This is a genomic window from Stenotrophomonas sp. YJH_SMC_101-4, from assembly GCF_059370395.1.
This window is the reverse complement of the sequence record NZ_JCAFTP010000001.1, coordinates 112,608-168,679: the sequence shown is the minus strand read 5'-3', so window position 1 is coordinate 168,679 and position 56,072 is coordinate 112,608. Positions and strand designations below refer to the sequence as shown.

The 56,072-nt window shown below is 67.3% G+C and carries 52 protein-coding genes and 3 tRNA genes (2 of these 55 cut by a window edge); 29 read left to right on the top strand and 26 right to left on the bottom strand.

What is annotated here, in order from left to right; all coding sequences use genetic code 11:
* From AC5P8D_RS00825 to AC5P8D_RS00815, 3 genes are all read right to left on the bottom strand, one after another.
* On the bottom strand, window positions 1–148 hold the 5' end (the start) of the coding sequence (locus AC5P8D_RS00825; RefSeq protein ID WP_495202996.1) for an argininosuccinate synthase. 1,046 nt of this gene lie to the left of the window's left edge; only the first 148 of its 1,194 coding nucleotides appear in the window; its start codon is at window positions 146–148; its stop codon lies off the left edge, out of view.
* A gap of 86 nt (window positions 149–234) precedes the next feature.
* On the bottom strand, window positions 235–1,245 hold the full coding sequence (locus tag AC5P8D_RS00820; RefSeq protein WP_100473398.1) for an N-acetylornithine carbamoyltransferase: 1,011 nt from the start codon (window positions 1,243–1,245) through the stop codon (window positions 235–237).
* Between the two features lie 318 nt (window positions 1,246–1,563).
* The gene (locus AC5P8D_RS00815; protein WP_043400934.1) at window positions 1,564–2,133 is read right to left on the bottom strand and encodes a glycine zipper 2TM domain-containing protein; all 570 of its coding nucleotides are present in this window, start codon (window positions 2,131–2,133) and stop codon (window positions 1,564–1,566) included.
* A gap of 188 nt (window positions 2,134–2,321) precedes the next feature.
* On the opposite strand from AC5P8D_RS00815, the gene cysS reads away from it, so the two are divergent.
* The 3 genes from cysS to AC5P8D_RS00800 are packed head-to-tail and all read left to right on the top strand — an operon-like array spanning window position 2,322 to window position 5,448.
* Window positions 2,322–3,698: a cysteine--tRNA ligase gene (cysS, locus tag AC5P8D_RS00810; RefSeq protein ID WP_329840930.1), complete on the top strand. Its 1,377-nt coding sequence runs from the start codon at window positions 2,322–2,324 to the stop codon at window positions 3,696–3,698.
* A gap of 53 nt (window positions 3,699–3,751) precedes the next feature.
* On the top strand, window positions 3,752–4,204 hold the full coding sequence (locus AC5P8D_RS00805; RefSeq protein ID WP_010486631.1) for a SufE family protein: 453 nt from the start codon (window positions 3,752–3,754) through the stop codon (window positions 4,202–4,204).
* Window positions 4,201–5,448: an MFS transporter gene (locus AC5P8D_RS00800; RefSeq protein WP_049482302.1), complete on the top strand. Its 1,248-nt coding sequence runs from the start codon at window positions 4,201–4,203 to the stop codon at window positions 5,446–5,448. Before AC5P8D_RS00805 ends, AC5P8D_RS00800 begins: the two co-directional genes overlap by 4 nt.
* Window positions 5,449–6,004: 556 nt before the next feature.
* Here AC5P8D_RS00800 and dksA read toward each other — a convergent pair.
* A complete protein-coding gene (gene dksA, locus AC5P8D_RS00795) occupies window positions 6,005–7,234 on the bottom strand; it encodes an RNA polymerase-binding protein DksA (protein WP_329840929.1) in 1,230 nt (409 codons plus the stop codon).
* A gap of 272 nt (window positions 7,235–7,506) precedes the next feature.
* Here dksA and yidD point away from each other — a divergent pair, with 272 nt between their 5' ends.
* From yidD to AC5P8D_RS00780, 3 genes are read left to right on the top strand one after another with little or no spacing between them, the layout of a single operon-like run.
* Entirely contained in the window at window positions 7,507–7,761 is a 255-nt protein-coding gene (gene yidD / locus AC5P8D_RS00790; protein ID WP_005417723.1) for a membrane protein insertion efficiency factor YidD, read from the top strand.
* A gap of 1 nt (window position 7,762) precedes the next feature.
* Window positions 7,763–9,109 carry a dihydroorotase gene (locus AC5P8D_RS00785; RefSeq protein WP_495202995.1) on the top strand — a complete coding sequence of 449 codons (1,347 nt, stop codon included), beginning with the start codon at window positions 7,763–7,765 and terminating at the stop codon, window positions 9,107–9,109.
* The gene (locus AC5P8D_RS00780; RefSeq protein WP_495202994.1) at window positions 9,109–9,957 is read left to right on the top strand and encodes a M23 family metallopeptidase; all 849 of its coding nucleotides are present in this window, start codon (window positions 9,109–9,111) and stop codon (window positions 9,955–9,957) included. The genes AC5P8D_RS00785 and AC5P8D_RS00780 overlap by 1 nt, the downstream gene beginning before the upstream one ends.
* Before the next feature lie 88 nt (window positions 9,958–10,045).
* Here the strand turns inward: AC5P8D_RS00780 and AC5P8D_RS00775 are convergent, their stop codons facing one another.
* The 5 genes from AC5P8D_RS00775 to efp all read right to left on the bottom strand — a co-directional run bounded on the left by AC5P8D_RS00775 (window position 10,046) and on the right by efp (window position 14,308).
* A complete protein-coding gene (locus tag AC5P8D_RS00775; protein ID WP_053443313.1) occupies window positions 10,046–10,750 on the bottom strand; it encodes a squalene/phytoene synthase family protein in 705 nt (234 codons plus the stop codon).
* A gap of 11 nt (window positions 10,751–10,761) precedes the next feature.
* Window positions 10,762–11,457 carry a phosphoglycolate phosphatase gene (locus AC5P8D_RS00770; protein ID WP_495202993.1) on the bottom strand — a complete coding sequence of 232 codons (696 nt, stop codon included), beginning with the start codon at window positions 11,455–11,457 and terminating at the stop codon, window positions 10,762–10,764.
* Window positions 11,454–12,170, bottom strand: coding sequence for a bifunctional 2-polyprenyl-6-hydroxyphenol methylase/3-demethylubiquinol 3-O-methyltransferase UbiG (ubiG, locus tag AC5P8D_RS00765; RefSeq protein ID WP_010486615.1), 717 nt, complete (start codon window positions 12,168–12,170; stop codon window positions 11,454–11,456). The genes AC5P8D_RS00770 and ubiG overlap by 4 nt, the downstream gene beginning before the upstream one ends.
* Before the next feature lie 25 nt (window positions 12,171–12,195).
* Window positions 12,196–13,539 carry a TRZ/ATZ family hydrolase gene (locus AC5P8D_RS00760; protein WP_019336839.1) on the bottom strand — a complete coding sequence of 448 codons (1,344 nt, stop codon included), beginning with the start codon at window positions 13,537–13,539 and terminating at the stop codon, window positions 12,196–12,198.
* A 202-nt stretch (window positions 13,540–13,741) separates the two neighbouring features.
* Window positions 13,742–14,308, bottom strand: a complete 567-nt coding sequence (gene efp, locus AC5P8D_RS00755) for an elongation factor P (RefSeq protein WP_005410381.1) — start codon at window positions 14,306–14,308, stop codon at window positions 13,742–13,744.
* A gap of 120 nt (window positions 14,309–14,428) precedes the next feature.
* On the opposite strand from efp, the gene epmB reads away from it, so the two are divergent.
* Window positions 14,429–15,445 (top strand): EF-P beta-lysylation protein EpmB, encoded by a 1,017-nt coding sequence (gene epmB, locus AC5P8D_RS00750; protein ID WP_010486611.1) that lies wholly within the window; start codon window positions 14,429–14,431, stop codon window positions 15,443–15,445.
* Between the two features lie 78 nt (window positions 15,446–15,523).
* Here the strand turns inward: epmB and AC5P8D_RS00745 are convergent, their stop codons facing one another.
* The 3 genes from AC5P8D_RS00745 to AC5P8D_RS00735 all read right to left on the bottom strand — a co-directional run bounded on the left by AC5P8D_RS00745 (window position 15,524) and on the right by AC5P8D_RS00735 (window position 19,396).
* Complete coding sequence (locus AC5P8D_RS00745) at window positions 15,524–17,650, bottom strand: putative bifunctional diguanylate cyclase/phosphodiesterase (protein ID WP_171955214.1); 2,127 nt, start codon at window positions 17,648–17,650, stop codon at window positions 15,524–15,526.
* Window positions 17,647–18,549 (bottom strand): phosphate/phosphite/phosphonate ABC transporter substrate-binding protein, encoded by a 903-nt coding sequence (locus tag AC5P8D_RS00740; protein ID WP_495203173.1) that lies wholly within the window; start codon window positions 18,547–18,549, stop codon window positions 17,647–17,649. Before AC5P8D_RS00740 ends, AC5P8D_RS00745 begins: the two co-directional genes overlap by 4 nt.
* Before the next feature lie 76 nt (window positions 18,550–18,625).
* Window positions 18,626–19,396 (bottom strand): RNA methyltransferase, encoded by a 771-nt coding sequence (locus tag AC5P8D_RS00735; RefSeq protein WP_010486603.1) that lies wholly within the window; start codon window positions 19,394–19,396, stop codon window positions 18,626–18,628.
* Window positions 19,397–19,516: 120 nt separating this feature from the next.
* On the opposite strand from AC5P8D_RS00735, the gene AC5P8D_RS00730 reads away from it, so the two are divergent.
* Window positions 19,517–20,344: an inositol monophosphatase family protein gene (locus AC5P8D_RS00730; protein ID WP_005417749.1), complete on the top strand. Its 828-nt coding sequence runs from the start codon at window positions 19,517–19,519 to the stop codon at window positions 20,342–20,344.
* A 673-nt stretch (window positions 20,345–21,017) separates the two neighbouring features.
* Here the strand turns inward: AC5P8D_RS00730 and htpX are convergent.
* Window positions 21,018–21,884, bottom strand: a complete 867-nt coding sequence (gene htpX / locus AC5P8D_RS00725; RefSeq protein WP_495202992.1) for a protease HtpX — start codon at window positions 21,882–21,884, stop codon at window positions 21,018–21,020.
* Between the two features lie 93 nt (window positions 21,885–21,977).
* Here htpX and gluQRS point away from each other — a divergent pair, with 93 nt between their 5' ends.
* The 3 genes from gluQRS (at window position 21,978) to phaR (ending at window position 24,380) form a co-directional block, all read left to right on the top strand.
* Window positions 21,978–22,898, top strand: coding sequence for a tRNA glutamyl-Q(34) synthetase GluQRS (gene gluQRS, locus AC5P8D_RS00720; protein WP_191849694.1), 921 nt, complete (start codon window positions 21,978–21,980; stop codon window positions 22,896–22,898).
* A gap of 17 nt (window positions 22,899–22,915) precedes the next feature.
* Entirely contained in the window at window positions 22,916–23,656 is a 741-nt protein-coding gene (gene phbB, locus AC5P8D_RS00715) for an acetoacetyl-CoA reductase (RefSeq protein WP_109813555.1), read from the top strand.
* A 184-nt stretch (window positions 23,657–23,840) separates the two neighbouring features.
* A complete protein-coding gene (phaR, locus tag AC5P8D_RS00710) occupies window positions 23,841–24,380 on the top strand; it encodes a polyhydroxyalkanoate synthesis repressor PhaR (RefSeq protein ID WP_010486594.1) in 540 nt (179 codons plus the stop codon).
* Window positions 24,381–24,453: 73 nt separating this feature from the next.
* On the opposite strand, the gene AC5P8D_RS00705 is transcribed toward phaR, so the two are convergent.
* The 6 genes from AC5P8D_RS00705 to AC5P8D_RS00680 form a co-directional block, all read right to left on the bottom strand.
* Complete coding sequence (locus AC5P8D_RS00705) at window positions 24,454–25,407, bottom strand: TraB/GumN family protein (RefSeq protein WP_495202991.1); 954 nt, start codon at window positions 25,405–25,407, stop codon at window positions 24,454–24,456.
* Between the two features lies 1 nt (window position 25,408).
* A complete protein-coding gene (locus tag AC5P8D_RS00700; protein ID WP_043400900.1) occupies window positions 25,409–26,338 on the bottom strand; it encodes a DUF1684 domain-containing protein in 930 nt (309 codons plus the stop codon).
* Between the two features lie 11 nt (window positions 26,339–26,349).
* Window positions 26,350–28,254: a DNA mismatch repair endonuclease MutL gene (mutL, locus tag AC5P8D_RS00695; protein ID WP_197654360.1), complete on the bottom strand. Its 1,905-nt coding sequence runs from the start codon at window positions 28,252–28,254 to the stop codon at window positions 26,350–26,352.
* A gap of 93 nt (window positions 28,255–28,347) precedes the next feature.
* Window positions 28,348–29,916 (bottom strand): N-acetylmuramoyl-L-alanine amidase, encoded by a 1,569-nt coding sequence (locus AC5P8D_RS00690; RefSeq protein WP_241877452.1) that lies wholly within the window; start codon window positions 29,914–29,916, stop codon window positions 28,348–28,350.
* A gap of 82 nt (window positions 29,917–29,998) precedes the next feature.
* A complete protein-coding gene (gene tsaE, locus AC5P8D_RS00685) occupies window positions 29,999–30,481 on the bottom strand; it encodes a tRNA (adenosine(37)-N6)-threonylcarbamoyltransferase complex ATPase subunit type 1 TsaE (protein WP_057503870.1) in 483 nt (160 codons plus the stop codon).
* Window positions 30,478–31,962, bottom strand: a complete 1,485-nt coding sequence (locus AC5P8D_RS00680; protein WP_171955220.1) for an NAD(P)H-hydrate dehydratase — start codon at window positions 31,960–31,962, stop codon at window positions 30,478–30,480. The genes tsaE and AC5P8D_RS00680 overlap by 4 nt, the downstream gene beginning before the upstream one ends.
* Window positions 31,963–31,985: 23 nt before the next feature.
* Between AC5P8D_RS00680 and queG the strand changes: the two genes are divergently transcribed.
* Together queG and xseA are read left to right on the top strand one after the other, a co-directional pair.
* Complete coding sequence (queG, locus tag AC5P8D_RS00675) at window positions 31,986–33,056, top strand: tRNA epoxyqueuosine(34) reductase QueG (RefSeq protein WP_241873158.1); 1,071 nt, start codon at window positions 31,986–31,988, stop codon at window positions 33,054–33,056.
* A gap of 44 nt (window positions 33,057–33,100) precedes the next feature.
* Entirely contained in the window at window positions 33,101–34,432 is a 1,332-nt protein-coding gene (gene xseA / locus AC5P8D_RS00670) for an exodeoxyribonuclease VII large subunit (RefSeq protein WP_043400889.1), read from the top strand.
* A gap of 546 nt (window positions 34,433–34,978) precedes the next feature.
* Here the strand turns inward: xseA and AC5P8D_RS00665 are convergent.
* Both AC5P8D_RS00665 and AC5P8D_RS00660 read right to left on the bottom strand, forming a co-directional pair.
* Window positions 34,979–35,875 carry a M48 family metallopeptidase gene (locus AC5P8D_RS00665; protein WP_019336850.1) on the bottom strand — a complete coding sequence of 299 codons (897 nt, stop codon included), beginning with the start codon at window positions 35,873–35,875 and terminating at the stop codon, window positions 34,979–34,981.
* 89 nt (window positions 35,876–35,964) lie between these two features.
* The gene (locus AC5P8D_RS00660) at window positions 35,965–37,851 is read right to left on the bottom strand and encodes a formylglycine-generating enzyme family protein (RefSeq protein ID WP_049437395.1); all 1,887 of its coding nucleotides are present in this window, start codon (window positions 37,849–37,851) and stop codon (window positions 35,965–35,967) included.
* A gap of 84 nt (window positions 37,852–37,935) precedes the next feature.
* On the opposite strand from AC5P8D_RS00660, the gene rnd reads away from it, so the two are divergent.
* Both rnd and AC5P8D_RS00650 read left to right on the top strand, forming a co-directional pair.
* Window positions 37,936–39,015, top strand: coding sequence for a ribonuclease D (gene rnd, locus AC5P8D_RS00655; protein ID WP_053443322.1), 1,080 nt, complete (start codon window positions 37,936–37,938; stop codon window positions 39,013–39,015).
* Window positions 39,016–39,105: 90 nt separating this feature from the next.
* Window positions 39,106–40,179, top strand: coding sequence for a hypothetical protein (locus AC5P8D_RS00650; RefSeq protein ID WP_053443323.1), 1,074 nt, complete (start codon window positions 39,106–39,108; stop codon window positions 40,177–40,179).
* Between the two features lie 75 nt (window positions 40,180–40,254).
* On the opposite strand, the gene AC5P8D_RS00645 is transcribed toward AC5P8D_RS00650, so the two are convergent.
* Window positions 40,255–42,585, bottom strand: coding sequence for a TonB-dependent receptor (locus AC5P8D_RS00645; protein ID WP_049482256.1), 2,331 nt, complete (start codon window positions 42,583–42,585; stop codon window positions 40,255–40,257).
* A gap of 180 nt (window positions 42,586–42,765) precedes the next feature.
* Entirely contained in the window at window positions 42,766–43,347 is a 582-nt protein-coding gene (locus tag AC5P8D_RS00640) for a TetR/AcrR family transcriptional regulator (protein ID WP_049482252.1), read from the bottom strand.
* Window positions 43,348–43,448: 101 nt separating this feature from the next.
* On the opposite strand from AC5P8D_RS00640, the gene AC5P8D_RS00635 reads away from it, so the two are divergent.
* The 4 genes from AC5P8D_RS00635 to AC5P8D_RS00620 all read left to right on the top strand — a co-directional run bounded on the left by AC5P8D_RS00635 (window position 43,449) and on the right by AC5P8D_RS00620 (window position 46,505).
* Complete coding sequence (locus AC5P8D_RS00635; protein ID WP_049482249.1) at window positions 43,449–44,504, top strand: sugar phosphate isomerase/epimerase family protein; 1,056 nt, start codon at window positions 43,449–43,451, stop codon at window positions 44,502–44,504.
* Between the two features lie 21 nt (window positions 44,505–44,525).
* Entirely contained in the window at window positions 44,526–45,419 is an 894-nt protein-coding gene (locus AC5P8D_RS00630; RefSeq protein ID WP_010486561.1) for an alpha/beta fold hydrolase, read from the top strand.
* Window positions 45,409–46,335 (top strand): alpha/beta hydrolase, encoded by a 927-nt coding sequence (locus tag AC5P8D_RS00625; protein WP_227200261.1) that lies wholly within the window; start codon window positions 45,409–45,411, stop codon window positions 46,333–46,335. The genes AC5P8D_RS00630 and AC5P8D_RS00625 overlap by 11 nt, the downstream gene beginning before the upstream one ends.
* A 94-nt stretch (window positions 46,336–46,429) precedes the next feature.
* Window positions 46,430–46,505 (top strand) — tRNA-Ala (locus AC5P8D_RS00620).
* Between the two features lie 62 nt (window positions 46,506–46,567).
* On the opposite strand, the gene AC5P8D_RS00615 is transcribed toward AC5P8D_RS00620, so the two are convergent.
* Entirely contained in the window at window positions 46,568–46,738 is a 171-nt protein-coding gene (locus tag AC5P8D_RS00615; RefSeq protein WP_167345310.1) for a hypothetical protein, read from the bottom strand.
* A 160-nt stretch (window positions 46,739–46,898) separates the two neighbouring features.
* On the opposite strand from AC5P8D_RS00615, the gene AC5P8D_RS00610 reads away from it, so the two are divergent.
* Window positions 46,899–47,384: a hypothetical protein gene (locus AC5P8D_RS00610; protein ID WP_495202990.1), complete on the top strand. Its 486-nt coding sequence runs from the start codon at window positions 46,899–46,901 to the stop codon at window positions 47,382–47,384.
* A 6-nt stretch (window positions 47,385–47,390) separates the two neighbouring features.
* Here the strand turns inward: AC5P8D_RS00610 and AC5P8D_RS00605 are convergent, their stop codons facing one another.
* Window positions 47,391–48,152 carry an SDR family oxidoreductase gene (locus AC5P8D_RS00605; protein WP_495202989.1) on the bottom strand — a complete coding sequence of 254 codons (762 nt, stop codon included), beginning with the start codon at window positions 48,150–48,152 and terminating at the stop codon, window positions 47,391–47,393.
* A 132-nt stretch (window positions 48,153–48,284) separates the two neighbouring features.
* Here AC5P8D_RS00605 and AC5P8D_RS00600 point away from each other — a divergent pair, with 132 nt between their 5' ends.
* A complete protein-coding gene (locus tag AC5P8D_RS00600) occupies window positions 48,285–49,127 on the top strand; it encodes a methylated-DNA--[protein]-cysteine S-methyltransferase (protein WP_235651912.1) in 843 nt (280 codons plus the stop codon).
* A 73-nt stretch (window positions 49,128–49,200) separates the two neighbouring features.
* On the opposite strand, the gene curA is transcribed toward AC5P8D_RS00600, so the two are convergent.
* Complete coding sequence (gene curA, locus AC5P8D_RS00595; RefSeq protein ID WP_010486522.1) at window positions 49,201–50,226, bottom strand: NADPH-dependent curcumin/dihydrocurcumin reductase; 1,026 nt, start codon at window positions 50,224–50,226, stop codon at window positions 49,201–49,203.
* A gap of 334 nt (window positions 50,227–50,560) precedes the next feature.
* Here curA and AC5P8D_RS00590 point away from each other — a divergent pair.
* The 8 genes from AC5P8D_RS00590 to dxs all read left to right on the top strand — a co-directional run.
* Window positions 50,561–50,636 (top strand) — tRNA-Phe (locus AC5P8D_RS00590).
* A gap of 73 nt (window positions 50,637–50,709) precedes the next feature.
* Window positions 50,710–50,785: transfer RNA gene (locus AC5P8D_RS00585), tRNA-Phe, on the top strand.
* Window positions 50,786–50,885: 100 nt separating this feature from the next.
* Window positions 50,886–51,461 carry a hypothetical protein gene (locus AC5P8D_RS00580; protein WP_329763683.1) on the top strand — a complete coding sequence of 192 codons (576 nt, stop codon included), beginning with the start codon at window positions 50,886–50,888 and terminating at the stop codon, window positions 51,459–51,461.
* Window positions 51,462–51,558: 97 nt separating this feature from the next.
* A complete protein-coding gene (locus AC5P8D_RS00575; RefSeq protein WP_329763684.1) occupies window positions 51,559–52,110 on the top strand; it encodes a lipocalin family protein in 552 nt (183 codons plus the stop codon).
* Window positions 52,111–52,272: 162 nt separating this feature from the next.
* Window positions 52,273–52,749, top strand: a complete 477-nt coding sequence (locus AC5P8D_RS00570) for an LEA/WHy family protein (protein ID WP_010486516.1) — start codon at window positions 52,273–52,275, stop codon at window positions 52,747–52,749.
* Window positions 52,750–52,814: 65 nt separating this feature from the next.
* Window positions 52,815–54,605, top strand: coding sequence for an acyl-CoA dehydrogenase C-terminal domain-containing protein (locus AC5P8D_RS00565; RefSeq protein WP_312662945.1), 1,791 nt, complete (start codon window positions 52,815–52,817; stop codon window positions 54,603–54,605).
* A gap of 544 nt (window positions 54,606–55,149) precedes the next feature.
* Window positions 55,150–55,815: an HNH endonuclease gene (locus AC5P8D_RS00560; protein WP_019336875.1), complete on the top strand. Its 666-nt coding sequence runs from the start codon at window positions 55,150–55,152 to the stop codon at window positions 55,813–55,815.
* 105 nt (window positions 55,816–55,920) lie between these two features.
* Window positions 55,921–56,072, top strand: partial view of a 1-deoxy-D-xylulose-5-phosphate synthase gene (gene dxs / locus AC5P8D_RS00555; RefSeq protein ID WP_010486509.1) — the beginning only. It continues 1,756 nt past the right edge of the window; the window shows 152 of its 1,908 coding nt (coding positions 1–152); it begins with the start codon at window positions 55,921–55,923; its stop codon lies off the right edge, out of view.

The following is a 56,072-nucleotide window of genomic DNA, read 5'->3' as shown; positions in this document are numbered from 1 at the left end:
TTTCGATGAAATCGCGCTCTTCATCATCCACGCCGCCGGTGTCGGCGAACACGGTGTGCACGTTGTAGCCACGCTCCTGCAGGTACGGCACGCAGAAGCTGGTATCCAGGCCGCCGGAGAAGGCGAGAACGACGTCTTTGTTGCTCATGGGGAGGGTATGTCCTGTTCGTGTGTGTCGTCGAGCCATGCTCGACTTCGTCTATGTAGAGTCGAGCCATGCTCGACTGATGCTTCTCAGCGCCCGGCAACGGCGGCCATGATCGCCTTCTGCACGTGCAGGCGGTTCTCGGCTTCGTTGATGGCGATGCACTGCGGCGAATCCATCACGCCGTCGGTGGCCTTCACGTTGCGGCGCAGCGGCAGGCAGTGGCTGAACACACCGTTGTTGGTCAGCGCCATCTTCCGCTCGTCCACGATGAAGTGCTTGAACTGGTCGCGGATCGGCTTTTCCGGCTCCCAGTTGCCGAAGAACGGCAGCGCGCCCCAGCTCTTGGCATAGACCACGTCGGCGCCGGCGTAGGCGCTGTCGATGTCATGGCTGATCTTCAGCGAACCGCCGCTCTCGGCCACGTTCTGCTCGGCCCAGCCCATGTAGCGGTCGTCGAGGATGTAGTCGGCGGTCGGGCACAGCAGGGTCACGTCCATGCCCATGCGGGTGGCGATGGTCAGCGCCGAGTTGGCCACGGCGGTGTTCAGCGGCTTGGGGTGGTAGGTCCAGGTCAGCACGTACTTCTTGCCACGCAGGTCCTGGGTGCCGAAGTGCTCCTGCAGGGCCATGATGTGGGCCAGCTCCTGGCACGGATGGGTGATGGTCTCCATGTTGATGACCGGCACCGGCGAGTACCTGGCGAAGCTGTTGAGGACGATGTCCTGGCGGTCGTAGGCCCAGTCGATGAACTTGGGGAACGCGCGCACGGCGATGATGTCGCAGTAACGGCCCAGCACCTTGGCCACTTCAGCGATGTGCTCTTCGGTATCGCCATCCATCACCGTGCCGAGGTTGAACTCGATCGGCCACGCATCCTTGCCCGGCTGCAGCACCACCGCGTGGGCGCCGAGCTGGAACGCGCCCAGTTCGAAGCTGGTGCGGGTGCGCATGGACGGGTTGAAGAACACCAGCGCGATCGACTTGCCCTTGAGCTGGTCGCCGAGCTTGTTGCGCTTGAACAGCGCGGCCTGGGTCAGCAGCGCGTCGAGATCGCTGCGGCTCCAGTCCTGGGTGTTCAGGAAGTGCTTGGGGGACATCATCTTTCCTTGCGTGGCGGCGCCGGGTTCGACGCGGTGGAAGGGAAAACAGGAAGCAAAGGTGGAACGAAAAGGTTGCAGTTGCAGCTTTCAGAACGCAGAAACGAAAAAACCCAGCCGGGCGGCTGGGTTTTTTTCGGACGAACAGCAAAAAGCTCCGGTTACCCAGCGAGAATGTGGGGTTCCGGTCGACGCGCACGCGAGGTCATGCCCGACGCCTGTCGGGCTGCGCTGCTGTCGTGCTGGAAGTCGGTGAGCTTCATGGTCAACCATCTTTGCATGCGGCCGGGGCCGACGCAAGGGGCCGGGGTCGCAGAATCAGGGATTGCCCGTGGCGCCCTGCTCGGGGCCGACCCAGGGGGTGATCGACACCCGGATCTTGAGCCGGTTGCCGGGGTCTTCCGGCAGCCGTGAGCGGTACTTGGTGCCCTTGTAGACGTAATCCACGTCGTAGGCGATGGGCCTGCGGAATTCACGCCCCACCGGCACGATACGGCAGTCACGGGTCAGCATCGGGCCATTGTTGGCCGGTGCCGGCGCCGGGGCGGGTGACTCGGCGGCGGTGTCCTCGGAGACCTCTTCATCGCTGCGCTTGAACATCGAGCGCACCGAGTCCCAGAAGCGGCTGATCCGGCCCTTGTCCTCAACCGGCTCCTCGCCGGTGACATTGACCGGCGCCAGGGTCCGGGTCGAGACCGGCTCGCAGTGTTCTTCGGTGCGGGTCGCGCGCAGGGTCTGGAACACGGGCTCGACGTTCAGCACCTGCGCGTAGTCGAACTTCACGTTCTCCACGATCACCACCCGGTTGCGGGGCTCGGCCTCCTGCGCCTGGGCCACGGCGGCCAGCGCCGACAGGCAGGCCAGGGTCAGCAACGCGGTGGATTTCATTGGCGAAGGGAGCAAGGACACGGCAATAGTGTAGGCAGTGGCGAGCGCAAGGGGCTGAACATTACCCGTCCACGCTGCTCCTGCCCACCCCACCTTGGATGGCCCCGGCGTCCACCGGTGGCAGGCGGTGCCCCCAAAGGGGGCCGACACGTTCTAAAATCACAGGCTTGTCCCCCAGCCACAGCCCCATGACCCTGCGCCTGCACAACAACCTGACTCGCCAGCTCGAACCGTTCATCCCGCTCGACCCGGCCTGTCCGACCCTGTATGTGTGCGGCCCCACGGTCTACAACTACGTGCACATCGGCAACGCCCGTGGCCCGGTGGTGTTCGGCGTGCTGGCCGACCTGCTGCGGCGCCGTTTCGGTGGCCTGCGCTACGCGCGCAACATCACCGACGTGGACGACAAGATCAACACCGCCGCGCGCGAGCAGGGGGTGCCGATCAGCACCATCACCGACAGGTTCGCTGCCGCCTACCGTGAAGACATGGCCGCCCTGGGCGTGGTGCCGCCGGACATCGAACCGGAAGTGACGGCGCACATGCCGCAGATCGTCACCATGATCGAGCAGCTGATCGCCAACGGCCATGCCTATGCCGCCGAGGGCCATGTGCTGTTCGCGGTGGCCAGCTTCGACGGCTACGGCAAGCTCTCGCGCCGCGACCCGGAAGAGATGCTGGCCGGCGCCCGTGTCGATGTCGCCCCCTACAAGCGCGATCCCGGCGATTTCGTGCTGTGGAAGCCGTCCAGCGACGACTTGCCCGGCTGGGAATCGCCGTGGGGCCGTGGCCGCCCGGGCTGGCACATCGAATGCTCGGCGATGGCCGCCGCCCATCTGGGCGAGACCATCGACATCCATGCCGGCGGCGTCGACCTGCAGTTCCCGCACCACGAGAACGAGATCGCGCAGAGCGAATGCGCCCACGGTGGCAGGATCTTCGCCCGTTTCTGGCTGCACAACGGCATGCTCAACTTCGGCGGCGCCAAGATGAGCAAGTCGCTGGGCAACATCGAGCGCGTGCACGACCTGGTGCGCCAGCATCCGCCGGAAGCCCTGCGCCTGGCGCTGCTGTCGGCCCACTACCGGCAGCCGCTGGACTGGTCCGATGGCCTGATCGAGCAGTCGGTGCGCACCTTGGATCGCCTGTACGGCACCCTGCGCGAACTGGCGTCGGTCGACGCGGTCGTGGCGATCCCGGCCACGGTCGAGGCGACCCTGGATGACGACCTGAACACCCCGCAGGCGCTGGCCGAAGTGGCCCGCATCGCTGCCGATGCACGCCGAGCCACCGACCCGGCCGAACAGGCGCGCCTGAAGGGCGAGCTGCTCGGTGCCGGCCTGGCCCTGGGCCTGCTGCAGGCCGATCCGGCGCAATGGTTCGGTACCGCTGCGGGCGATGACGGCGACGATGCCCGTATCCAGGGCCTGATCGACGAGCGTGCCGCTGCCAAGAAGGCCCGCGACTTCGCCCGTTCCGACACCATCCGCGACCAGCTGGCCGCCGAAGGCATCGTGCTGGAAGATACCCCGCAGGGCGTGCGCTGGTCGCGCAAGCGCGGCTGACCTGCCCTGCCCCGTGGCCGGTACGCCGGCCACGCCCCACCGTAGAGACTGTTGTGACCGACTCCCCGTTCCCGCTTGAACCCACCGCCGCCGAGGCACAGACCGCCATCGCCGAGGAATTCGGCTTCTTCGGCGACTGGTCCGAGCGCTACCAGTACCTGATCGACCTCGGCCGCAAGCTGCCGGCCTTCCCGGAAGAATGGAAGACCGAAGAGCATCGCCTGCTCGGCTGCCAGTCGATGGTCTGGATCGTGCCGGAAGGCAATGCGCAGTCGCTGCGCTTCCATGCCATCAGTGATTCGGCCATCGTCTCCGGCCTGATCTTCCTGGCGCTGCGCGTGTACTCCGGGCGCTCGGCGCAGGAGATCCTGGCCACCGAACCGAGCTATATCCAGGACATCGGCCTGGCCCGCCACCTGTCTCCGACCCGCAGCAATGGTGTGGCAGCGATGCTGGCCTTCATCCGCGAGACCGCGCAGGCCCAGCTGCAGCGCGATCCGTCGTGAGCGAGCCTGCCACAGCCGAGGACACCGCGCTGGGCCTGCTGTCCCGACCCGGCTTCGCCAAGCTGCTGGCCTACCGCATCTTCGCGATGCTGTCCTACCAGGTGGTGGCAGTCACCGTCGGCTGGCACATCTACGAAGTCACCCGCAATCCGTTCTCGCTGGGCCTGATCGGCCTGGCCGAGGTGCTGCCGTTCTTCTGCGTGGCGCCATTCGCCGGCTACCTGGTCGACCATCTGCCGCGGCGTCGGTTGGGCATGGCGGCCTGTTCCGGGCTGATCGCCACCGCGCTGGTACTGACCAGCGTGGCCAAGGGCTGGCTGCCGTTTGAAGGCGTGTGGCCCATCTATGCAGCCATCGCCCTGACCGGCATGGTCCGCGCCTTCCTGTCGCCGATCTACAACGCGCTGTTCGCCCGCGTGCTGGCCCGCGATCAGTTCGCGCGCGGCGCAGGCCTCGGCGCGGTGGTGTTCCAGGCCGGCATGGTGGCTGGTCCGGCACTGGGTGGCGTGCTGGTCGGCTTCGGCGGCAAGGGCCTCTCCTACGCGGTGGCTACGGCCTTTGCGCTGGTGGCGATGGCCTGCCTGGCTACATTGAAGGTGGAAGAACCGGTGCACACCGGTCCCGCCGCGCCGATCTTCAAGAGCATCGCCGAAGGCGCGCGCTTCGTGGTCGGCAACCGGATCATGGTCGGGGCGATGGCGCTGGACATGTTCTCGGTCCTGCTCGGCGGCGTGGTGGCGATGCTGCCGGCGTTCCTGCATGAAATCCTGCACCACGGCCCGGAAGGCCTGGGCATCCTGCGCGCGATGCCGGCGCTCGGTTCGGTGTGCGTGGGCCTGTGGCTGGCCCGCCACCCGCTGCACCGCAATGCCGGCCGCGTACTGCTGTTCGCGGTGGCCGGTTTCGGCCTGTGCGTGATCGGCTTCGGCCTGTCGCAGCACTTCTGGCTGTCGGCGCTGATCCTGCTGTTCTACGGGGCCTTCGATGGCGTCTCGGTGGTGATCCGCTCGACCATCCTGCAGTTGGCCACGCCGGAAGAGATGCGCGGACGGGTGTCTTCGATCAACGGCATCTTCATCAGTTCGTCCAACGAGCTGGGCGCGTTCTATGCCGGCACGATGGCCAAGCTGCTCGGCCTGGTGCCGGCCGTGGTGCTGGGTGGGTTCGCGGTGCTGAGCGTGGCCGGGATCACGGCCTGGAAGAACCCGACATTGCGGAAACTGAATCTTCGCGACCTGCAGTGACGCTGCGAACAGCGGATTCGGCGGCGCCGGGCGTTTGGCTGGGGCCGTTGCTCTCCCTCGATGATTGGGCTTGTCACTTTCTTTTCGCGAAAAGAAAGTAACCAAAGAAACGCTCCGCCATCCGCGAGCCGGTGCTGCGCGCCGGTGCCCTGTGCTCCTCGGTAAATCAGGGGACGGCGCCGAACTCGCTGCGCTCAAACAGCGGCGCCTCTTCGCCCCTGATTCCCCTGCGGTGCTCGGCTCGCTACAAGGCGGACTCAACAGCCGCGAGCACGCATGACCGCTCCTGTCGGCCTGAGCCGAGCGTGGGCTCGGCTCTACATCGGCCGCGCACGCAGGAAACCGTCGAGAGCCTGCGGGTGGGTCCGGGCGGGACCGTCCGCGGCATGGATGCCGCGGCCGAGCTTACAGGGATGTACTTGCAGCGTGTCCTGCCCGGACCCACCCGCAGGCTCCACCCGATACCCGGAAGGCGCTGCTCTACACAGCCAACTCGAACCCAACAAAAAACCCGGCCGAGGCCGGGTTTTTCGCATGACCATACAACGAGCAGGAATCAGTCGCCCTGCTGCTTCTGCAGGTGCTCCCAACGCTCCTGGGCGTCGATGGTGCGTTCGGCGGTCAGGCGCGCTTCCAGGCGCTCCAGGCCGATTTCTTCGCCGGTGTCGACGCAGTAACCGTAGTCGCCCGCTTCCAGGCGCTTCAGGGTGCTGTCGATCTTGCCGATCAGCTTGCGGTAGCGGTCGCGGGTACGCAGTTCCAGCGAGTTCTCGGTCTCGCGGGTCGCGCGCTCGGCTTCGTCGCCGATGTCACGCACTTCCTCACGAAGATTCTCGATGGTTTGCTTGGACTCTTCCACCAGGTCCGCGCGCCAGTTCTGGAGACGCTGACGGAAGTACTCCTGCTGCAGCGGGCTCATGTATTCCTCTTCCGAGGACGGCTTGTAGCCAGCCGGCAGGATCGGGCGGCCGGTGGCCTCGTCGGTCTTGTACTCGACCACCTTGTACTTGCTGCGCGGGGCCGGTGCAGCCGAGCGGGCGGCGACGGCCACGGCAACCTTGCCGACAGGGCGCGACACGGTCTTCGGGGCGGAATCGGATTTCACGGCGGTTTTGGCAGGCGATTTCGAAACGGGCACGGGATTCTTGGATTGCGGGGCCTTCGAAGCGGCAGAAGCGGCGGCCGGGGCCGGCTTGGAAGCCGGTTGGGCTGCTGCCACTGCCACGGTCTTGGCCGGGACAGGCTTGGCCGGAGCCGGCTTGACAGCAGGCTTCGGTGCGGACTTCACTACTGGGGCCGGGGCCGGCTTGACGGCCGGCGCGGCAACATTCTTGGCAACCTTCTTTACAGCGGCAGGCGTGGCAACCGGTTTAGCTGCAGCGACCTTCTTTGCCGCAGGCTTGGCGACCGGCTTGACCGCAGCCTTCTTCACCACCGCCTTCGGCGCCGGCTTGGCTGCTGCCTTCTTCGCCACCGGCTTGGCGGCGGCCTTCTTCACCGGCGCGGCCTTGCTGGCGGCCTTCTTCACCACCGGCGCCTTCTTGCTGGCAGCGGCAGGCTTGGCCTTGGCGGGCGCAGCAGCCTTCTTCGCCACCGGCTTGGTTGCCTTGACCGGCGTTTTCTTTGCGGTGGCCTTCCTGGCCGCCGGTTGCGAGGACGCTGCCTTGGTCGCCGGCTTGCTGGCCGGTTTCTTGGCAACGGGCTTTGCCGCCAACTTCTTCACAACAGGCTTGGCGGTTTTCTTGGCGGCCGTTGCGGCCTTCTTTGCAGTTTTTTTAGCAGCCACGAAACGCTCTTCCTTGGATTCCCCGGGGCCCGGGAAAGCGGGCCTTTATAGCCTACCCGACCCGCAGCAGCAACCTCGACCCCCTGCTCCATTCAGTCCTGGAGTCAAGGCGCCCTTGGAGGCAGTCCGACGAACACGGACCGCCTTGCGCGGTACGGAACCTGGCCAGCACCCGGAGGTGCTGGTACCGGTCGCAGGCCATCGGCGACATGCGACCAACGGCCCATCCTGCACAAATGCGGCCTTCATGCCAACTGGCATAAGATGACTGGGTGATCTCGCGCCTGCTCATTGCCCTGCTGCGCTTCTACAAGCGCTTCATCAGCCCCCTGCTGGGGCCGCGTTGCCGTTTCGTGCCGAGCTGTTCTGAATACGCGATGGACGCCATCTCCCGACACGGTCCGCTGCGCGGCAGCTGGCTGGCTGCGCGCCGGCTGGGCCGCTGCCATCCGTTCCATCCCGGCGGCTTCGACCCGGTGCCCGAATCTACCCACGCCCCCTCTTGCCGTTGCACAGGAAAACACTGACATGTCCTCCACCCTCATCACCAACGCCCGGATGGTCAACGAAGGCCGCACCTTCGACGGCGACCTGCGCATCGAGAACGGCCGCATCGCGCAGATCGGCAGTGGGCTGGCGCCGCGCGATGGCGAGCAGGTGGTGGACGCGGCCGGACGCTGGCTGCTGCCTGGCATGATCGATGACCAGGTGCACTTCCGCGAACCGGGCCTGACCCACAAGGGCGACATCGCCAGCGAATCGGCGGCGGCCGTGGCCGGCGGCCTGACCAGCTTCATGGACATGCCCAACACCAATCCGCCGACGCTGGATTCGACCATCCTGGAAGCCAAGTACGAACTGGCACGCGGCCGCGCCTGGGCCAACTACGGCTTCTACCACGGCGCCAGCAATGACAACCTCGAAGCGATCCGTGCGCTGGACCCGAAGAAGGCCCCGGGCGTGAAGGTGTTCATGGGCGCCTCCACCGGCAACATGCTGGTGGACAACCCGGAAACGCTGGATGCGATCTTCCGCGAATGCCCGACCCCGATCATCACGCACTGCGAAGACACGCCGATGATCGATGCCAACCTGAAGGCCTTCCAGGAAAAGTACGGCGACGAGCTGACCCCGGACATGCATCCGGATATCCGTTCGCGCGAGGCCTGCATCAAGTCGACCCGCCTGGCGATGTCGCTGGCGCGCAAGCACGGCACCCGCCTGCATGTACTGCACATCTCCACCGCCGACGAGCTGGCGCTGTTCGAAAAGGGTCCACTGATCCGCGCCGACGGCAGCCGCAAGCAGATCACTGCCGAAACCTGCGTGCACTTCCTGCACTTCGCGCGCCCCGACTATGCGACCAAGGGCAACCTGATCAAGTGCAACCCGGCGATCAAGGAAGTGTCCGACCGCGAAGCAATCACCGCTGCGCTGGCCGACGACGTGCTGGACGTGCTGGCCACCGACCACGCCCCGCACACCTGGGAAGAGAAGCAGAAGCCCTACGCGCAGGCGCCGTCGGGCCTGCCGCTGGTGCAGTACGCGCTGGTGGCCGCGCTGGAGCGCGTGCACGAAGGGAAGCTGACCCGCGAGCAGGTGGTGCAGAAATTCGCGCATGCGCCGGCACAGCTGTTCGACGTGGAAGAACGCGGCTTCCTGCGCGAAGGCTACTTCGCCGACCTGGTGCTGGTGGAAGACGTGCCATTCACCGTCAAGCGCGAGGACGTGCTGTCCAAGTGCGGCTGGTCGCCGTTCGAAGGCACCACCTTCCGTTCGCGCGTGGCCTCGACCTGGGTCAACGGCCAATTGGTGTGGGACGGCAGCAAACTGGTGGGTGAACCGGCCGGCCAGCGCATGACCTACGACCGCTGATGCGCAAGGTATTCCTGTTCGGGGCGCTGCTGCTGGCCGCGCCCCTGTTCACCGCACCGGCGGCGCAGGCGCAGGATGGCATCGGCAGCCTGATCGACAGTCGCGTGGTGTTTCCGGCCAGCGCGTCGCAGGGCGCGCTGGTGATCGGCAAGGTGCCCGCCGGCAGCCGCGCGCAGTACGCCGGCCGCCAGCTGCGGGTGAGCGGCTATGGCAGTGTGGTGTTCGGCATCGGTCGCGACGAGAAGGGCCCGTTGCGCGTGCAGGTACAGCGCCCCGATGGTGGCAGCGAGACGGCGACCATTGCGGTGACGCCGCGCGACTGGCCCATCGAGCGGGTCAACGGCGTGCCGCCGAAAACGGTGAACCCGCCGCCGGCGATTGCCGGGCGGATCAAGCGCGAACAGGCGCAGGTGACCGCGGCACGTGCCCGCGATGACGACCGCACTGATTTCACCCAGACCTTCATCTGGCCGGTGCAGGGCCGCATCAGTGGCCGCTTCGGCAATGCGCGTGTCTACAACGGTCAACCTGGTGCCGGTCATTCCGGCATGGACATCGCGGTGCCGACCGGCACCCCGGTGAAGGCACCGGCCGCCGGCATCGTCACCTTCGCCGGCCCGGACCTGTACCTGACCGGTGGCACGCTGCTGCTCGACCACGGCTTCGGGGTCAGCTCCAACTTCCTGCACCTGTCGCGCATCGACGTGAAGGTCGGCGACCGGGTGGAACAGGGCCAGGTGATCGCCGCGGTCGGCGCCACCGGTCGCGCCACCGGCCCGCACCTGCACTGGGGCATGAACTGGTTCGATACCCGCATCGACCCGTTGCTGGTGCTGGAACGTAAATAACGCGTGCAACGCGCTGTGGTAGGTGCCGACCTTGGTCGGCACAACCTCATGGAGCGTGCGGACCAAGGTCCGCACCCACCAGAATCGATCAACCGCGGGCAGCCCACCACACGCGCAGCAGGGTGCGCACCGGGGTGGCTTCGATCGGCTTGCCTGCGGCCTGCGCCGCCACGCGTGCGCGCGCCAGGCTGGACCACACACGGCGCGGGCGCGGGCCGGGCACGCGACTTCCCCACCCCTTCAGCAGGTACTGCGCCCAGCGCTGCGCAGCCGTGCTGGAATCCTCATCCAGCAGGCTGCGCGGTACACCGGCCACGCCGGCATCCTGCAGGCGCTGGGCAAGGGTCTGCAGCTGCACCGCACGACCAGCGCCGGTGCGCGGCTTGTCGTTGAACAGCGCCGCTTCCACCGCGGCAACCGCGTCGGCGTAATTGGCCAGCGCACGCTCGGCACCGGCCGCATCCAGCGCGACCGTGCGCGCTTCAACCAGATCGGGCAGCGCTTCGGCCAGCTGCGCCCACGGCGCACGCACCGGTTCCAGCAAGCGACCCAACGGGTGGCGCGACCGGTGCGCAGCCCAGCTGCGCAACTCCTCGCCCCACCACGCCAGCTTGGCGTCGGCCGGCAACGGATCGCCGCCGGTATTGAGCATGTCGTCGAACTCCTGCAGCAGCGCAAACCACGCCACTGCAAGCTCGCGTTGCGATTCGGCCACGAACGGGGCGGCCACCGACCATTCCGGCCAACGGCTGCGCCACTTGTCGAGGAAACTGTCCAGCGCGGTACTGCTCACTACGTCATTCCTTACGGCTGGGCCGGGGCTGCCGGCCGGGTCGGCCAGAGACTGGCCAGTTGCAGAAGGCCGGCGTTCTCGACCAGCACGTCGGCCTGCCAGGCCAGCGGGTCGTCGCTGTGCAGGCGATAGCCCCACAGTGCCGCCACCGACGGCATGGCCGCGGCACGCGCGGCGATGATGTCGCGCTCGTCGTCGCCCACGTACACGCAGTCTTCGGCGGCAACGGCGATTGCCTGCGCCGCGTGCAGCAGCGGCAGCGGATGCGGCTTGCGCTCGGCCAGGCTGTCACCACCCACCAGCACCGCACAGCGCTGCTGCCAGCCGTGCTGCGGCAGGATCAGGCGCGCCAGGTACTCGGGCTTGTTGGTGACGATGCCCCACACCGTACCGGCGGCATCCAGTGCAGCAAGCATGCCGGCCACGCCATCGAACAGCACCGCGTGCTGGCCGATCAATGCTTCATAGCGCTGCAGGAATTCCGAAATCAATGCGTCGCGCGCAGCGGCATCCAGGTCCGGGAATGCCGCACCGACCATCGCGCGCGAGCCCTTGGATACCACCGGGCGCAACAACGCCGGATCGATCGGTGCACGGCCACGTTCGGCCAGCATCGCATCGCAGGTGGCAACGAAGTCCGGCGCGCTGTCCAGCAGGGTGCCGTCCAGATCGAACAGCACCGCGCGCGGGAAGCGGGCAGAGGTCATGCCGGCTTGACCGCGTAGGCCAGGTAGTTGATGTCGGTGTGGCTGCTCAGGCGGGCGTGGTTGCGCCACGGCTCGTAGGCCATGCCACTGACATCGACCAGCTGCAGGTCGGCTTCGCGCAGCCAGCGTGCCAGCTCGGCCGGCTTGATGAATTCCTGGTAGTGATGCGTGCCCTTGGGCAGCAATCGCGCCACGTACTCGGCACCGACAATCGCCACCGCGAATGCGGCAGCGGTGCGGTTGATGGTCGACAGGAACAGGTGGCCGCCCGGCTTCAGCAGGCGCTTGCAGGCCTCGATGATCGCGCCCGGATCCGGCACGTGCTCGAGCATTTCCATGCAGGTGACCACATCGAAACTGCCCGGCTGCTCGGCAGCCAGGTCCTCGGCGGCCTGGACGCGATAATCCACCTTGGCACCGCTTTCCAGCGCGTGCAGGCGCGCGACCTTGACCAGTTCCGGGGCCAGGTCGATGGCGGTGACGTCGGCACCGGACTGCGCCAGCGCCTCGCTCAGCAGGCCGCCACCACAGCCGATGTCCAGCACGCGCGCACCGCGCAGCGGCACGCGGTCGGCCACGTACTTCAGCCGCACCGGGTTCAGCGCATGCAGCGGCTTCTGCGGGCCATCAGCGTCCCACCAGCGGTTGGCCAGCGCGGCGAACTTGTCCAGCTCGGCCTGATCGAAATTGGAGGATGCGTGGGGGGCAGTCATGAGGGTGTCCTTGCGGCGCCAGGGTTCAGGCGCGGATATGGCGGATGCGCTCGCGCCACTGGCGCGCGTTGGCGATGATGCCCGGCAGGTCCATGCCGACCAGCTCGCGCTGCACCAGCTTCGGCTTGCCGGCAATCCAGACATCGCTGACCTGCTGGCGGCCGGTGGCGTACACCAGCTGCGACAGCACATTGTGCAGCGGCTGGGTTTCCAGCGCCGAGAGGTCAACACAGACCAGGTCGGCCTGCTTGCCCACTTCGATCGAGCCGATGCGCTCGCCGAAGCCCAGCGCGCGGGCGCCGCCCAGCGTGGAGGCGCGCAGCGTGGTGGCTGCATCCAGCGCGGTGGCGTCGTCGGCCACGGCCTTGGCCAGGATCGCCGCCGTGCGGTTCTCGCTGAACATGTCCAGGTCGTTGTTGCTGGCGCAGCCGTCGGTGCCGATCGCCAGGTTCACGCCGGCGCGTTGCAGGGCGCAGGCCGGGCAGAAACCGGAGGCCAGCTTCAGGTTCGATTCCGGGCAGTGCACCACGCTGACGCCACGTTCGGCGCACAGGTGGATTTCCGCGTCGGTCAGCTGGGTCATGTGCACCGCGATCAGGCGGTCGTTGACCAGGCCGAGGCGATCCAGCCGCGCCAGCGGGCGCTGGCCGTGCAGCTTGATCGAATCGGTGATTTCCTGCGCGGTCTCGTGGGTGTGCAGGTGCACCTGCATGTCGAGCTGGTCGGACAGCATCCGCACCCGCTCGAAGTTGGCATCGTTGACGGTGTACGGCGCATGCGGCGCGAACGCGGTGCCGATCAGCGGATCGGTGCGCCACTGGTCATGCAGTTCACCGGCCTTGGCGAAGTACTCGTCGTCGGTCTTGGCCCAGGCGGTGGGGAAATCGATGATGACCGCGCCAACCAGCGCGCGGAAACCGTGCTTCTTGTAGACCGCGGCCTGCACGTCGCCGAAGAAGTAGTTCTCGTTGGCGCAGGTGGTGCCACCGCGCAGCATCTCGGCGATGGCCAGGGTGGTGCCGTCGGCAACGAATTCGGGGCCGATTACCGCGGCTTCCACCGGCCAGATGTGCTGCTGCAGCCAGGTCATCAGCGGCAGGTCGTCGGCGACGCCGCGCAGCAGGGTCATCGGGTTGTGCGTGTGCGCGTTGACCAGGCCCGGCATCAGTGCGGCCTCGGGGCGGCTGACCACCTGGGCGGCGCGGAAACGCGCGCGCGCCTCGGCACGCGGCAGGATCGCGATGATCTCGCTGCCACGCACGGCCACGGCGTGGTCTTCCAGCACCACCGCATGCGGCTCGATCGGAACGACGTAACCGGCTTCGATGAGCAGGTCGCAGGCTTCGGGGAGGTGCGGGCTATCGCTCATGCGGGCTCACTGGCTGGGGGGGCGGCGAGATACTTCTGGGGGACACGCCCCTGGGTCAGGGGCTGCCGCGAAGCGGCGGGGTCTGGAGACCCGTGAAGCGGGGCCCATGATCTGCCGAAGCAGATCATGGGAGCGCCAGCGCGAATGCGATGACGCCTACCCGAGCATGGCTCGGCTCTACAGGTAATCCGGCTGCGCCGGATTACTTGACGCGTGCGGAGTACTCGCCCGAACGGGTGTCGACGCGGATCACTTCGTCCTGGTTGACGAACAGCGGCACGCGGACCACGGCACCGGTTTCCAGGGTGGCCGGCTTGCCGCCGCCGCCCGAGGTGTCGCCACGGACGCCCGGATCGGTTTCAGTGATCTTCAGTTCAACGAAGTTCGGCGGCTGCACGAAGATCGGCTCACCATTCCAGAGGGTGACCACGCAGGACTCTTCGCCCTTCAGCCACTTCTCGGCGCCGCCCATGCCGGCCTTGGTGGCCTGGACCTGCTCGAAGGATTCCGGGTCCATGAAGTGCCAGTACTCGCCGTCGCTGTACATGAAGTTCATGTCGGTATCGACGACGTCGGCTGCATCCAGCGAGTCGGTCGACTTCATGGTCACTTCCTGGGTACGGCCGTCCTTGATCAGGCGGTACTTCACGCGGGTGAAGGCCTGGCCCTTGCCCGGCTTGACGTATTCGGTGTCGATGATGACGGCCGGTTGGTTGTTGACCAGGATCTTCATCCCGTTCTTGACGTCGTTCATGCCGTAGCTGGCCATGCGTAAACTCCTGAGTGGCAAAAACGCCGCGGGTGCGGCGAGCCGTTAGAATGGAAAGCCCACCGGATGCCGGTGGGCGACTGTTTTTCTGCCCCCATGATAACCGCAGGCCCCCTCTCCATGCAGCTTTCCGCCTTCCCACGGCCCCAGTCGCCAGGTGCGCCCGCGCGCTGGCAGCAGCTCTGGCGCCAGGCGCTGCGCGACCCGCACGCGCTGCTGGCCCGGCTGCAGCTGGACCCGGCCGCGCTGGGCGTCTCGGAGGCGGCCATGGCCCAGTTCGCGCTACGCGTGCCGGAAGGCTTCGTGGCCCGCATGCGCCCTGGCGATGCGGCCGACCCGCTGCTGCGCCAGGTGCTGCCGATCGACGAGGAAATGCGCCCGGTGCCCGGGTTCAGCTTCGATGCGGTGGGCGACGGTGCCGCCAAGAAGGCCACCGGCGTCATCCAGAAGTACCGTGGCCGTGCCCTGCTGGTCGCCACCGGCAGCTGCGCGATCAATTGCCGCTACTGCTTCCGCCGCCACTTCGACTATGGGGCGGAGAACGCCGCCAAGGGTGGCTGGCAGGAGGCCGTAGCCGCCATCGCCGCCGACCCGGACATCGACGAGGTGATCCTGTCCGGCGGTGACCCGCTGTCGCTGGCCACGCACAAGCTGGCCGAGCTGACCGACGCCCTGCGCGCGATCCCGCATATCCGCCGCCTGCGCATCCATACCCGGCTGCCGATCGTGCTGCCGGAGCGCGTGGACGATGAACTGGTCTCCTGGCTGGGCAGCCTGCCGTGGCCGCTGGCGATCGTGGTCCACGCCAATCATGCCAATGAATTCGATGCCAGCGTGGACGCGGCGATGGCCCGCCTGCGCGGCATCGGCGCCCAGCTGCTGAACCAGGCGGTGTTGCTGCGCGGGGTCAACGACAGCGTGCAGGCCCTGCAGGACCTGAGCGAGCGCAGCTTCGCCGCCGGCGTGCTGCCCTACTACCTGCACCAGCTGGACCGGGTCGAGGGCGTGGCCCATTTCGAAGTGGACGATGCCCAGGCCAAGGCACTGATTGCCGGCCTGACCGCACGCCTGTCCGGTTATCTGATCCCGAAACTGGTGCGCGAACTGCCCGGCGACCCGAGCAAGCGCCCGGTGTAGCCCCAAAAAAGGGGACGGAGGGCATGAAGTCGCAAATGCATAAGCGACTTCATGTCATCCGTCCCTTTTTTGTGTCGGTCAGATGCCCGATTCGATCATCCGCACCACTTCGGTGGCGGTCACCGGGTGGCTCAACCAATAGCCCTGCCCAAGGTCGCAGCCGCGCTGCGCCAGCAGCTCGAACTGCGCCTGCTGCTCGATGCCTTCGGCCACCACGGTGATGCCCAGCGCGTGGGCCATGGCAATGATCGCCGTGGTCAGCGCGAGGTCATCGGGGTCACGCTGCATGTCGGCCACGAAACTCTTGTCGATCTTCACGCCGTCCACGGGTACCTGGCGCAGATGACTGAGCCCGGAGAAGCCGGTCCCGAAATCATCCAGCCAGACCTTCACGCCGGTGCGGTGCAGCTTGTCCAGCAGCTGCGCGGCAACCATCTCGTCGCCGATCACGGCGGTTTCGGTCAGCTCCAGATGCAGGCGCGACGCCGGCAGCCCGGACTCATGCAGGCACTGCGCGACCAGTGCCGGCAGCTCACCGCCGCGCAACTGCCGTGGCGACACGTTGACCGACACGAACAGGTCGTCCCCGGCCGCCCCGCGCGGCCACTGCGAGGCCTCCATGCAGGCCGCACGCAGGACCTTCGGGCCGATGATCTCGATCAGCCCACTCTGCTCGGCTACCTCGATGAACACCGAGGGCGGAATCGTGCCCAGGGTCGGGTGCTGCCAGCGCAACAGTACTTCAACGCCGACCATCCGGCGGTCGCGCATGCGGAAGATCGGCTGGTAGGCCAGGCGCAGTTCGCCGCGCTCCCAGGCACCGCGCAGCTCCTGTTCCATATGCACGCGACGCTCGACCGCATGGTCCATCGCCCGGCTGTAATAGCGATAGCAGTTCTTGCCGGCCATCTTCGCCTGGTACATGGCGATGTCGCCGTTCTTCAGCAGGGTGGTCGCATCGGCTGCATCGTCGGGGAACAGGGTCACGCCGATCGAGGTGCCCAGGAACAGTTCCCTGCCCTGCACCACCAGCGGCTTGCCCAGCTCGCGCACCAGCACTTCGGCCAGCAGCCGCGCGTTGGCGGCCACATCACCGTCGCCCACCAGGATCACGAACTCGTCTCCGCCGAAGCGCGCCAGCAGGGTTTCATCGCCCCCGGCCTCGGTGACCGCGCGGCCGATGCGCTGGGCGAACTGCAGCAATGCCTCATCGCCGGCCTCGTGGCCAAGGGTGTCATTGACCCGCTTGAAGTCGTCGATATCGGCGAACAGCAGGCCCAACCGGTGATTGGCGGCACGGGCGGCCATCAACCGATGATCAAGCGCCTCGCGGAATGCCAGCCGGTTGGTCAGCCCGGTCAGCGCGTCGGTATAGGCCATGCGTCGCACTTCGCGGTCATGGCGGGCGATCGCATCGCGCATCCGGGCGAAACCACGTACCAGTTCGCCGACCTCATCGTCGCGGGTGTTCTCGGCCAGGGGCGTCTGGTAGTCACCGGCCTCGATGCGACGCGCGGCGACGGCAAGATCACGGATCGGCGCGACCAGGGTGCGCTGCACGTACAGGATCACCACCACGCCGATCACCACCAGCAGGCCCAGCATCAGCAGCAGCCAGCCCAGGTGACGGCTGCCGACCTGCTGCAGGCGCTCGCCCAGGGTGGCGTTGGCCGCCTGCTCGCGCTGCTGCACCTCATCCAGCGCCATGCCGACCCGGACGCCGCCAATGCGCTGGTTGCCGATCATGATCGGCATGGTGTTGTCGAGCACCTTCGGCGATTCCTGCACGACCAGCATCTGCGCGGCTGCAGCCTTGGGTGCCAGGGGATCGGCCATCGGCTGGCCGAATCCGGACACCTCGACCGAGCCGTCGTGTACCAGCCGGCCGCGATCGTCGAACACCAGTACATAGCGCACCACGGGCTGGCGCGCGGTACTGCGTACCAGTACGCCGACCTGGTCCAGATCGCGGTAGTACAACGGGTTGGCCAGGGCGTCGGACAACTCACGCGCCATCGCCTCGCCGCGGCTGCGCACGCTGCGGTCGAACAGTTCATGGATGACGCCGCCGCTGAGGTTGCGCACCTCGCTCTGCATCGCCGTCTGCCGCCCCAACAACACCGCAAGGATCGCGATCACCACGACCATCGCCCCGCCCATCGCGAGCAGGAACCGGGCCTGCATCCCCGAGCCAAGCCACTTCATTCCACTTCCATCCGCACGCGCGTCAATCCTTGTTTCAATTCATCCAACCGCTGCTGCGCATGCGCATCGACGCGGTGGAACCCGGAAGTGCCAAAAAACCGATGCAGCGCCCCCTGCGCCTGCGGGTCGCTGGCTGCCTGCAGCAGCACTTCCTGCAGGCGATCGCGCACGCGTGGATCCAGGTCGGCGCGGACCATCTCCACCGCACGCGGGTAGGGTTCGGTGCGCAGCAGCTCGCGGAAGTCGCGCCGGAACGCTGCCGGCATCCGCCGCTCGTCATTCCAGTCCACGCTGCTCACCGCTTCCACGTCAACCACCCCCTTGTGCACGAACGTCGCGATGTTCAGCTCGCTGCGTGCAAATACGTAACCCACACTGTCCCGGCCCGGCATGTCCCATGCACCGGCCAGGATCTGCGGCGACAGGCCCTCCTGCAGCAACGTCATCACCGGCACCAGATAGGCACTGGTGGACGCCGTGTTCTGCAGGGCCAGGCGATGGCCCCGCAGATCCTGTACGCGCTGGATCGGGCTGTCGCGGCGCACGAAGAACACCGTCTGGTAATCACGCACGCCGTTGCGCTCGGTCAGCAGCAGTGGGCGGGCGCCACTGCGCTGGCCCAGCGCCACCGCCGTACCCGAGGTTTCGGTGACCCAGTCGACCCTGCCCCGCCGCAGATAGCTGGCCATCTGCTGCGGGTCGCGTGCCATCAGGATCCTCCCCTCCTTGATGCCAACGTCGTGCATGCGCGCCACCACGTAGTCCAGCAAGGGCTGCAGCTGTTCGTAATGCGCCTTGGGATCATCGCTGATCCGGCCCAGCACCAGTACCGGGTCCGGTGCTGCACGCACCGTCCCGGCCAGCAGGACCATGGCCAGGCTCAGCAGTCCCCCCTGCATTGCCTTTCGCAGACCCGACACAGGCTTCATCCCCCCTGGGTATCCAGACAGACTACCCGAAAAAATGAGAACGTCGTCAGCTGTCCTTGTTGCCCGCTTGTGCCAGTCGCGCCATGCGCTGGGTGTCGGCGAGGATGCCGCGCAACAGGCGCACTTCCTGCTCGCTGGGTTCGCTGCGCAGGAACAGGCGGCGCAGCTTGCGCATCGCCGATTCCGGGGCGCGGCCCTTGTGGAAATCGATCTCATCCAGCGTGTCGCCAAGCTGGGCGAAGAAGCTCTCCATCTGCTCGTGGCTGGCCGCCTGTTCGCGGAAGCCCGGCTCGGCGTCGGCTGCAGGCTGCGCACCCAGCAGCTGCATGCGCGTTTCATAGGCCAGCACCTGCACGGCAGCAGCCAGGTTGAGCGAGCTGAACTCCGGGTCGGACGGGATGTGCACCGCTGCATGGCACAGCTGCAGTTCCTCGTTGGTCAGGCCGGTGCGCTCACGGCCGAACACCAGCGCCACCTCGGCACCCTCGCCGGCCTTGGCCACCGCGCGGGCAGCGGCATCGGCCGGCAGGTACTCCTCCAGCTGGACACGGCGGGCACGGGCGGTGCAGCCCAGCACCAGGCGGCAGTCAGCCACGGCCTCGGCCAGAGTCGCCACCACCGGGGCGTCCCCCAGTACGTCTTCGGCACCGGCCGAGCGCCGGAAGGCCTCCTCGTCCAGCGGCTTTTCGGGAGCGACCAGTACCAGGCGGGCCAGGCCCATGGTCTTCAGGGCACGGGCGGCGGCCCCCATGTTGCCGGGGTGCTGGGTACCGACCAGGACGAATCGGAGGCGGGTGGCGGCGGGAAACTGGGACATGAACAGGGAAAAGGTCGAGCTGGACGATGACCAATGGTAAACTGTGCGGCCGGCCACTGCGCCGGACCCGCTCTTTTCCCCCGCCAGTCCATCTCTTCTGCCTTTCCGGGAGCCCACGCCATGCAGAAACCCGCCGTAACCGTCATGGTCAAGGCCGCCCGCCTCGCCGGCAACGTCCTGTTGCGCAACATCAACAAGCTCGAGGCACTGAACGTGGTGCAGAAGGGCCGGATGGACTACGCCAGCGAAGTGGATGCGGACGCGGAAAAGGTCATCGTCAAGGAACTCAAGCGCGCCTACCCGGACTACGGCATCTTCGGTGAAGAAGGTGGCGTGCAGGGCGAGCGCCGCCAGATGTGGGTCATCGACCCGCTGGACGGCACCAGCAACTACCTGCGCGGCGTGCCGCACTACTGCGTGTCGATCGCCCTGGTCGAAAACGGCGAGCCGACCGATGCGGTCATCTTCGACCCGCTGCGCAATGAACTGTTCACCGCCAGCCGTGGCGCGGGTGCCGTGCTGAACGACCGCCGCATCCGCGTGGCCGACCGCAAGGATCTGGAAGGCACGATGATCCACACCGGCTTCGCCCCGCGCGAGCGTTCCCGCGCCAGCGCCCAGCTCAAGGCAGTCGACGCCCTGCTGGTGCACGGCGAGGACATCCGCCGTACCGGTTCGGCGGCACTGGACCTGGCCTACGTGGCCTGCGGCCGCGCCGACGCCTACTTCGAAGCCGGCGTGAAGGCATGGGACATCGCTGCCGGCCTGCTGCTGGTCCGCGAGGCCGGCGGCAAGGTCTGCGACTTCAAGGGCGCGACCCTGGGCCGCATGGACAACCGCGGCCCGGAGACCCACCAGATCGTGGCCGGCAACCTGAAGGTGGCCGAGTCGCTGCAGAAGGTGCTGGTGAACACCGGTTACGCGGCGGAGTTCGACGCGAAGTTCTGAGATTCCGTGTAAAAGCGATTCATGGAGACGGCACCTGCGAGGGTGCCGTTTTCGTTTGCGCGGACGGAGAGTCGTTTCCGCGACCGCGGAGGGGTGTCACTTTCTTTGCGCGCAAAGAAAGTAACCAAAGAAACGCTCCGCCAGCCGCGAGCCGTCGCTACGCGACGGTTCCCTGTGCTTCTCGGAGAATCAGGGGACGGCGCCGAACTCGCTGCGCTCAAACACCGGCGCCTCTTCGCCCCTGATTCCCCTGCGATGCTCGGCTCGCTCAAGGCGGACTGGAAGGTCAAGATCAACAGCAAGAGCATCCACGCATGGCGCGGATCTACTGGGGGGCAGCTTTTGCCTTTGACGTTGGGTCCGCCTTGAGCGAGCCGAGCACCGCAGGTCCGGCGAGGGCGAAGAGGTGCGGGTGTCTGAGCGCAGCGAGTTCCCGCACCGTCCCTCGACGGACCGAGGAGCGCAGGGTACCGGCGTGCGCAGCACGTCGGCTCGCGCCCCGGCGGCGTGTTTCTTTGGTTACTTTCTTTGCACGAGCAAAGAAAGTGACACCCCTCCGCGGTCGCGGAAACGACTCTTGCCGGGTCGTACCCGGCGCCACCCATGCGTGGGCGCGCAAACAAGAACGCCCGGCACGGAGCCGGGCGTCTCTCACTCCTCTGCAAGCCGAGGCTTACGCCACCGTCGACGCCCGCAGCGCGGCAATGCGCTCTTCCAGCGGCGGATGGCTCATGAACAGCTTCTTGGCCGTCGAACCGGAAATGCCGAAGGCGGCGATCTGGGTCGGCAGCGTGCTCTGGCCGTGGTTGAGCTGCAGGCGCTCCAGCGCGGCGATCATCTTCTGGCGGCCGGCCAGCGAGGCACCACCCGCATCGGCGCGGAACTCGCGGTGGCGCGAGAACCACATCGCGATCATCGTGGCGAACAGGCCGAACACCATCTCCAGCACGAACACGATGATGTAGTAGGCGAAGCCGCGGCCGCCACCTTCGCGGTTGCCCGACAGCGCGCTGTCGATGATGCCGCCGACCACGCGGGCCAGCACGATCACGAAGGTGTTCAGCACACCCTGCAGCAGCGCCATGGTGATCATGTCACCGTTGGCGACGTGGGCGATCTCGTGGCCCAACACCGCTTCGGCTTCATCTTCGCTCATGTTGTGCAGCAGGCCGGTGGACACCGCCACCAGCGCATTGTTGCGGTTGGCGCCGGTGGCGAAGGCGTTGATCTCCGGGCCTTCGTACACGGCCACTTCGGGCATGCCGATGCCCGCCGCCTTGGCCTGGCGCTCGACCGTGGCCAGCAGCCAGCGCTCGGTCTGGTTGCGCGGCTCGGTGATCACCACCGCACCGGTGGAGCGCTTGGCCATCCACTTGGACAGCAGCAGCGAGATGAAGGAGCCACCGAAACCGAAGATGCCGGCCATGATCAGCAGGCCGCTCATCTTGCTGGGGTCGGTTCCCGTCAGCGACATCACGATGCTGGCGAGGATCAGGACCGCGAAATTGGTCGCCAGGAACAGGGCAATGCGGGTAAACATGGGAAAATCCGGCTCGGAAGGGGTCGATACCGGTCAATTTGCGGTGTGGTCAGCTTGAATTCAAGCGCCAACCTGACCGACGATTCAGCCTGCATGACCGCCAATGTTCCCTGCGGCCGCTTCGCGCCCTCGCCGACCGGCCTGCTCCACCCCGGATCCCTGCTCGCCGCCTTCGGCAGCTGGCTGCTCGCGCGCCATCACGGCGGCCTGTGGCGGCTGCGCATCGAAGACGTCGACCCGCCGCGCACCGTGCCCGGTGCCGCCGAGTCACAACTGCAGGCACTGGCGGCGTTCGGGCTGGTCCACGATGGCCCGATCTTCTGGCAGAGCGCGCGCGGCGAGGCCTACCAGGCTGCGCTGGACGTACTGCTCGCCAGCGACCAGGCCTTTGTCTGCCACTGCAGCCGCGGCGACCTGGCCGCCAGCGGCGGCATCCACCATCACTGCGTCGCCCGGCAACCGCGACCGGACCCCGCCGTCCGTTTCCGCGTGCCACCGGGCAGCATCGTGCACTTCGACGATGGCCTGCGCGGCCCGCAGCAGCAGGACGTGCATGCCGAGGTCGGCGACTTCGTGCTGCGCCGCGCCGATGGCTGCTGGGCCTACCAGCTGGCGGTGGTGGTCGATGACGCCGCGCAGGGGGTGACCGAAGTGGTGCGCGGTGCCGACCTGCTCGACTCCACGGCACGGCAGATCCTGCTGCAGCAGGCCTTGGGACTGGCGGTACCGCGCTACTGGCACCTGCCGCTGCTGCTCGATGCCCCGGGCCACAAGCTGTCCAAGTCGCTGGCGGCGCTGCCGGTGGACAGTTCGCGCCCGCTGCGCGTGCTGCGCCAGCTCTGGCAACTGCTCGGCCAGGCACCTGAAGCGCTGGAACCTGCGCACGATCTGGACACGCTGCTGGCGGCCGCTCGGAATGCCTTCGACCCAGCGCGGCTGCCACGTACCGACATCCTGCTGCCAGCCGGCGCACTTTCCGCGCCGATGTTGCAGAATCACCCTTCCCCCACCTGATACCCGGACAGCACTCCATGACATCTCGCGTCGCACTGGTCACCGGCGGAACCGGCGGCATCGGTACCGCCATCTGCCAACGCCTGGCCGACCAGGGCCACCGGGTCGCCACCAACTACCGCGACGAGGCCAAGGCCCGCGCCTGGCAGCAGGCGATGACCGAACGCGGCTACAGCGTGTCGATCTTCCCGGGCGATGTCTCCGATCCGGGCAGCGCCGAAGCGCTGGTGCGTGCGGTCGAAGCCGCGCTGGGCCCGGTCGAGATCCTGGTCAACAACGCCGGCATCACCCGCGACACCACGTTCCATCGCATGCGCGTGGACCAGTGGCACGATGTGATCAACACCAACCTCAATTCGGTGTTCAACGTCACCCGCCCGGTCATCGAGGGCATGCGCCGACGCGGCTGGGGCCGGGTCATCCAGATCAGCTCGATCAACGGCCTGAAGGGCCAGTACGGCCAGGCCAACTACGCGGCGGCCAAGGCCGGCATGCACGGGTTCACCATCTCGCTGGCGCGCGAGAACGCCGGCTTCGGCATTACCGTCAACACCATTTCGCCCGGCTACGTCGCCACCGACATGGTGATGGCGGTTCCGGAGGAAGTGCGCGCCAAGATCATCGCCGATATCCCCACCGGACGCCTCGGCAAGCCGGAGGAAATCGCCTACGGCGTCTCGTTCCTGGTTGCCGACGAAGCCTCGTGGATCACCGGTAGCAACCTGGACATCAACGGCGGCCACCATATGGGTTGGTAAGCCGCGCAGGGGACCCTCGCGGCGATCGCCGCCGGGCCCCTGCCAAGAGTCATGCTGCGCAGCACGCAAACCCTTGTTGCGCAACATGATCGCCGCCGAAAGCCAAGCCTGGCGGGGGCTGAGGCGGTTGCAACGGCTGCTGCACTGCGCCATGCTGCGCGTCTACTGTGACGAGTACCGCTTCATGGCTGCGACCCGCATCATCAAGAAGTATCCGAACCGCCGTCTCTACGACACCGAGATCTCCAGCTACATCACCATCGAGGACGTGCGCCAGCTGATCCTGGACGGTGAAGACTTCGAAGTCCGCGACGCCAAGAGCGGCGACGACCTCACGCGATCGGTCCTGCTGCAGATCATCGCCGACCAGGAACAGGACGGCGAACCGATGCTGTCCACCCAGCTGCTGAGCCAGTTGATCCGCTTCTACGGCGACTCCCTGCAGGGCTTCATGGGCAATTACCTGGAGCGCAGCATGCAGGTCTTCCTCGACCAGCAGCAGCAGTTCCGCCAGCAGATGGGCAACCTGCTGGGGCAGACCCCATGGGCGATGATGAACCAGCTGACCGAGCGCAACCTGGAGCTGTGGCAGGAATTCCAGCGCAACATGGGCACGGGCTTCGGTGGCCCGCGCCCGGGCGGCACCGGAACGGGAACCGGGGCAGGTACCGGCAACAAGCCGAACGAACCGGGCGCCGGCACCGGCGGCAAGACCCGCCGCTGAGCTGCAGCAACGGTTGATACGAAAACGGCGCGCCCCTGGCGCGCCGTTTTGTTTGAATCGCGTCGGCGATACATCAGCGTTTCGCCTTGCACCCCGTGCATACGCGCTCGACCTTGTAACCCTTCGCCTTCAGCTTCTCGACCACGCCGTCGTTGCCCAGCAGGTGCAGCGTGCCCACCACCACCAGCGTGCCGCCCTGCCCGGCCTGCAGGTACGGCAGCAGCTTCGGCACCCAGGCGTCATTGCGGCCGGTATTGATGCGCTGGTAAAGCTGTGGATACTGCTGGCGCATTTCCGCCGCCATCCTGGTCCACAACAGGCGCTCGTCACCCCGGCGCCAGGCATCATGCAGCTGGCGTGCCTGCTCGTCGGCCTTGCCAGCCTGGTCCAGCGCTTCGGCCAGCATCTGCCGCTGTTCCTGCAGCGTCATTCCGTCGAGCATGCCGATCTGGTTGTCGATGTCTTCAAGCCCCTCGGTCTTGCGGCCGGTCTTCTGCGCCCGCTCCATGAAGTGGCGGTCCAGGCCCAGTGCCGGGTCCAGGCCCAGCTTCTGCATCTGCCCGACCGAAATGCTCAGGCCGACAAACCACGGCTTCATGCCCTGCATCTGCGCCAGCGGCAGCTTGTTCTCGGTGGCGAACACCTGCAGCTTCTGCCAGGTCGCAGCATCCAGGTCACGCTTGAGCTCGCTGCCATCGGTGCGGACCGCTGCCTGCACCATGCGGCTGGCCAGCTGTGGCGACTGCATGTCTTCCGGCGACAGTTCGAACACGACCCGCTGCGAGGCCTCGAACGCCTGTTCGACATCGGGCGACAACGGGTAGTCCTGCGGCTTCAGCAGGTGGAAGGAACCGAGCAGGTAGAGGCGCGAGTCGCCCGGCCCAGTCACTTTCCACAGCAACGGCACCGGCGGCTTGGCCACCGCTGCGCCAGCGATGTCGGCTTGCGCGGTACGCGCTGCAACCAGCGGTGCCAGCGCACAGGCCGCCAGTACAACGGCGGTACGCAACAGGGATCTGATCGGCATATCAGCCTTCTCCTTCAGGCAGGTGGTAAGCCTTCTCGCCCGCTTCCACGCGCAGGTCCAGCCGGTTTTCCGGCGGCGCCAACGGGCAGGTCGCGTAGGCGGTGAACGCACACGGCGGGTTGTAGGCATGGTTGAAATCGATGCGTACCGTGCCATCGGCTGCCGGCGCATCGGTATCCAGGTAACGCCCGGCCGGATAGCTGCCGCGGCCACTGGTGCGGTCGGCAAAGATCAGGAACAGCGGTTGACCGGGCGCACCAATCGCCTCCAGCCGCCAACTGCGGCCATCACGCTGGAACTCGACCGCGCCTGCGTTTGGCATCTCGGTGGTCAGGCCAGTGATATCGACGATCGGCAGGGTTTTGCCCGGCGAGTGCGCGATGAAGCGGGCCTGCACCTGCCAGTCAGGACCACCCGGCCAGTACTCCAGTCCTGCAAAATCTCGGCGTGCCGGCGCATCGGCATGCTTGACCCGCAGCGCATCGCGCGGGCCGCGGCGGATGATGCTGAGCTGCCCCTTGCCACCATCGAAGGCCAGCAGCGTCGGCTGCGGATCCTTGTCGGTGTCGACACGGATGCGGCCGCGCACCGGCTGCCCGTCATGGCTGACGTCAACGCCGGCCTCAGGTGTGAACCACCATTGGCTGCCTTCGCGGCGCAGCAGGCCCAGCTTGTCCGGCCCAACCGCCAGGCGGATGCCATTGGTCGCGCCGCTGCCGACGAAGTGCGATTTGTTCTGCAGCCAGTGCAGGCCGACCAGCGCTGTCCAACCGTCCGGCCGGGTCAGATCCTGGTAGCGCGCTACCCGCCACTGCTGCTGCGTGGCCGCGTAGGCCGGATCTTCAGTGACCTTCGGCGCCGGCGGTGTCGCCGGGCTGCAGGCAACCAACACCAGAGCGGCCAGCAGGCCGCCCACTCCCCGATAACGCATCGATGCTCCCCTCAACGTCCGCGCAGGAACCAGCGGTCGATCTCCGCCAGCGAAAAACGGGCCCAGGTCGGTCGGCCGTGGTTGCACTGGCCAGACCGCTCGGTGATTTCCATGTCGCGCAGCAGCGCGTTCATCTCCGGCACGGTCAGGCGCCGGTTGGCGCGCACCGCACCATGGCAGGCCATGGTCGACAGCAGTTCATCGCGCGCACTGGCCACGCGCCGGCTCTGGCCGTGTTCGCGCAGGTCGGTCAGCACGTCGCGCAGCAGCCCTTCCGGTTCGGCATGCGCCAACAGCGCTGGAATGCTGCGCACATGCAGGGATCCGGGGCCGGCGCGGGTCACCTCGAAGCCGAGCGCCGCCAGTGTGTCGGCTTCGCTTTCGGCAGTGTCGGCCTCACGCTCGCCCACTGCCAGCGTGATCGGCACCAGCAGCGGCTGCGACTGCAGGCCGATACCGTCGTGCGCGTTCTTCAGGCGCTCGTAACCGATGCGCTCGTGCGCGGCATGCATATCGACCACGATCAAGCCTTCTGCATTCTCGGCCAGGATGTAGATGCCATGCAGCTGCGCGATCGCGTAGCCCAGCGGCGGCACGCCTGCGTCGGCACTGGTGACCGGCAGTCCGTTCTCGGTCGGCATTGGCGGCAGCGCAGCACCGCGCTCGGCGCCGGCTGGTGCGGCATACAGCGCGGCATAGGCAGCCGGAGCATCGGCCACCTGCAGCCCCAGCGGTTGCTGCGGGCGCCAACCAGAGAATCCACCACCGCCGCCACTCGAACCGGCACCCGGTGCGGCACCGCGGACCAGACCGAAACCGGAGGCGCCCGCACTGGAGACCATCGATGCCGCACCTGCATCCGCCGGATGCGCGGACCCGGCACCGATGTCCTGCGCCGACATGCCGGCACGGGTATCGGCCAGCGCATCCTTCAGCGTGCGGTAGACAAAATCATGCACCAGCCGCGAATCACGGAAACGCACCTCGTGCTTGGCCGGGTGCACGTTGACATCAACGCGGGTCGGGTCGAGCTCAAGGAACAGCACATAGGCCGGCTGGCGGCCGTGGTACAGCACGTCGCCGTAAGCCATCTTCACCGCATGGGCGACGCTGCGGTCGCGCACCGAACGGCCGTTGACGTACAGGTACTGCTGGTCGGCGCTGGCGCGCGAATAATGCGGTTGCGCGATCCAGCCGTGCAGGCGCAGGCCGGCACCACTGTGGTCGACGCGCACGGCCTGGTTGGCGAAATCCTCGCCCAGCGTTTCAGCCAATCGCGCATCGGAATACAGATCGCCCGGCTTGTAGCGGCGCGAGGCCTTGCCGTTGTGCGACACGCGCAGCTCGACATCCGGCCGCGCCAGCGCCAGCGAACGCAGCCATTCTTCGATATGGCCCAGCTCGGTACGCTCGGCGCGCAGGAACTTGCGCCGCGCCGGTACGTTGTAGAACAGCTCGCGCACTTCTACCGTGGTGCCCGGCGCATGCGCGCGCGGGGTCACTTCGCCGATCTTGCCGCCTTCGATCTGCAGCGCCGAACCGTGTTCATCATGTGCGCGACGCGAGGAAAGGGTGAAACGGCTGACCGAGGCGATCGACGGCAGCGCTTCACCCCGGAAGCCGAGCGTGGCCACCGATTCGAGGTCGTCCAGATCGGCGATCTTGCTGGTGGCATGGCGCGATACCGCCAGCGGCAGCTGTTCCGGTGCGATGCCACTGCCGTTGTCGCGGATGCGGATCAGGCGTACACCGCCCTCTTCAAGATCGATATCAACGCGGCTGGCACCGGCGTCGATCGCGTTCTCGACCAGCTCCTTGACTACCGACGCGGGACGTTCGACCACTTCGCCGGCGGCGATCTGGTTGATGAGGATCTCCGGCAACGGCCGGATCGGGCGCGGGCCGGGCGCGCTCATGGGAGAGGATGGGCAGCAGACTTCATGGGTCGATGATAGCGGAGCCACACGCCCGCCGGGCATGGCCCGGCGCTACCCGGCACGCGGAACGGGTTACTTGCTGCCGCCGGCCATGGTGCCGGCTGCGTCGATCTCGGCCTGGGCGCGGGCGGCATACAACGTGCCCGGTGGCGGCTGGCGGCTGAAGAAGGTGTGCACACCGTCCAGCACGGCACCGGCGATCTTGCGCTGGTAGGCCGGGTCGATCAGGCGGCGCTCTTCATCCGGGTTGGAGATGAACGCGGTTTCCACCAGCATCGCCGGCATGTCCGAGGTGCGCAGCACCGCGAAGTTGGCGCGCTCGATGTTCGGCTTGTGGTTGTTGCCGATCCGCTTCAGGCCGCCCAGCACGTGGCCGGCCGCGTCCTCGGACGCCTTCATGTAGCCGCTCTGGGCCAGATCCAGCAGCACGTTGGCAAGCGTGCCTTCGGTCTGCTGCAGGCGCACGCCACCGACCAGGTCGGCCGCGTTTTCCTTGTCCGCCAGCCAGCGGGCGCGCTGCGAAGAGGCGCCCTTGGTCGACAGCACGTACACCGACGAACCGGTGGCCGAACGGTTTTCGGCCGCGTCGGCATGGATCGAAATGAAGATGTCGGCCTTGTTCGCACGCGCCTTCTGTGCGCGCATCGGCAGCGGGATGAACACGTCGCTGTCGCGGGTGAGGTAGGCCTTCAGGCCCGGCGTCGCATTGACCTGGCGGGCCAGTTCACGCGCCACCGCCAGGGTCACATCCTTTTCGCGCTTGCCGGTCGGGCCGATCGCGCCCGGATCCTGGCCGCCGTGACCCGGATCGATGGCCACCACCAGATGACGCATGCCAGCCTGCATGCGGATGCGCGACGCATCGCTGGGCATGGCCGGACGCGGCGGTTCCACCGTCGTCGGTGCCGGTGCGGGCACCGTAGCCGGCGGCGTGGTCACCACCGCTGCGGTGCGCTGTCCAGCCAGGATCGCGGCCGGCGACGAAGAAGGCGAGCTGCTGGCCACGGTACCGGCCGCCGCGACCTGGGCCGGTGCAGTGGACGGCGCCGGGGTGGGCGTGGCCGGCGCGGCGGCAGTGGCACTGGCCTGCTGGCGAACCTGGGCAGTCAGCAGCGCGGTGGCACGCGCAGCATCGGAACGCGACTGCGCGCTCTCCGCCGGCGTCGGCGTCGGTGCAGGCGTGTTGACCGGTGCCTGTGGCTGCACCGCCGGCGTCACTGCAGGACGGCTGGCGGCCACGGCCGGGCCATCGCCCGGCCATTCGATCACCAGCTTGGATTCATTGCCCTCGCGCTGCATCTGTGGGCGGAACGGCGCCACCGATTCAGCAAGGTCGAAAACGACACGGAAGGTGCCCGGCACCGGCTGTCCGGTACGCACCGCCGTAACCACGCCCTGCGCAGCCGGCATTTTCAGGTTGCGTATGGCGCTGGAGTCGGGGAAATCGACCACCAGGCGGTTCGGACCGGCCAGAGAAAGCGTCTTGTAGCCGCCACTGCCGACCAGCGAGATTTCGGCACGGGTGCCGGTAGCGCCGGTATTCAGCAGGACCTGGCGGACTTCACCGGCCCACGCACTGACGCTCGCCAGACCCAGTCCGACGGCGGCACAGATAGCGATGAGTCGGTTCCCCGGGCGCATGGCTCAGGATTCAATCACCGCGCTGAACGGAATGCAACACCTTTTTCCTTAATAATCCGTAACCTGCCGGTCTTTGTTCTCGTCAGCCGACAGAAATGGCCTGCAAGTCGCCCCCCTTGGGAAGCCGCTTCAGCCATTCATGTCCGACGTCGCTTACTCCAGTGAGACGCGCGCGACGCCCCTGCCCCTCGATCTCCAGCGCCACCACCAGGTCGGTCGGCGGTAGCGCGCCGGCGCCGCGTTCCGGCCATTCCACCAGCCACAGCACCGCGCTGCCCTCGTCCAGGCCGAGGAAATCCAGCTCACCGGCCTGGCCGATGCGGTACAGGTCCAAGTGCCACGCCTCACCGCCACTGGCCAGCGGATAGCGCTCGACCAGGGTGTAGGTGGGGCTGCGGATAGCGCCCTGCACGCCCAGCGCGCGCAGCAGTGCGCGGGCGGTGGTGGATTTGCCGGCGCCCAGGTCGCCGCGCAGTTCGACCAGCGCCTGCGGCGGCCGGGTGGCCGCCAGCCATTGCCCGAGCAGTTCAGTGGCATCGCTGTCGGCAAGGAAGAAATCGATCATCGAGAGAGTTCCGGGTTGGCCAGTCGCCGCAACGGCGACAGCAGATCAGTAGGAAGCAGGCCGCGCACGCCATCGGCGGCCGCGGCGTCGCCCGCGAGCGCATGCAGCAGTGCACCAGCGGCGGCAGCGTCGAAGGCGGCCAGCCCCTGCGCGCGCAGGCTGGCAATGATGCCGGTGAGTAGGTCGCCCATGCCTCCCACGGCCATGCCGGGATTGCCTGCACCGATCAGCCGTGGCGCCTGCCCGGGGGCCGTCACGATGCTGCCTGCGCCCTTCAGCACCACCACGGCGTGGAAGCGTTCGGCCAACGCCTGCGCACAGCGGTAGCGATCAGCCTGGATGTCAGCGGTACTGCAGCCGAGCAGGCGCGCGGCCTCGCCCGGATGTGGCGTAAGGATGGCGTCCGGTAGCGCGCGCGGATCCTGCGCCAGCAGGTTCAGCGCATCGGCGTCGACCACCAGCGGTTTGGCGCTGGCCAGCACCCGCGCAAACAGTGCAAGCGCCCATTCGTCCTGGCCCAGACCGGGGCCAATCGCGACCACCCTGGCCTTGTCCAGCAGCGCCGGCAGCACATCGCCGTCTTCCAGCGCATGGGTCATCGCCTCCGGCAGGCGCGCCAGCAACGGACCGACGTGATCGCGGCGGGTACCCAGGCTCAGCAATCCCGCGCCCGCACGCAAAGCGGCCTCGGCCGCCATGGCGATGGCGCCGCCGCTGCCATGGTTGCCGCCGACGCACAGCACGTGCCCGGATTCGCCCTTGTGGGTGTTGGCGCGGCGCGGCGGCAGCAGTGCCGGCAAGCGGGCCTGGGTCCAGTGCTCCGCGGCGGGTGACACGCCCTGCCGTGCGGCCGCGGGCAGCTGCAGCGGCGCCAGCGCCTTCTGGCCGCAATGATCCAGCGCGTCGCCGGTATACAGCCCGCGATGCGGCACGATGAACTGCAGGGTCAAAGCGGCCTTCACGGCCACGCCCGGTACGGCACCGCGATCGGCATCGACGCCACTGGGGACGTCCAGCGCCAATACCGGTACCGCCTGCGCGTTGAGCGCGACAATCAGCGCCTGCGCCACGCCTTCCGGCGCGCGATCGAAGCCCAGACCGAACAGGGCATCGACCCAGATATCAGCCTCGGGCAGCGCGCCGTCGAAATCGGTGATGGTGCCGCCGCCGGACTTGAATTCCGATGCCGCACGCTGTGCCAGCACGGTTGACGGTGACTTCCCCGGCAAGGCGATCACCATCACCTCACGCCCGGCCTGCAGCGCGTGGCGGGCCAGCACATGGCCATCGCCACCGTTGTTGCCCGCTCCGACCACCACGCCGATCCGCCGCGCCTGCGGCCAGTGCTGCAGCAGGCACTGCCAGGCAGCCTGGCCGGCCTGCGCCATCAGGCCCCAGCCGCCCTCGGCAGCCAGTGCCGAGGCCTGCGCATCAAGCGCACGCGCGGCAGCAGAATCGAACAGATCGGCGAGGTTGGCCATGCAGGGATTTTATACTGGTGCACATGTCCCCTGCCCCCACCCCTGTCGATCCGGCCCAGGCCGTGCAGCGCATCCGCGAACTGGCCCGTGCGCATGGCTTCCAGCGCTGCGGCATCGCCGGCATCGAGCTGGGCGAGGATGAAGCGCACCTGGCCGACTGGCTGGGCCAGGGCCTGTACGGCACGATGGACTGGATGGCGCGCCACGGCACCCTGCGCGCGCGCCCTGCGGAGCTGCTGCCCGGCACCGTACGGGTGATCTCGGTAGGCATGGACTACAGCCACAAGGACGACACCGAAGCCTGGGCGACCCTGGCCGACCCGGGACGTGCCTACGTGGCCCGCTACGCGCTGGGCCGCGACTACCACAAGCTGATGCGCAACCGCCTGCAGAAGCTGGCCACGCAGATCAACGATGAAGTGGCACCGCTGGGCTACCGCGTGTTCGTCGATTCGGCCCCCGTGCTGGAACGCGCACTGGCGCGCAATGCCGGTCTCGGCTGGATCGGCAAGCACACCTGCCTGATCGACCGTCATGGCGGCTCATGGTTCTTCATCGGCGAGATCTACATCGATATCCCGCTGCCGATCGATGCTCCGGCCACTGCACATTGCGGTACCTGCACGCGCTGCATCGATGTCTGCCCGACCCAGGCCATCACCGGCCCGCAGCGCCTGGATGCGCGGCGCTGTATCTCCTACCTGACCATCGAGCACAACGGTGCCATCCCCGAAGACATGCGGCCGTTGATCGGAAACCGCATCTACGGCTGTGACGACTGCCAGCTGGTGTGCCCCTGGAACAAGTTCGCCAAGCGCACCGACGAAGCCGACTTCCGCGCACGCAACAACCTCGATACCGCGCGGCTGGACCAGCTGTTCGCCTGGGATGAAGCCGAGTTCCTGCGCCGCACCGAAGGCAGCCCGATCCGGCGCAGCGGCCACGAGCGCTGGCTGCGCAACATCGCCGTGGCGCTGGGCAATGCCCCCTCTTCGGTCGAAGCGCTCGCTGCACTGCAGACCCGCATCGACGATCCCTCGCCGCTGGTGCGTGAACACGTGCAGTGGGCGCTGGGCCAGCACACGGCGCGCTGACGTGCGATCCTGAGCACCCGCTCCACCCGCAGCACGCCGTTCCCATGCAGCCACGCAACAACGACATCCTCACCCCCAGCCAGCTCAACACCCTGGCCCGCGACCTGCTGGAAGGCAGCTTCCCGGCGATCTGGGTCGAGGCCGAGCTGGGCAGCGTGGCCCGCCCTTCCTCCGGGCACCTGTATTTCACCCTGAAGGACGCACGCGCGCAGCTGCGCGCGGCGATGTTCCGGATGAAGGCGCAGTACCTGAAGTTCGTGCCGCGCGAAGGCATGCGCGTGCTGGTGCGTGGCAAGGTGACCCTGTATGACGCTCGTGGCGAGTACCAGATGGTGCTGGACCACATGGAGGAAGCCGGCGAAGGCGCATTGCGCCGCGCCTTCGAAGAGCTGAAGGCACGCCTGGAGGCCGAGGGCCTGTTCGACCCGGCGCGCAAGCGGCCGCTGCCCGCGCACGTGCAGCGCCTGGCAGTGATCACCTCGCCCACCGGCGCCGCCGTGCGCGACGTGCTGAGCGTGCTGGCCCGCCGCTTCCCGCTGCTTGAAGTGGACTTGCTGCCGACCCTGGTGCAGGGCAGCAGCGCCGCTGCACAGATCACCCGCCTGCTGCAGGCCGCCGATGCCAGTGGTCGCTACGACGTGATCCTGCTGACCCGCGGCGGCGGTTCACTGGAAGACCTGTGGGCCTTCAACGATGAAGCACTGGCCCGTGCGATCGCCGCCAGCCGCACCCCGGTGGTGTCGGCGGTGGGCCACGAAACCGACTTCAGCTTGAGCGACTTCGCCGCCGACCTGCGCGCGCCGACACCGTCGGTGGCCGCCGAACTGCTGGTGCCGGACCAGCGCGAACTGGCGCTGCGCCTGCGCCGCACGGCGGCACGCATGGTGCAGCTGCAGCGGCACACGATGCAGCAGGCGATGCAGCGTGCCGACCGTGCGCTGCTGCGCCTCAGCGCGCAGAGCCCGCAGGCCAGGCTGGATCTGCTGCGTCGCCGCCAGCTGGACCTGGGCCGGCGCCTGCATGCCGCGTTCAATCAGCAGCAGGAACGCCGTGCCGCACGCCTGCGCCATGCAGCGGCGGTGTTGCGCGGGCACCATCCGCAGCGCCAGCTCGACGCGATGCAGCGCCGCCTCGCCGCCCTGCGTGGGCGTCCGCAGGCTGCAATGCAGCGCCTGCTGGAACGCGATGCACTGCACCTGCGCGGGCTGGCGCGTTCGCTGGAAGCGGTCAGCCCGCTGGCGACCGTGGCCCGCGGCTACAGCATCCTCACCCGCAGCGACGACGGCACTCTGGTGCGGAAGGTCGATCAGGTGCAGCCTGGCGATGCGCTGCAGGCGCGCGTCGGCGACGGCGTGATCGACGTGCAGGTCAAGTAGAGGGTTGTTCGGCAGGGCTGCGCCCTGCACCCACAGAGGCTTCAAGCCAAGGCAACGTCAACGTCAAAAGCAGGCATTCCGTGGGATGGCGGGGCGATGTCGGAGTGCGGGGACGCCGCAAGTACGTCCTTGTAGGCTTGGCAGCCGCATCCATGCGGCTGACACCCCGCACTCCGACACCGCCCCACCTCTGACAGATTCCGGTGGCTGTTGGTAGGTGTCGACCTTGGTCGACACGGTAGATCCACGCATGTGTGGATGAATCTCCATCGGAATCGAATATTTCGAATCGAGATCGAAAAGCATCCGCGCATGGCGTGGATCTACTGCAGGTCGCAGAAATCTGTCGAAGGCGGGGTGGGTCCGGTTACGGGAGTGTCCGCGGCATGGATGCCGCGGCCAAGCCCCCATGGACGGGTTTACGGCGTCTCCCGCAACCGGACCCACCCCGCCATCCCACGGATAGCCAGCTTTTGCTTCGGCGGTTGCGGTTGCTGTTGCTCTGGCTTCGGCAGGTGCAGGGCTGCAAGCCCTGCCGAACACCCTCTACTTTGCCTGCTCGCAGAACTTCTGCCGGTACTCGAGTGCCTTCGGCATCAGCGCCTGCAGGTTCTGGATGCGGGTGCCCGGGTTCGGGTGGGTCGAGGAAAACTCCGGTGGTGACTGGCCACCACTGGCCTGGCCCATGCGCTGCCACAGCGGCACCGCCTCGCGTGGGTCGAAGCACGCCGCCGCCGCCAGCATCAGGCCCACTTCGTCGGCCTGTGTCTCGTGGCTGCGTGCATACGGCAACAGGTAACCGTAGCCCATCGCTGACATCATCATCTGTTGCTGCTGCGCATCCATGCCGCTGGCGGCGCCGGCCACCTGCCCGATCTGGGTCAGCTTCTGCTGGGCCATGCGCTGTGCACCATGGCGCAGCAGCGCATGCGCGATCTCGTGGCCCATCACCACCGCCATCGCATCGCGGGTGCGCGCCACCGGCACCAGCCCGGTGTAGACCGCCATCTTGCCGCCCGGCAGGCAGAACGCATTGGCCTGGTCGGACGGAATCACGTTCACTTCCCACTGGAAATCCCGCGCGAAGTGCGCCGGCTGCACGCCATGCTCCTGGGCCAGCGCGGTCTCCACCACATCGACCTTGGCGATCAGGCGCTGGGCGATGTCACGCACATCACGCGCGATCGGTGCATTGGGGTCCATCGGCCGTTCCTGCGACAGGATCTGCTGGTAGGCCTGCAGCCCCAAAGCAGTCTCCTGGCGCGCGTCCAGGCTGCTGTCGATCATCACCTTCTCGCCGGTATAGGGATCCACCGTGCGGTTGGAAAACCAGTAGAAGACCGCGTAGCCGGCGGCCAGCAGCAGCACCCACCAGCGGATGTTGCCGAACAGGCCGCGGCGCTGCGAGCCTTGTGGCGGGCGGGAAAAGGGATCGTTGCGCATCGGGTCGGCTTCCAGCAGGCCCCGCCGGCCGGCGGGCACGGCGCAATCTTAGTGCGCCGATGCCAGCAACGGGTGAAGCCGGCTGCCGATCAGATGCCGCGTACCAGGCGGAAGCCGATGCGCGCGTTGGTGGTATCCGAGTCCTGGGATTGCCGCCAGGCGGCGCGGGTCTGCTCCGGCGCATTGGCCCAGTTGCCCCCCCGGATCACCCGTGCGCGACAGCCCGGGTTGAACCAGGCGGCGCCATCGGAGGGCGCGCGCCGGTAGCTGGCATGCCAGCAATCGGCCACCCATTCGCTGAGATTGCCGCCCATATCGTGCAGGCCGAAGGCATTGGCCTGGAAACTCCCTACCGGTGCCGGCCCCCACCAGCCATCGCCATAGCCGATGAAGGCGTTGTGCCAATGCCGCCCGGACGGCGACACATCCTTGCTGCCGGTGAAATTGCCGCTGCCCGGCGGCGGCGTGCCCGCATCGCCCCAGGGGTAGCGACCACTGTTGCCGCCGCGCAGCGCGTACTCGAACTCTGCTTCACTGGGCAACCGGTAGCTGCGCCCGGTCTGCTCGGACAACCACGCCGCATAGTTTTCGGCATCGCGGATGCTGACGTGCATCACCGGCGAATTGGCCATCGCGCGGCCACCGTCGTAATCCGAGCGCCAGTCCACGCCGCTGCGGCGGATGAAATTGCCGCTGCGTTCGTCATAGACCACCGAATGGCCACGCCGCGTCGCCCGGGGGCGCGCGTTGGTGGCCTTCACGTAGCGCTGGAAATCGCTGACCGTGACCTCGGTGATCGCCATCGCGAAGCCTCGATCAAAGCGCACATAGTGCGATGGTCGCTCAGCATCGCTCGAACCCGGTTCGGCATCACCGGCGCCCATCTGGAAACCGCCATGCGGCACCACCACCATCTGCGGACCGCGTCCGCCATCACGCATGGCGTCGCTGAACACCTGTCCCGGGCGGAAGCTGCCGTAGTGGGTGGCCAGGTCGATGCGCTCACGCAGCTGGGCCACCACCGCGTCTCCCGGCAGGGCGATGCGCAGGGCCTCGGCCAGTTTCTCGCGTGCCGGCTTCAGGCCCTGCGGCGTGGACAGGTCGCGCAGGCCGTCATCGCGCAACTGCAGCAATGCCGCCGCACGGATCTGCTCGATGCGCTCGAACGCGTCGGCAATGGTCGGCGACGAGTCACGCACCTTGCTGGCTTCGGCCAGCCAGGTGCCCGCGCTGGCGAAATCGCGCGTGCGAGCAGCGTCCTCGGCACGACGGATCAACCCGCTTTCGGCCGCGGCCAGTCCCTGCCGTGCACGGCTGTTGTTCTCGTCCAGTGCCAGCGCCTCGCGGAAGTTGCCGATGGCGCCATCCCCGTCCTCGCCGATCCGGTCCGCGCGCAGGTCCTCTTCACCGGCGCGGTTGTAAGCGACCACCCGCTGCGCAAGCTCCACCCGACCCTGCAGTGCGCGTACCTTCTCGTCCTTGGGCGCCAAGGTCAGCAGCACCAGCGCCTGGCGGCTGGCCTCGGCCAGCGCCTCGCGCTGCTTCAGCGGCCGCACCAGCAACGCATCCGCCTGCTGCTGCAGGCGCTGGCGGGCACGCTGCAGGCCCTGGCGGGCCTGGCGGTCATCCGGGTCCTCTTCCTGTACTGCCAGCCACAGCGGAATGGCGGCATCGGCATCCTCATACAGCCGGCCCTCAGTGAAGGCCTGCCCGGCCGCGCGGCGCAACTGGGCCAGGCTGCGGCCCTGGCGGTCCACCCGCGGCGGCGTCCACTGCTGTACGTCCTCGGCGGCATCCTCACCGGCGATGGTCACGCTGCCCTGCCCGGCCTGCGGGCGCTCGTCGCTGTCTGCGTTCGCGGACGGGCGCGCCTCCTCCCCGGCACTCCGGTCCGCTGCCGTGGGGGGCGACGGCGTGCAGCCTGCCAAGGCCATGGCCAGGGCGGTGCACAGCGCGGACGACAACGGAAAACGCAAGCGGAGCCTCCTTCGGCACGGACGCGCACCGACGTTAGGCTATTCTCCCCTGCCTGAGCAAACCCGAGTAGTAGGCCCTGAACCGTGGCAACCTGGATCACCACCCCCGCCGAGCTGGATGCGTACTTCCAGCAGCGCCCGACCCGCATCGGCCTGGACACCGAATTCATCCGTGAACGCACCTTCTGGCCGCAGCTGGCCCTGGTGCAGATGGCGGTCGGGCAGGACATCCTGCTGATCGACCCGCTGATTCCCGGCATGACCGAGGCGCTGGCACCGTGGCTGGCCGATGAATCCATCACCAAGGTGATGCACAGCGCCAGCGAAGACCTGGTCGCCTTCAAGTGGGCGTGCGGCGTGCTGCCGCGACCACTGTTCGACACCCAGATCGGTGCCGCGCTGGCCGGCATCGGCGGCGGCATGGGCTACCAGAAGCTGGTGGCGGAAATCACCGGCGTCGCCCTGGCCAAGGGCGAAACCCGTTCGGACTGGATGCGCCGCCCGCTTTCGGAGTCGCAGCTGCAGTACGCCGCCGACGATGTCGAGCACCTGTTCGCGCTGCATGACGCCATTGATGCCAAGCTGCAGACGCTTGGCCGCCAGCAGTGGCTGCACGACGATGGCGAGCGCCTGCTGGCCAGCGTCGCCAACGACGAGGACCGCTGGCCGCATCTGGCGATGCGCTCGGCGCAGTTCCTCGACGCGGCGGCACAGCACCGCCTGCTGCGCCTGCTGCGCTGGCGTGATGTGCAGGCGCGCAGCAGCGACCGCCCGCGAAGCTGGATCCTGGACAACGAACTGGCCGCCACCCTGGCGCGCACGCCACCGGCCGACGAGACTGCACTGGGCAGGCTGTTCGAGCAGTTCCCGAAGGCGCCGCGCAAGCTTGCAGGCGCGGTCTGGCAGGCACTGTCCACGCCGCTGGCCGATGAGGCCGAGGCACCGCTGGCACTGCCCGCCAACGACAGCAACAAGCAGGTAGTGAAGAAGCTGCAGGACGCGGTGACCGAACGCAGCCGCGAGCTGGGCCTGCCGGATGGCGTGCTGGCCTCCCGCAAGCATCTGGAAAGCTATCTGGAACGCCGCCAATGGCCGGCCGCACTGGCCGGCTGGCGCCAGCAGGAACTGGAGTCGCGGCTGCAGGCGTTGCTGCCCGCACGTTGATGGCACAAGGCGCCGGACCACGCCGGCGCCGTGCACCTCAAGCCTGCAGGGGCCGTGCTAGGGTTTGGCGGTACTGACAAGGAGACGTCGATGCAGACCCTCAAGATCGCGACCGCCTGCGCACTGCTGCTAACCACGTTGGGCCTGGCATGCTCTGGGCAGGCCGCACCGCTTTCCTATGCACAGGAAAAGGAGAACACAGCCAAGCTGGTGGACATCATTGACGGTGCCACCCGCGACGGTCTGGTTGCCGTGCTGGTGCCGGCCCCGTATGTCGTGCACAACGGCGGGCCAGGTGTCGGCTCTCCGGTCCCCGGCTTTCATCTGGGCAACCGCTCGACCGACCTACCCGGGTTCTCGACGCGGGTGTCCTTCCAGCACAAGGATATTCCCTCCCAGGGCTATGTGCAGCTGTTCAACACCAACGAACTGGAAACCGGCCCGCAGCGGACGGTGTTGATGGACGTGTTCGAGGTGCATCTGATTCCGCCGGGCACCTATCTGCTGAACGGTGCGGAGAACTACCGCCTGAACACCCGCGTGGCCAAGCTGAAGCCGCTGGGGACCACGGACGAAGTATCGAAGGACATCGGCGCCACCCGCCTGGCCGACGTCGATTACCGTTTCTATTCCTGGAAGAAGGTCTGGGTACCACCCGGCGTCCTGACCGATCAGCACTCCCAGCAGGTCTGCATCTCGGTGCATGTGGCCTCCGGCAACTGCGTGGCATGGGGCACCCAGAACTACGAAACCTCGCGCCCGACCGAAGGCTACTGGGATGACAGGATCGTCCCTGAAGACATCCCTGCCGTACGCATCCAGGCGGTCATCGCCAAGGCCCACGCGCCACTGGCCTTCACTGCCCGCGAAGGGCAGATCCTGCTCAGCCCCTTCATTGTTGCCGCCGACGGCGATATCGATTTCAACGCCAACGACTGCGCACCGGTCGACAAGCTGACGGGATGCGCCCTGCGCCGCTTCACGGTGCACTACCAACCCGCGCCGCTGGACGCTGCACGCAAGCACATCGCAATCACCTCGCGCGGCCTCAACGGCAAGCAGCGCAAGGTACTGGAGCGGATGGAGGCGATGCAGCTGCAGGTGCTGGGCCCCAGTGCGCCGTCCGATGCAGCGCTGGGCAAGGGCGTCAGCGCCACGCCTTGAGCACGGATGATGCCTGGCCAGCAACGAAAAACGGCGCTCGATGAGCGCCGTTTCCGGTACACGACGGGGTAAGGCTTACCAGTTCATATTCAGCGAGACACCCACGGTACGCGGTTCGTTGTAGACCGCCGCCATGTAGTTCTCGATCACACCCTTGAGGTTCTTCTCGTTGGTGATGTTGCGCGCGAACAGCGCAACTTCGTAGGCACCGTAGTTGCCCGAGTAGCCGATCTTCAGGCCACCTTCGAAGTCACCCTTGGAGTTGAACTCCTTGCTGTCGTACAGCACGAAGCTGGTGTAACCCTGCTTGTTCCAGTCGGTGGAGACGAACATGGTGCCGGCGTCGCTGACCGGGAAGTCGTAGCGGGCGGCCAGGTTCACGTTGTACTTCGGCGCGTTCGGCAGCGGGTTGCCGTCGATCTGCGCGAAGGTGTTGGCACCGACCTTGATGGTCGGGTCGCCGACGGTGCAGACCACCTGGCCGTTGAGGCCGCAGACCTGCGCGTAGACGCGCTTGTCCTTGATCTCGCTGTGCAGCAGGCTCAGGCCGGCGCTCAGGGTCAGGTTCGGGATCGGGCGCAGCTCCATGTCGGCTTCGAAGCCGTAGGCCTTGGCCTTGTCGGCGTTGAACAGCACGCCGTTGCCGTCCGAATCGTTGCCGTTGAGCTGGATGTCGTTGACGGTGTAGGTGAACGCGGTGGCGTTCAGGCGCAGGCGGTTGTCCCACAGGCTGCTCTTCACGCCCGCTTCCCAGGACAGGATCGTCTCGGAATCGGCGGTGGTGAAGTCGGCATTGAACACTGCCGAACGGCCCTGGATGGTCGGGCCACGGAAGCCACGCGCGACCTTGGCGTAGACGCTCACGTCCGGCGTGATCTGATACATCGCGCTCAGATCCCAGCTCGGGGTGGTGTCGGACATCTTGACGTCGGTGCGGCCCTTGTAGGTGACCACGCCGGCAGCGGTGTCGGCGGTCTTCAGCAGGCGGGTGTGCTTCTCGTCCCTGGTCTGGCGCAGGCCGGCGGTGACGGTGAACTTGTCGGTGAAGGCGTAGCTCAGCTGGCCGAAACCGGCCCACGAGGTGTTCTTGTTGCGCAGGCGCACCCAGTTGTTCGGATTGCGTGCCGCGCCCTGCAGGAACCAGGCGCGCTGGTAGAAGTCGGTGGTGTCGCTGCCGTTGAAGTAGAACGCACCGGCCTGCCACTGCAGCGCGCTGTCGTCATGGCTGGCCAGGCGGAATTCCTGGGTCCACTGGTCCAGGTCGCGGATGCGGCCCATCGACTGGCCGTAGCCGTTCGGCACGCCGTTCACCGGGAAGTTCACCGCAGCGCCGCCGTCGGTGTCGCCACGGCTGTAGCCGGAGGTGGTTTCGTAGGCGGTGATCGAGGTGAAGTCGATCGCGCCGAAGTCGTAACGTGCCTTCACCGAGCCGCCGTAGGTCTTGTAGGCCTGCGGATTGTTGTCGGCTTCGTCGTAGGCAACCTTGTCGCGCGGCACGTCGGTCTTGTTCGAGCCCTTGGTCAGCGCACCGCGCAGGAACAGGGTCGAGGTACCTTCGTAATCACGAGCATGGGCCGAGGCCAGGATCGAGAACTGGTCGCTCGGGGTCAGCAGCAGCTGCGCGCGCACGTTGCGGTCATCGAAGCCGCCCATGGCGTTCTTCTTCGGGCTGACCGTGCCGTCGGCGCTCGGGCCCTTGTAGGTGTTGTCGACGTAGTCGTCGCGGTGCTGGTACAGGGCCGACACGCGGAACGAGGCGATGTCGTTGATCGGGCCGCCGAAGCCGCCGTCGATCGACACGCTGTTGTAGGTGGCGTAGCTGGCGCTGACGCGGCCGGTGTAGTCCTGGGTCGGCTTCAGGGTGTCGAACTTGACGATGCCAGCAGTGGTGTTGCGACCGAACAGCGAGCCCTGCGGGCCGCGCAGCACTTCCACCTGGTCCACGTCATAGACCGGATTGGACTTCAGCACCACGTGTTCCAGCACCACGTCGTCCTGGATGATCGACACCGGCTGCGAGGCGCCCAGGTAGAAGTCGATATTGCCCAGGCCGCGGATGTAGAAGCGCGGGAAGATGCGGCCGGTGGTGGTTTCCGCATACAGGCTCGGCACGCGGCCGGACAGCGCCAGCAGGGTGTCGTCGCCGCCAGCGGTGAAGTCGCGCATGCGCTCGCCCTGCACCACACCGACCGAAACCGGCACTTCCTGCAGGTTCTGCTCACGGTGTTCGGCGGTCACGGTGATCGTGTCCAGCCCGGTGGGGGTCGGCGCGCTGTCCTGCGCAGCGGCACCGAAGCTGCCGACCAGGGCCAGGCCGGCACAGGCCAGTGCCAGCGGGTGGCGGCGGAAGGAAACAAGGGAAGACGACAGACCCGACAGGCGGCGGGAATCGGTATGGGAGGGCATGCAGTGCTCTGAGGAGGCGTCCGAGCGGCCTGCGCGGGCCGGGCGGCAAAAAGGAGGAAAACTGCGCAAGCGGCCATTATCCCCCAAATTGTTACGATTTCGTTGCGCAGCACCCAAACCCGGCGAAACAAGCGCTTTCGGCACAGTTACAGGGCATTCCGCACGCCCTGAAGGCTTGACTCAGGGCAGCGGGGTCAACGCGACATCGACCATCGCCAGCAGGCGCTCGCGGCTGATGCCATCACGCGCCTGCACCGAGATGCCATGCAGCACCGTGGCGAAGTGGTCGCCCAGCGCCTGCACCTCCGCGTCGTCGGCCAGCTCCCCCTCGGCCTGCGCCTGCTGCAGCCGCGCGATGATCGCCGCCGTGCGCTGGCGACGATGACTGGCCAGCCAGTCCCGCACGCCTTCGCCATCGGGCGACACGCTGCTGGCCGAGGACACCACCAGGCAACCATGCGGGCGCCCGCGACGGGTGTAGGTCATCACCGCCTCGCGCAGCATCGAACCGATCGCCTCACGCAATGTTGCCTGCTCCAGCGCGCGCGGCGCGAAACCGCCCTCGCCTTCTTCGTACAGCGCCACGGCTTCGCGGAACAACTGCTCCTTGCTGCCGAACGCGGCGTAGATGCGTGCAGAGGCAATGCCCAGTGCTTCGACCAGTGCCGACATCGACGTGCCTTCATAGCCGTGCTGCCAGAACAGCAGCATCGCCTTGCGCAACGCCTGGTCCCTGTCGAATTCGCGCGGTCGCCCTGCCATCTGCCTGCCTGCTCCAGTGAGGCGCGCAGTGTAACGCGGGTGTTGACCATCGCGAGAGTCGCGCCTATTCTTTGTCGACCGACAAATAATTGGAGCAACACATGCAGACCCTCAAGGGCCCCAGCCTGCACCTGGCGCAGTTCGCCGGCGACCAGGCCCCGTTCAACTCACTTGCCAGCATTGCCGCGTGGGCCGCCGGCCACGATTTCAAGGCGCTGCAGATTCCCGCGTGGGATGCACGCCTGTTCGACCTGGCCACCGCCGCCGACAGCCAGGACTACTGCGACGACATCCGTGGCACCCTGGCCGAGCACGGCCTGCAGGTCAGTGAGCTGACCACCCACATCCTCGGCCAGCTGGTGGCCGTGCATCCGGCCTACGATGAACTCTGCGATGGCTTCGCGCCGGAAGCACTGCGCGGCAATCCGCAGGCCCGCTCGGAATGGGCACAGCAGCAGCTGCACCTGGCCGCTCGCGCCTCGCGCCGTCTTGGGTTGCAGGACATGGGCACCTTCTCCGGCTCGTTCGCCTGGCCCTACCTGTTCCCGTTCCCGCAGCGCCCGCCGGGCCTGATCGATGCCGCCTTCGATGAACTGGCCCGCCGCTGGCGGCCGATTCTCGACAGCTGCGAGGACAATGGCATCAACCTCTGCTACGAGATCCATCCCAGCGAAGACCTGCACGACGGCACCAGCTTCGAGCGCTTCTTCGAGCGCGTCGGCCAGCACGAGCGCTGCCGCATCCTGTTTGATCCCAGCCACTTCGTGCTGCAGCAGCTCGACTACCTGCAGTACCTCGACATCTACCACCCGCTGATCCGCATGTTCCACGTCAAGGATGCGGAGTTCCGCCCCAGCGGCCGCCAGGGCATCTATGGCGGCTACGCCGACTGGACCGAGCGCGCCGGCCGCTTCCGCTCGCTGGGCGACGGCCAGGTCGACTTCAAGTCGATCTTCTCCAAGCTGGCCCAGTACGACTACCAGGGCTGGGCGACGCTGGAATGGGAGTGCTGCCTGAAGGACCAGGAAGCCGGCGCGCGCGAAGGCGCTGCATTCATCCACGACCACATCATTCCGGTCACCGACAAGATCTTCGACGACTTCGCCGGTGCACCGATCAGCACCGCGCAGATGCAGCAGATGCTCGGCATCGCCTGAGCCCCAACGGAGCACTCCCTCATGACCACTTCTCTTTCCGCTGGCGCTGCCGGCGACGCTCCCCTGCGCCACCATTACCTGCGCATCGACGGCCAGCGCGTGCATTGCGTGTCCGCGGGTCACGGTGAACCCGTATTGCTGATTCCCGGCTGGCCGCAGACCTGGTACGCCTGGCGCCATGTGCTGCACGCCCTGGCCGAAGCCGGCTTCGAAGCCATCGCGGTCGATCCGCCGGGCATCGGCGAATCCGATCGCCCCAGCCACGGCTACGACACCGGCAGTGCCGCCGCCGTCCTGCACCAGACCATGCAGGCGCTGGGCCACGAGCGCTACCAGGTAGTCGGACATGACATCGGTATGTGGATTGCCTATGCACTGGCCAGCGACCAGCCGCAGGCGGTGCGCCAGCTGGCGGTTACCGAAGCGGTGATTCCCGGCCTGGCGCCGGAACCGGGCATCTTCGCTGCCCCGGCCGACAACATCTTCCTCTGGCACTTCATGTTCAACCAGGTCGCGGACCTGCCTGAAGCACTGATCAGTGGCCGCGAACGCGCCTACCTGGAGTTCATGTTCGACCGCTGGTCGTACCGCCGTGACGCGGTGGCTGCCGACACCTACATCGCCGCCTACAGCCGCCCCGGCGCACTGCGGGCCGGCTTCGCCTGGTACCGCGCGATCCCGGAAACCATCCGCCAGAACAAGGAACGTGCACAGCGCCGGCTGGCGATGCCGGTGCTGGCCATCGGCGCCGAGCACGCCACCGCCGATGCGCCGATGCTGACCCTGCAACCGCACGCCGACAACGTGCGCGGCAGCATCGTGCCGGGCTGCGGCCACTTTATCATGGAAGAAGCGCCGCAGGCGTTCCTGGCGCAGCTTCTGCCGTTCCTGCAGGAGGTGCGCCATGCAGCTTGAACCGGCGCTGCAGCAGTTTGTCGACGCCGTCGCGGCGCATCCGCTGCCGGAGGAGCTGCGCGAACTGCGGGCGATCAGCGAGAGCGCGCTGCCACAGTTGCAGGGTGCGCCGCAGCCGGTTGCGCGTGTAATCGAACATGCGGTGATCGCACGCGACGGGCAGGCGCTGGAGGTCCGCCTTTACACACCGGAAGGCCTGCCCGACGGGCCGGCGCCGGCCCTGTTGTTCGCCCACGGTGGCGGCTGGTTCCAGTGTTCGCTGGCGGTCTATGACGGCCCCTGCCGTGCGCTGGCCAATGCCAGCGGCTGCGTGATTGTGGCCGTGGGCTACCGGCTGGCGCCGGAACACCCGTTCCCGGTTCCACTGCATGACGTCGCCGACGCCTGGTCGTGGCTGCAGGACAACGCCGAGCGCCTCGGCCTGGACCCGCAGCGATTGGCGATCGGTGGCGACAGCGCCGGTGGCAATCTGGCCGCCGCCTGCTGCCTGCTGCTGCGCGATCTCGGCCTGCCGCAACCGTGCCACCAGTTGCTGCTGTACCCGGCGCTGGATGCCGGCATGGGCAGCGATTCCTACCGCGACTACGCCGCGGGCTACTACCTCAGCGCCGAACTGATGCAGCGCTGCTGGCAGGCCTATCTGGGTAGTCTGGATCAGCCGCCGTCACTGGCCTCGCCCGCGCACGCAACAGACCTGCAGGGGCTGGCGCCAGCCTCCGTACTCAGCTGCGAACACGACCCGCTGCGCGACGAAGCCGAGCAGTACGCGCATCGCCTGCAGGCTGCGGGTGTCGACTGCACGCTGGAACGGCTGCCGGGGATGATCCATGCCTGCATCCACCTGCAGGGCGTGGCTGTTTCCACCGGCGTGGCGGTACAGCGCGCGGGCGCCCTGCTACGCCAGTCGCTGGCCTGAACCGGCTGGAGGCGGCGGCAGATCCACGCCTGCCGCCGTTCCGGCCCGGCGCTTGGCAAGCCCGGCAGGCGGCGCTACACTGAAAGCCTGCCGTGGGGCCATAGCTCAGCTGGGAGAGCGCGTCGTTCGCAATGACGAGGTCAGGAGTTCGATCCTCCTTGGCTCCACCACTATTCAGAAGAACCCGTAGATCTCCATGATCTGCGGGTTTTTTCTTTTCAGCACCCGGGGCTCAGGCCGGCTCCTCACCGCCATCCTTGCGATGTGGACTGCGCGAGTGCCTATCGCGCACCTGTTGATCGCGCTGCCCCGGCCGCTGCTTGGCCACATCGTCCTGCTTCCTGTCCTGGCGGCTTTCCTGGATGCCCTGCTTCGGGTCCTGATCCTTGTCTCGCTCGTTCATCGAAATCTCCCACGCCGGCGGCGGGCCCACGTTGCCCACCACGCTAGAGGTTGCCGGGTAAGCCGCAGGTCAGTCCTGCGCCAACGTCATGTGCAGGCACGGGCTTGCCGCCACGGCCCCGCGCAGCCAGAATCCGGGGCACCACGCCCACCGGTATGCCATGCCCTCTTCTGCCCAGCACGCAGCCCACGCGTTGCCGATGCTCCTCGATGCGACCAAGGGCAGCATCCAGCTCGGCAACCTGCCGACACTGATCGGCCCCACCCTGCCACGGGATGAGGCGCGTGTCGCCTTTGCCACGCTGATGCGAGGAGAGCGCGATGTCGGCACCGGCTATCACTGGCTCAGCCTGCACCAGCTCAGCCTGGGCGGTGCGCCCGCTGGCATCAGCCTGTGCTTCCACGGGCAACAGCTCGACATGGTGACAATGGGCGTCGATCTACCCGGTGCAACGTTGGAAGACGGCTGGCCGACCCAGGCCGCGATCGATGCCGAAGTCGCCTTCATGCGCCGCACCCTGGGTGCGGCGCTGGGTCGCAAGCTGGCCGGCGGCCACGCCCGGTTCGGCTGGGGCGAAGCCTGGGCCCGTTTCGATCCGAAAGGCTTCATGGCCAGCAGCGGTATCCGCTACGCGCCACGCTCCTGACCCCGCTCAGGTACGTGTGATCGACACCCCACCTTCCACACGCATCGCGGTTCCGGTAACGAAACTGCTTTCATCGCTGGCCAGGAACAGCGCCGCGTTGGCGATCTCCTCCGGCTCGGCCATGCGCTTCAGTGCGTGCAGCGAGCGCACGAAGTCGCGGGCATCGCCGGTGGGTGCGGCCTGCCGCCCCATCTCGGTATCGGTGCCACCGGGCAGCAGCACGTTGCTGCGCACGCCGCGCGCGCCGTATTCGGCAGCGATCACCTGGCTCAGGCCGATCAACCCGGCCTTGCTCGACGCATAGGCCGCCATGCCCGGGAATCCCACGGTGTGGCCGACGAAGGTACCCACGAACACCAGCGAGCCGCCGCCGCGCGCCAGCAGTGCCGGCAACTGCGCGCGTGCCGCATGGAGGGCGGCATCCAGATTGGTCGCCATCACTTCGCGCCAGGCGTCCACCGGGAACTCCGCCGCCGGCACGCCCGGGCCAAGCATGCCGGCATTGTTGAGGGCGATATCCAGGCCGCCGAATGACTGCTGGGCCAGATCGACCAGCGCCTGCGCCGTACCCGGGTCGGCCACGTCGGCGGCATGTACCACGGCTTCGCCACCGGCGGCGCGAATCTGCTCGGCCAGCGCCTGCAGCGGCTCCGGCCGCCGTGCGTTGAGCACCAGCTTTGCCCCTTCGGCAGCGAAGCGCAGGGCGCTGGCGCGGCCGATGCCGGCGCTGGCACCGGTGATGAGAGCGATCTTGTTGTTCAGGCGCATGGTCGTGGTACCGGTTGTGAAGTGGCCGCCACGATGCCGCGCCTCTCCCCTACCAACACTCCGTTTCCGGGCCTGGCCCATCGGTGCAGGAAACGGAGTTTCCGCAGCACCGGCGCGTGCCAGAATCCGGCCATGGACAGTACCGCCACCACCGCCCTCGATGCCCGCGTCGAACGCATCTGCCGCTACCTGCAGGACAGCCTCGACGAACCCTCGCTGCAGGAACTGGCCGGGATCGCGGGTTGCAGCCCGACCCGCCTGCACCGCCTGTTCAAGGAGGCCACCGGGCTGACCCCGAAGCAGTACGCTGCCGCGCTGCGCGCCGATCGCCTGCGCACCGGGCTGCAACAGCAGGAACGCATCACCGACGCCTTCCACGATGCCGGCTTCGGTTCCAGCGGGCGTTTCTACGAGAACGCACCGAAGTTGCTGGGCATGACTCCCAAGCAATGGCGCGCAGGGGGGCGTGGCGAAGTCATCCACTTCGCGCTTGCCGAAAGTTCACTGGGCAGCGTGCTGGTGGCCAGCAGTGCCACCGGCGTGGTCGCGATCCTGCTCGGCGACGATCCGGAGACGCTGCTGCAATCATTGCAGCAACGCTTCCGCCAGGCCGAACTGGTCGGCGCCGACCAGGGCTATGAACAACTGGTGGCACAGGTGGTGGGCCTGGTCGAGGATCCCACGCGGGGCGCCACGCTGCCGCTGGACATCCGCGGCACCGCGTTCCAGCAACGGGTATGGCAGGCGCTGCAGCAGATTCCGCGCGGGCAGACCGCGTCGTATGCGGATGTCGCCGCACGCATCGGCGCGCCCCGCTCGAGCCGTGCCGTAGCACGTGCATGCGCAAGCAACCCGCTGGCGGTGGCAGTTCCCTGCCACCGCGTCGTACGTCGCGATGGGGACCTGTCCGGCTATGCGTGGGGTGTAGCGCGCAAGCGCGAACTGCTGCGCCGGGAAAAGGCCTCGACTGTCTGACGTGGGTGCCGACCTTGGTCGGCACGCCCAGCTTCCGGTAGGTGCCGACCTTGGTCGGCACACCGCCAAGCCCTCAATCCAGCTTCACCACCAGCTTGCCGAAGTTGTGCCCCTTCAGCAGCCCGAAGAACGCCTCCGGCGCATTCTCCAGCCCTTCCACCACATCCTCGCGGTACTGGATGCGGCCATCGCGCAGCCACTGCGGCATCTCGCGTTCGAAGTCCGGCCACAGGTGGTTGAAGTCGTGCACGATGAAACCGCGCACGGTCAGGCGCTGGCGCAGAATCTGGCTGAACAGTGCGGGCAACCGGTCCGGACCGGGCTGCTCGACGCCGCGCTCGTTGTAGGTGGCGATGGTGCCGCACACCGGAACGCGGGCAAAGTCGTTGAGCAGCGGCAGCACTGCATCCAGCACGTGCCCGCCCACGTTCTCGAAATACACGTCGATACCCGCAGGAACCGCTGCGCGCAGCTGCGCGGCGAAATCAGCGGCGCGATGATCCAGCGCCACGTCCACCCCCAACGTCTGCAGGTAAGCGCGCTTGGCTTCGCCACCGGCGATGGCGACCACGCGCGCGCCCTGCAGCTTGGCCAGCTGCGCCACGGTCGCACCCACCGGCCCGGTCGCGGCAGCCACCACCAATGTCTCGCCCGCCTTCAAACGGGCGATTTCATGCAGGCTGGAATAGGCGGTGAAGCCGGGCATGCCATATACCCCCAGCGCCGTACTCAGCGGCAGCCCGGCCGGATCCAGCCGGCGCCCCAGTGCCTTGGCCGGCAGCACCGCGTGGGTCTGCCAGCCACCCGGTGCCAGCACCAGCTCACCTGTGGCTACGCCCTCGGCGTTCGACTGCAACACCTCGGCCACGGTCTGCCCTTCCATCACCGCGCCCACCGCCACCGGCGCGGCGTACGACGGGCCCTCGTCCATGCGTCCCCGCATGTACGGGTCCAGCGACAGGTAGCGGTTGCGCAGCAGCACCTCGCCAGCGGCCAATGTCGGCAACGCAACTTGTTCCAGGCGGAAATTGGCTGCACTTGGCGCCCCCTGCGGACGCGACGCAAGCACGATGCGGGAGGTGGTCGAGGAATCGGACATGGCCAGGTCTCTGCTGTTGCCAGCATCAGGAAAGGAGTGCCGACACTACGCCGCAGCCATCCCCGATGGCGGCCACGAAAACAGCGTTCCATGGACCGGCGCGGCACGGGTCCGGCGCAGCCCTTGCCCTTGCAGCTTTGACGATCGCGGCGATCTGCTGATTTCCACCGCAGACGATGATCGACTGACCACGCCCCGCCCCACGACGGAGGATCAAGCACTTGCGAGCACGCAGACGGCAATGTGAAGAAATCTTGGCAAAACGCTTGCCGAAGGCAGCCGACCTCCGTAATATACGCGTCCTTGGCAGCGACCTCGCTGCAACGAAACATGTGGCCGAGTAGCTCAGTTGGTAGAGCAGGGGATTGAAAATCCCCGTGTCGGCGGTTCGATTCCGTCTTCGGCCACCACTTTCGAAGGCCTGCAGAAATGCGGGTCTTTTTTTTCCGGAAACCGGGTTTGATGACGGTTGCCACACAATTTGGCCGAGTAGCTCAGTTGGTAGAGCAGGGGATTGAAAATCCCCGTGTCGGCGGTTCGATTCCGTCTTCGGCCACCATCTTCAGAGACCTGCAGAAATGCAGGTCTTTTTTTTTGCGCGACCGTGCCTGCCGGCTCTGTAGTACCGTCCTTGGTTCACTGCATGGAGCACTGATGACATGGATGACGCACCTTCTCTACCCCAACTGCAGCAATCGCTGCGACGCCTGCACTGGCTGGTTGCCGGGCTGTCCGTGTTGTTGCTGGGCCTGGCCGCAGTCACGGCCTGGCTGCTTTCGCAGCGCGATGCCCCATTACACGTCGATCATTTGAGCACGCGGCAGCTGCAGGTACTCGACGAGCACGGCGTGGTGCGGGTGGAGATTGGCCAGGACAGCGCAGAAGACGGGCGACGAAGCCGCGCCGCGGGCATCCTGATTTTCGATGCTTCCGGCGCCGAGCGAGGCGGCCTGAGTACATTCGAGGACGACAGCGTCGCTCTCGCCCTGGATGCCCCGAAGGGACAGGACGAGGACCGTTGGCGGGACCGGGCCGGACTCCGTGTGGACGCCGACGGCTCCGCGCAACTGCTGCTGACCGACAATCTGACCCGCGGCGCAGTACGCCTGCATTCCAAGGGAACCGGCGGCGGAGGGCTGGACACCTTCAAATGGGATATGAACAGCGGCACGCTGCATACGCGAACGCTTACCTTTGACGGCGACGAGCGCAGTCAACGCCCGTTCGAGCGGTAGTTGCAACAGTCGGCGGCAATGGTTGCCGGCGCATGGAACCTTTACACGTGGCCTTGGCCGCTCGCCTAAGCTCAGGACTCCTGAACGGAGTACGCCGATGCCTCTGCGCCCCGCCCTGCTCGCCTGCCTGCTGCTGGCCGCCCTGCCGGTGATCGCCGCCGAGCCGGTGCGCGCGGTCGACATGCTGGACATCGATCGCTATGCCGGCCAGTGGCACGAGATCGCGCATCTTCCGGTGTCGTTCCAGAAGCAGTGCGTCGGCGAGATCACCGCCAACTACGGGCTGCGCCGCGATGGCCGCATCAGTGTCACCAACGCCTGCCGCAACGGCGACGGAGAACGTGTGGTTGCCGAAGGCGTAGCACGCCCGGTCGCCGGCCATCCCGGCCAGTTGCAAGTGCGCTTCGTGCCGGACTGGCTGAGCTGGGTGCCGCTGGTCTGGGCCGACTACTGGGTCCTGGCACTGGATCCGGACTATCAGTGGGCGTTGGTCGGTGAACCGGACCGCAAGTACCTGTGGATTCTCTCGCGCCTGCCGGAAATGGATCGCGCCCGGTTCGAACAGCTGAAAGAAAAAGCCGAAGCCATGGGCTACGACCTCGGCCCACTGCGCCTGATGGCCCCGATTCGCGATACGCCCGCCGACTGAACCGCCCGGCATCCAGCGCACCACGCGTGCGCCATCCGGCGCTGCGCACGCCCGGCCGCCATCTTCACGCGCTACCCTCTGCGACGGGTCGCCACAGGCGATCCAAACGACCATACGCCGTAGTATGCTTATCCAACGCACCCCTCCAGAGGACCTGCGCCCATGCTCCACCGTTTCCGTATCGCCTTGATCGTCCTGTGCACCCTCGCCCTTGTTGCCTGCAACAACGGCATCGTCAAGCGTGTTTCGGAACCGGCGGCCAGCCTGCAGCAGCTGACCGTGCGCGCCGACGGCAACTGGACCGTGGCCCTGCGCCTGCAGAACTACAGCTCCATGCCCATGACCTTCGATGACGTCGCGCTGGCGCTGACCGTCGGCGACAGCGACGCCGGCACCCTGCAGGCCAAGCCGGGCATCTCCATCGGCGGCACCTCGGCCGATGTCATCAATGTCGACCTCGTGCCCAGCTCGGCCGCACGCCTGGTGGTGGCCGACGCATTGGCCAGCAACCGCACCCTGGCTTACGGCCTGAAGGGAACGGTGGCGGCCACGCCGCAGGAAAAGAAGCAGCGCAGCTTCGACATCAGCAGCCGCAGCACCCTCAACCAGGCCCCGGGCCTGCCGGGCGTGCTGCGCTGACTCCCGCTTTCCGCCGCGGCGCCCGGCGCCGCTCCCCCTGTCCCTGATCAAATCGAGACGTACCGATGAGCAGCTACACCGCCCCGCTTTCCGACCTCCGTTTCGCCCTGCACGATGTGCTCAAGGTCGAGCCCCTGTTCGCCCGCCTGGGCTTCACCGACGCCACCGCCGACGTGGTCGATGCCGTGCTGGAAGAAGCCGGCCGCTTCAGCGCCACCGTGCTGGCCCCGCTCAACAGCGTCGGCGACGAGATCGGCTGCGTGCTCGACCAGGCCACCGGTGAAGTGACCACCCCGCCCGGCTTCAAGCAGGCCTACGACCAGTTCGTCGATGGCGGCTGGACCGGCCTGACCGCCTCGCCGGAGCTGGGCGGCCAGGGCCTGCCGCACACCTTAGGCGTGCCGCTCAACGAAATGATCAACGCCGCCAACCTGGCGTGGGGCAACTTCCCGCTGCTCTCGCACGGCGCCATCGAAGCGCTGAAGCAGCACGGCGAAGCCTGGCAGCACGAAGCCTTCCTCAAGCCGCTGATCGAAGGCCGCTGGACCGGCACGATGTGCCTGACCGAGCCGCACTGCGGCACCGACCTGGGCCTGCTCAAGACCAAGGCCGAGCCGAATGCCGATGGCAGCTACGCGATCACCGGCACCAAGATCTTCATCACCGCTGGCGAGCACGACCTGACCGGCAACATCGTGCACCTGGTGCTGGCCAAGCTGCCTGACGCCCCTCCGGGCGCCAAGGGCATCTCGCTGTTCGTCACCCCCAAGTTCAAGGTTGACCGCGATGGCAACGTCGGCGAGCGCAATGCACTGCGCTGCGGCTCGATCGAGCACAAGATGGGCATCAAGGGTTCGGTCACCTGCGTGATGAACTTCGATGGTGCGCAGGGTTACCTGGTCGGCCAGCCGCACAAGGGCCTGCAGGCGATGTTCACCATGATGAACACCGCGCGTCTGGGTGTGGGCCTGCAGGGCATTGGCCTGTCCGAGCGCGCCTACCAGAACGCGCTGAAGTACAGCCGTGAGCGCCTGCAGTCGCGCGCCCTCAGCGGCGCCAAGTTCCCGGACAAGCCGGCCGACCCGATCCTGGTGCACCCGGATGTGCGCCGCATGCTGCTGACCGTGAAGTCACTGGTCGAGGGCAGCCGCCTGCTGGCCCTGCACGCTGCCACCCTGATCGATGTCGCCCACCATGCCGAGGACGCCGCCGAGCGCGAGCGCGCCGACACCCTGGTAAGCTTCCTCACCCCGATCTCCAAGGCCTGCCAGACCGAGTGGGGTATCGAGAACACCTACAACGCCCTGCAGTGCTTCGGTGGCCACGGCTACATCCGCGAGCACGGCATGGAGCAGCTGGCGCGCGACGCCCGCATCACCACGCTCTATGAAGGCACCACCGGCATCCAGGCACTGGACCTGATCGGCCGCAAGACCGCGTCCAGCCAGGGCGCCGGCCTGAAGCTGATGCTGGCCGAGATCGAAGCCTTCGCCAAGGAACACGAGGGCAACGAAGCGCTGGCCGAGTTCATCGGCCCGCTGCGCGCAAAGGCCACCGAATGGAGCAAGCTGACCCTGGACGTGCTGCAGCGCGCGGCCGCCAACCCGGACGAACTGGGTGCGGCCAGCTACGACTACCTGTTCTATTCGGGCTACGTGGTTCTGGCCTACTGGTGGGCCCGCAGCGTGGCCGCCGCCGATGCCAGCGCGCACGGCGCCGCCTTCGCCCAGGGCAAGCGCGAGACCGCGCGGTTCTACTTCGCCCGCGTGCTGCCGCGCACGCTCAGCCATGCCGCCGCCATCCAGGCCGGCGCCGCCCCGCTGATGGCGATGGACGACGAGCGCTTCGGCGCCTGAGCCGGGCACCCGCGGTTGCGCCGGCCGCTGGCCGGCAACCGCAAAAGCAACAGCTGCATCCCGGTGGATGGCGGGGCGGTGTGGGCTGGCAGGACACGCCGTAAACCCCGCTCCGCGGTCCGGCCCAGCCGCTGGCGGCTGTGCGTTCGGGCGCTTGCGAAGCAGTGCTTCGCAAGCAAAGCACCCTCACCCTTGGGGGCTCGATGGCGCCTTGCTCGTGTGCGCTGTCCTGCGCACACGGCAAGACCGGGGTTGGGGCGTCCTGCCCAACCCGCCCGAGGCATGCCTCGGGCCCATGGCGCCAACGGTCCTGCCAACCCACACCTCCCCGCCTCTGACAGTTCCCCGCGATCTGCGTAGATCCACGTCATGCGTGGATGAAAACCACCGAAATCCCTCTGGAGAAGAGCCCCCCTTTGTTAAGGGGGGCGCACCGACAGGTGCGGGGGATAGGAGGAATGCGCGGACCTGAATCTTGCGATTTGGGTTTCGCCCACAGGGCGATACCCAAATCGCAATGATTCAGGTATAAGCTGTTCTCCCGATGGAGACAGACACTACACGCTTGGGTCTGATCGAAGCCGGAGCTCCGTTTTCTGCTCCGGGCGCCGAAGCATCGCCCAACGCCACGACGCTGCATCGCCCCGGTTCGGTCCGGCTGCTCTCGCTTGATGCCCACGGACGCGTACTGGACTGGATCACCTGGCAGGATGCGGCGTGCCTCTACGCCCGCGAAGCCGTCGCCTGGACACTCGGCGATCCCTGCCTGCACATCCACGGCGGCACAAACCGCTTCAGCGGCCTGCAGAGCGGGATGGACCTGCACCCGATCATCGCCGCGCGCGGCCACGCCCGCTCCCGCGCGATCGACCCGACGCCGAACCTGACCAACCCGGCCCTGTTCGCCCGCGACGCCCACCTGTGCATGTACTGCGGCCAGCAGTTCAACCGCCCCACGCTCACCCGCGACCACGTCATGCCGCTGTCCAAGGGCGGCCTGGACTGCTGGGAAAACGTGGTCACCGCCTGCTTCCACTGCAACTCGCGCAAGAGCGACCGCACCCCGCAGCAGGCCGGAATGCCACTGCTGGCGGTGCCTTACCGGCCCAGCTGGATCGAGCATCTGATCCTGTCCAACCGCAACATCCTGGCCGACCAGATGGCCTTCCTGAAGGCGCAATTGCCGAAGCGGTCAAAACTGAGCACCTGAATCGCCGAAAATGCAACCCTCACCGTCCTGTCACGGCCGGCGGCGTTTGCTTGCCCCACCCCCGTTTGAGGGCGAAAATGGGCGTTCAGAACAAGTGCGAACATGATGATCGACTCTGCCCGCTATCCCCGCCTCGCGCGCATCCAGACACCGGATGACCTGCGCACGTTCGACGAATCCGAATTGAGGGCGGTCGCCGACGAACTGCGCGCCTACCTCATCGAATCGGTGGGCAAGAGCGGCGGCCACTTCGCCGC

Coding starts and splice junctions, on each gene's coding strand:
- AC5P8D_RS00820 (WP_100473398.1), bottom strand. CDS start 1,245: ATGTCCCCCAAGCACTTCCTGAACACCCAGGACTGGAGCCGCAGCGAT.
- AC5P8D_RS00815 (WP_043400934.1), bottom strand. CDS start 2,133: ATGAAATCCACCGCGTTGCTGACCCTGGCCTGCCTGTCGGCGCTGGCC.
- cysS (WP_329840930.1), top strand. CDS start 2,322: ATGACCCTGCGCCTGCACAACAACCTGACTCGCCAGCTCGAACCGTTC.
- AC5P8D_RS00785 (WP_495202995.1), top strand. CDS start 7,763: ATGTCCTCCACCCTCATCACCAACGCCCGGATGGTCAACGAAGGCCGC.
- AC5P8D_RS00780 (WP_495202994.1), top strand. CDS start 9,109: ATGCGCAAGGTATTCCTGTTCGGGGCGCTGCTGCTGGCCGCGCCCCTG.
- AC5P8D_RS00770 (WP_495202993.1), bottom strand. CDS start 11,457: ATGACCTCTGCCCGCTTCCCGCGCGCGGTGCTGTTCGATCTGGACGGC.
- ubiG (WP_010486615.1), bottom strand. CDS start 12,170: ATGACTGCCCCCCACGCATCCTCCAATTTCGATCAGGCCGAGCTGGAC.
- AC5P8D_RS00760 (WP_019336839.1), bottom strand. CDS start 13,539: ATGAGCGATAGCCCGCACCTCCCCGAAGCCTGCGACCTGCTCATCGAA.
- efp (WP_005410381.1), bottom strand. CDS start 14,308: ATGGCCAGCTACGGCATGAACGACGTCAAGAACGGGATGAAGATCCTG.
- epmB (WP_010486611.1), top strand. CDS start 14,429: ATGCAGCTTTCCGCCTTCCCACGGCCCCAGTCGCCAGGTGCGCCCGCG.
- AC5P8D_RS00745 (WP_171955214.1), bottom strand. CDS start 17,650: ATGAAGTGGCTTGGCTCGGGGATGCAGGCCCGGTTCCTGCTCGCGATG.
- AC5P8D_RS00740 (WP_495203173.1), bottom strand. CDS start 18,549: ATGCAGGGGGGACTGCTGAGCCTGGCCATGGTCCTGCTGGCCGGGACG.
- AC5P8D_RS00735 (WP_010486603.1), bottom strand. CDS start 19,396: ATGTCCCAGTTTCCCGCCGCCACCCGCCTCCGATTCGTCCTGGTCGGT.
- AC5P8D_RS00730 (WP_005417749.1), top strand. CDS start 19,517: ATGCAGAAACCCGCCGTAACCGTCATGGTCAAGGCCGCCCGCCTCGCC.
- htpX (WP_495202992.1), bottom strand. CDS start 21,884: ATGTTTACCCGCATTGCCCTGTTCCTGGCGACCAATTTCGCGGTCCTG.
- gluQRS (WP_191849694.1), top strand. CDS start 21,978: ATGACCGCCAATGTTCCCTGCGGCCGCTTCGCGCCCTCGCCGACCGGC.
- phbB (WP_109813555.1), top strand. CDS start 22,916: ATGACATCTCGCGTCGCACTGGTCACCGGCGGAACCGGCGGCATCGGT.
- phaR (WP_010486594.1), top strand. CDS start 23,841: ATGGCTGCGACCCGCATCATCAAGAAGTATCCGAACCGCCGTCTCTAC.
- AC5P8D_RS00705 (WP_495202991.1), bottom strand. CDS start 25,407: ATGCCGATCAGATCCCTGTTGCGTACCGCCGTTGTACTGGCGGCCTGT.
- AC5P8D_RS00700 (WP_043400900.1), bottom strand. CDS start 26,338: ATGCGTTATCGGGGAGTGGGCGGCCTGCTGGCCGCTCTGGTGTTGGTT.
- mutL (WP_197654360.1), bottom strand. CDS start 28,254: ATGAGCGCGCCCGGCCCGCGCCCGATCCGGCCGTTGCCGGAGATCCTC.
- AC5P8D_RS00690 (WP_241877452.1), bottom strand. CDS start 29,916: ATGCGCCCGGGGAACCGACTCATCGCTATCTGTGCCGCCGTCGGACTG.
- tsaE (WP_057503870.1), bottom strand. CDS start 30,481: ATGATCGATTTCTTCCTTGCCGACAGCGATGCCACTGAACTGCTCGGG.
- AC5P8D_RS00680 (WP_171955220.1), bottom strand. CDS start 31,962: ATGGCCAACCTCGCCGATCTGTTCGATTCTGCTGCCGCGCGTGCGCTT.
- queG (WP_241873158.1), top strand. CDS start 31,986: ATGTCCCCTGCCCCCACCCCTGTCGATCCGGCCCAGGCCGTGCAGCGC.
- xseA (WP_043400889.1), top strand. CDS start 33,101: ATGCAGCCACGCAACAACGACATCCTCACCCCCAGCCAGCTCAACACC.
- AC5P8D_RS00665 (WP_019336850.1), bottom strand. CDS start 35,875: ATGCGCAACGATCCCTTTTCCCGCCCGCCACAAGGCTCGCAGCGCCGC.
- AC5P8D_RS00650 (WP_053443323.1), top strand. CDS start 39,106: ATGCAGACCCTCAAGATCGCGACCGCCTGCGCACTGCTGCTAACCACG.
- AC5P8D_RS00645 (WP_049482256.1), bottom strand. CDS start 42,585: ATGCCCTCCCATACCGATTCCCGCCGCCTGTCGGGTCTGTCGTCTTCC.
- AC5P8D_RS00640 (WP_049482252.1), bottom strand. CDS start 43,347: ATGGCAGGGCGACCGCGCGAATTCGACAGGGACCAGGCGTTGCGCAAG.
- AC5P8D_RS00635 (WP_049482249.1), top strand. CDS start 43,449: ATGCAGACCCTCAAGGGCCCCAGCCTGCACCTGGCGCAGTTCGCCGGC.
- AC5P8D_RS00630 (WP_010486561.1), top strand. CDS start 44,526: ATGACCACTTCTCTTTCCGCTGGCGCTGCCGGCGACGCTCCCCTGCGC.
- AC5P8D_RS00625 (WP_227200261.1), top strand. CDS start 45,409: ATGCAGCTTGAACCGGCGCTGCAGCAGTTTGTCGACGCCGTCGCGGCG.
- AC5P8D_RS00615 (WP_167345310.1), bottom strand. CDS start 46,738: ATGAACGAGCGAGACAAGGATCAGGACCCGAAGCAGGGCATCCAGGAA.
- AC5P8D_RS00610 (WP_495202990.1), top strand. CDS start 46,899: ATGCCCTCTTCTGCCCAGCACGCAGCCCACGCGTTGCCGATGCTCCTC.
- AC5P8D_RS00605 (WP_495202989.1), bottom strand. CDS start 48,152: ATGCGCCTGAACAACAAGATCGCTCTCATCACCGGTGCCAGCGCCGGC.
- AC5P8D_RS00600 (WP_235651912.1), top strand. CDS start 48,285: ATGGACAGTACCGCCACCACCGCCCTCGATGCCCGCGTCGAACGCATC.
- curA (WP_010486522.1), bottom strand. CDS start 50,226: ATGTCCGATTCCTCGACCACCTCCCGCATCGTGCTTGCGTCGCGTCCG.
- AC5P8D_RS00580 (WP_329763683.1), top strand. CDS start 50,886: ATGGATGACGCACCTTCTCTACCCCAACTGCAGCAATCGCTGCGACGC.
- AC5P8D_RS00575 (WP_329763684.1), top strand. CDS start 51,559: ATGCCTCTGCGCCCCGCCCTGCTCGCCTGCCTGCTGCTGGCCGCCCTG.
- AC5P8D_RS00570 (WP_010486516.1), top strand. CDS start 52,273: ATGCTCCACCGTTTCCGTATCGCCTTGATCGTCCTGTGCACCCTCGCC.
- AC5P8D_RS00565 (WP_312662945.1), top strand. CDS start 52,815: ATGAGCAGCTACACCGCCCCGCTTTCCGACCTCCGTTTCGCCCTGCAC.
- AC5P8D_RS00560 (WP_019336875.1), top strand. CDS start 55,150: ATGGAGACAGACACTACACGCTTGGGTCTGATCGAAGCCGGAGCTCCG.